The following is a 57,671-nucleotide window of genomic DNA, read 5'->3' on the forward strand; positions in this document are numbered from 1 at the left end:
CCTAAAGGCATGGTTTTCAGCAGGAAAGATTTGGTACGCATCGTATATTGTTCGTGTATGGTTCGTATTTCGCTCGTAGTTGCCATATGGTTGCGATATGGTTGGTATATGGTTGATATATCCATTTGATATACCAACTATACAACAATGATAAGCAGAGGATACAGCAACACATACCAATACACGAACAAAACACGAACAATACACGAACAATACACGAATATTATTACTTCTTTTCTTCCATCGCTTCGCGGTTGATTAAAATCACCGCATCATCAAGCTCCTTTGAAGAAACTGCCAGCAAGCCGATGAGCTCTGCAAGTTCAGAATCCTCAACCGCAGCAGCCCTGATCAGTTCGATTAGTCCCAGGATATTACTGAGCGGACGCCTTACCTGATGCGAATGTATCCAGGCAATCTCTTTCAACCGCTCATTCTGACTGAGCAGCTGTTGCTCAAATCTCTTTTGTTTATCAATATCCTGCAGCGCCCCGATCATCCTGACAGGTTCAGCTTGCTGATCGAAGATCATATATCCCCTGTCTCTTACAAATTTCACAGCGCCATCCGCGCAGATATACCTGTACTCCGATAACCAGTCCTTTCCCCGGCTTTCCAGTACCTGCTTAAATTCTTCCTGCACCCGGTCGCGGTCATCCTCATGGATCTTCTGCATCGCCCAAAAAGAATTGGGGCTCGACTCCTTGGTATATCCAAAGGTTTCAAAATACCCCTGCATCCAGGTCAGCTTATCGGTTGTAATCTGATAATCCCAGATCACATCATTTGTAGTTTTGTTTACAGTTTCATATAAATGCAGCAAGTCATTGATTCTCTTTTCATCATTAAGGGACTTATCAATATCGGTGATCATCACCAGATACGCCCCTTTTTTGATAGAAGGCACATAATGAAAAGTAATCTGTACAAAAAATTTATCACCATTCTTCTTCTGATGCAGCCATCTGCCCGATTCGTTGGTGTGCTCTCCGAATTCGTCCAGAAATTCCTTCACTCTTTCCCTCTCCTCTTCAGGTCTGATGTCAAAAGCGGTCATCGTTAAAAACTCTGCTTCGGTATAACCATATAGTTTCACCATAGCATCATTGACAGCAAGAAACCGGAGCGTATCCTTGGTCATCACATACATCGGCAGCGGACTGCCAATGAACAACTGCTGGTAGTTAAACCCATTCCCAAAACGGATTCTTTTAAATAAACCAAAGATTTTAGATAAGGGGTTGAAAGCTGACATGCGGGATGGTTAAACTCAAGATTAATATTACCCAACTCTTAAGAACAAACATACTTAAAAGATCCCGTTTTATGATTAACTTTTGGAGATATCAAGGAAAGCAGCAAAAAAAATAGGGCTAATGAGATTAGCCCTATTGTAAAAGATTAGTATTGATCTGTAGCCAGCAGAACCAGGGTACAGGCATTCATCGTCTCGATGCCATTGGCCCTGAGAATGTCTTTGAGTTCATCATTCTCCGTTCCGGGGTTAAAAATCACCCGCTTGGGATGTGTTTCCAAAATGTAGTTAAAGTAGCCTGACTGCAGTGGCGGGCCGATATATAAGGTAACAGTATCTACGTCTTCGTAAATTTCAGCTGGTTTCTCTATGGCAACACCAGCAACTTCGCCGCTTTTAATTCCGATATTAACGATCGAATGACCTTTGGATTTCAGCATATGTGCTGCACGATAAGCATATCTTGCAGGGTTAGGAGTTGCACCTATAATTAAGGTATTTTTCATCTGCGTAAGTTTATGTACGTATTTACAACAGCGGCGGTGTACAAATGTTTAATTAAAGTTCAGTATGGCATTGGCACAGTTCACACCATCAATGGCAGCAGAGACAATTCCACCCGCATATCCTGCTCCTTCAGCACAGGGATAAAGTCCGGCAACCTGCGGATGCTGGAAGGTTTCCCTGTCTCTCGGAATACGCACCGGCGATGAACTTCTGCTCTCCACGCCTACCAGTATAGCTTCATTGGTATAGTAACCTTTCATCTTCTTTCCAAAAACAGGCAGCGCATTCTTCAGACTGGAGGCAATAAAATCCGGCAGAGTTTCTTTGAGCATCACGCTTCTCGTTCCCGGCAGGTAAGAGTTCCTCGGCAGGTCTGCAGACACCCGGCCTTCCACAAAATCCACCATACGCTGTCCCGGAGCAACCAGGTTACCACCACCCAACGCGAACGCCTTCTGCTCTATCTGCTGCTGAAAGTCCATCATCCTAAGCGGATCATCTCCCGGAACATCTTCAAGAGTAACCTGAACCACTGTTCCTGAATTTGCAAAAGGGTTATTCCTCTTGGAGGGCGACCAGCCGTTCACGACAATTTCATTTTCATGGGTTGCGCAGGGCGCGATAATACCACCAGGACACATACAAAATGAAAATACCCCTCTGCTGCCTACCTGCTCTACAAGACTGTAATAAGCAGGTGGCAGGAATTCACTTCTCACTGCGCAATGGTACTGTGCAGCATCAATGATTTCCTGCGGATGTTCTATCCGGACGCCCAATGCAAAGGGTTTGGCCTCTACCAGTATGCCTTTTTTATTTAACAATGTATAAATATCACGTGCCGAGTGACCCGTAGCCAGGATGACAGCTTCGGCAGTTAGCCGCTCTTCATTATTCACCACAACGCCTTTGATCCTGCCGAAATCTACAAGCAGATCAGTTACTTTCTGATCAAAGAGCACTTCTCCACCAGCCTCCAGAATCGTTTCCCTGATCGCAGTGATGATATGCGGCAGTTTATTGGTGCCGATATGCGGGCGGGCATCAACGAGGATGTCGTCTGTTGCCCCATGCTGGACAAAAATCTGCAGTACTTTATTGATGTCGCCTCTTTTATTGGAGCGCGTATATAATTTACCGTCGGAGTAGGTGCCGGCACCGCCCTCACCATAACAATAATTGGATTCTGTATTGACAATACCTTCCTTATTGATCAGGGCGAGGTCCCTTCTTCTTTGTTTGACATCTTTACCGCGCTCAAGCACGATAGGTTTCATGCCATTTTCAATACACTGAAGCGCCGCAAATAAGCCTGCCGGACCAGCACCAACGATGATCACACGCTTTTTATCGCTGACGTTCTGATACTTCAGATTGAAAACTTCTGCCGTTTTTGGCTCATCTATGAACACTTTTACCTGCATTCTATAGATCACTCTGCGGGAGCGTGCGTCAATTGATCTTTTGAGAACTTTATAGCCTTTAATGCGCGACTGATCTGTTTTCAGGGCAAGGGAAAGCTGTTTGAGGATCTGCTCTTCCTGGCCGGCATCTTCCGGGGCAATGGTAATTTCGATATCTTTCTGCATAAATTCCTGTCAGGTTTTTATCCCGAACAGCAGCAAAGATAGGCAAATCAGTACATCTTGTCATGTTTTTGCCCCTTATTGTAACATAGGTATGGAAATTGTATCTTAATGTGTAAATTAACCTTGTTAAACTAAAATAGAACAAAAAATGAAAAAAGCAATATTAGGAGTTATCGGAGCCTTGTTTTTCACTACAATGCTGAGCAGCTGTGGTTATAACACAATGGTGAAGCTGGATGAAGATGTAAAAACAAAATGGAACCAGGTAGAAACGCAATACCAGCGCCGCTCTGATTTGATACCTAATTTAGTGAGTACTGTTAAGGGCGCAGCTAAATTTGAAGAAAGTACACTTACCGCTGTTGTTGAGGCACGCTCAAAAGCAAGCCAGATCAAAGTCAATGCTGATGACCTGTCGCCAGAAAAAATTGCGCAGTTCCAGGCTGCACAGGGTCAGGTAGGTCAGGCATTGAGCCGCCTGATGGTACTGACAGAAAACTATCCTGAACTGAAAGCTACACAACAATTCAGCGACCTGTCGGTACAACTGGAAGGTACTGAAAACAGGATTGCTGTAGCTCGTAAAGACTTCAACGATTCTGTGCAGGAATACAATACGAAGGTGAGATCATTCCCTAACAACCTTACTGCAGGCATGTTTGGATTTAAACAAAGAGTCGGATTTAAAGCAGATGAAGGCGCTCAGAACGCTCCTAAAGTACAATTTTAATCTACAGTACAACAAATAAGGGTATGACGTGTTTAATAACATGTACTACCCTTATCTGTTTAATTCAAATTACATATGTCATTTTTGACTGAACAAGAACAAGACCTGGTCACCAGCGCTATCAGCAATGCCGAAAAATTAACTTCGGGCGAAATCAGGATTGCCGTAGAAAAACATTGCCCTGGCGAAGCATTTGACCGTGCAACAGCCTATTTCAGTAAATTGGGAATGGATAAGACATCATTGCACAATGGTGTACTGATCTATATCGCGTATGACGACCACAAATTCGCTATTATTGGCGACAGAGGTATTAACCGTGTGGTGCCGGCGGATTTCTGGGAAACTACACAGATTGCCATGAAGGCACATTTCGCCGGTGGCAACCTCCTGAATGGTATTGTTGCCGGGATACAGCTGGCAGGAGAAAAATTAGCTACACACTTCCCTCCTCAAAATGGAGATATCAATGAATTGCCTAATGACATTATCTTTATGGACAACAGGAATTCTAACTAAGCACAGATGAAAAAAATAATCTTAGCACTCTTCCTGACATTCATATATGCCGGTGGCTTTGCACAGGATTTTCCTGCCAAACCCAATACACTGGTAAACGACTATACAGGAACACTCACGGAAGTACAAAAACAGCAGCTTGAAAATAAACTGGTGGCATTTGACGATAGCAGTTCAACGCAAATCGCAATTGCCATCATTAAGAGCGCCGGACAGTACGACATCAACGATTACGCCTTAGGTCTGGGTAGAAAATGGGGCGTCGGTGGCGCCAAGAAAAATAACGGGGTGATGATTGTGGTAGCACTGGGCGACCGCAAGATTGCGATGCAAACAGGCTACGGATTGGAAGGGGCACTCCCTGATATCATCACCAAAAGGATCATTGATAATGAAATTAAGCCTTATTTTAAAGAGGGCGACTATTACAGCGGACTTGATGCAGGTACTACTGCAATTATCAAATATACCAAAGGAGAGTACAAAAATGATAATCCAAAGGCCAGACGGGGAAAAAACAGTCCTGCAGGCGGAGTATTTATTCTCATTATCATCATCGTAATTATCATCATTATCATCAGAAAAGGTGGCGGCGGTGGCGGCAGCGAAGTTTACGGCGGTCGCGGCTCCGGCTCAGGTTTCTTAACAGGTATGCTTCTGGGCAGCCTGATGAATAGCGGCAGAGGTTCCGGCAGCAGCTGGGGTGGTGGCAGCAGTGGCGGAGGCGGTGGCTTTGGAGGTTTCGGGGGCGGAAGTTTTGGTGGCGGAGGCAGTAGCGGCAGCTGGTAGTTTATGTACAGACGTGACCTATTAACAGCCGAAATACAAAAGCTTGCGCAGGCCCTGGCAAAGCTGATGGGACTGAAACATGAAGGCAAGCTGGAAGAAGCCGACCGCGGAATTGATGAGCTGCTGGAAAATGATTTTGGCATCTTCTACACCGATCTGCTGCAATGCAGTATGGAGGATTTTGAACTTTTCCTGCAGCAGAAGGACTTCCCGGCAGAAAAACTGGACTTCTTCTCACAGCTCCTTTACCTGAAATTTAATACCGGGGATGTATCCACAGCGAATATTTTATTAGCAAAGAAACTGAAGCTGATCTACCAGATGCTCGAAATCAAACATCATGTCATCAATATGATCAATATCGGGCGGCAGAAAAGCATAGAACAATACTTAAACCTTAATTCCTGATGGAAATTTTAAAATGGCAGAAGCTTTCTTCCAGATACCTGGTGAAAGAGAAATGGGCTACTTTACGTGTGGATACCTGTAAGTTACAAAATGGCGAGATTAAAGATGACTATTTTGTGCTGGAGTATCCCGACTGGGCAAATGCAATCGCAGTTTCTGCCGATAATAAGTTAATCCTCGTCAGACAATACCGCCATGCCGCCGATATCATTTCGCTGGAAGTTCCTGGAGGTGTAATAGAAGCTGGCGAAGATCCTGAGATCGGAGTGCGACGTGAACTACTGGAAGAAACAGGTTATTCCTTTGAGCACTGTGAGCTGATTGCTACGCTATATCCGAATCCTGCTACCTCTACCAACAGAACCTTCACTTATCTGCTTACCGGCGGTATAAAAACACAGGAACAACAGCTGGATGACCATGAGATACTCAATGTAGAAGAATATACGATTCAGGAAGTGAAGCAACTATTGCTGGAAAATAAAATTGATCAGTCGCTGCACGCAGCGGCACTGTTTTACGGGCTGTTAAAGCTGGAAGCGATCAGGTAAAAAAGCTGTTTAGCTCATTTTGAGCTTTTTCTGTATATCATGCACATAACCTTTGAATTTCTTATCGGTATCGATAAGATCTTCTACGGTTTGGCAGGCATAGATGACAGTAGAGTGGTCGCGGCCACCAAAGAAAGCCCCGATTGTTTTCAATGACGATTTGGTATGGCTTTTTGAAAGGTACATCGAGATCTGACGGGCCTGTACAATCTCCCGTTTCCGCGTAGGAGACTTCACCATATCTACAGGCACCTCAAAGTACTCACATACCAGCTTCTGTATATACTCCATGGAAATTTCTTTCGTGGTGTTCTTGATAAAGTTCTTCAGCATCTGCGTAGCAAGTCCGAGATCAATATCTTTTTTGTTGAGGGTAGATTGTGCAAGCAACGAAACCATGGCACCTTCCAGCTCCCTTACATTATTATCGATGTTGTTCGCTACATATTCCACCACTTCCTCCGGAAGTTCAATACCGTCGGCATACATTTTCTTTCTCAGGATTGCTATGCGGGTTTCCAGATCCGGAATCTGCAGATCTGCAGAAAGGCCCCATTTAAAGCGGCTGAGCAAGCGTTCCTCGAGTCCTGCCAGGTCTTTCGGTGCTTTATCGGAGGTTAAAATCACCTGTTTGCCCGACTGGTGCAGGTGGTTGAAAATATGGAAGAATATATCCTGTGTTTTTTCTTTGCCGGCAAAATTATGTACATCATCCATGATGATTACATCCATTGCCTGATAGAAGTTTACAAAATCATTGATCGTGTTGTTCTTGAGGGAGTCTACAAACTGCTGGCAGAACTTTTCGCAGGAGACATAAATTACCAGCTTATCCGGCATTGTTCTTTTGATCTCATTACCGATTGCCTGTGCCAGGTGAGTCTTGCCCAGACCAACACCTCCATAGATCATGAGCGGATTAAAGGAGGTACCTCCCGGTTTAGCCGCTACAGCATAACCCGCTGATCGTGCCAGCCTGTTGCAGTCGCCCTCGATATAATTCTCGAAAGAGTAATTGGAGTTCAGCTGAGGGTCTACATTCAGTTTTTTTAATCCCGGGATAATGAACGGGTTTTTGATATCCTTATTGATAGAAACAGGAATAGGCATAGACTGCATTTTAGCTTCAGCGCCATTTCCATTGGAAGGCATATTTGTGGTATACGGTGAACCACTGTTTGACGACTTATCCACAACGATATTGTATTCCAGCCGGCCCTCTTCTCCCAATTGTTTTTTTACGGTTTTCCTGAGCAGGCCTACATAGTGTTCTTCCAACCATTCATAGAAGAATAAACTGGGCACCTGTATGGTTAGGACTTTGCCATCCAGTTTAAGGGCAGAGATCGGTTCGAACCAAGTTTTGAAACTTTGGGTCGGGATATTGTCCTTAATAATCTGTAGACAGTTCTTCCATACTTCTGCACAAGTTTTTTCCATATATATTCTATAATTCTTGGTTTTAGGTAGTAGAAACGGCTTCTTGAAATTGCTGCTCCGGGAGATCGAAGATTCAAAAAATTATCAACAAAAAAAACTAAAATTTCATTTATTTAGTAAGTACTTAAACAGCAGAGCCATACCCCACTTAACCTCAATTTTTTGTGTGGATAACTATTTCTTAACCTATTTTTAGTACTCGCCAAAAACACTTCGCAGCACATCTGCGATTTCGCCAAGAGTAGCGTAAACTTCTACGGCATTCAGGATAAAAGGCATCAGATTTTCCGAAGATTGAGCGGCATTTTTTAAATTAAGCAGCGCAGAAGCCACTTCAGCGGCATTTCTCTCTTGCTTTAAACGTTTTAACTTCTCAATTTGAATACTGCGGATAGACTCATCAATTTGCAGCGTATCGGTAATTACTTCCTCTGATTGTGTAAATCTGTTCACGCCAACAATAACCCGGCCACCATCTTCAATTTCCAGTTGATATTGATAGGCGGCGGCAGCAATCTCATTTTGAATATAACCATTTTCTATGGCTGCCACAGCTCCGCCGATAGTATCAATTTTATCAATGTATAACTGTGCTGCAAGCTCAATTTGATCGGTCAGTGTTTCTACAAAAAACGATCCTGCAAGGGGGTCTGCAGTATCCGTCACCCCACTCTCAAATGCGATCACCTGCTGTGTCCGGAGGGCGACTTTTGCGGCTGCTTCTGTCGGCAGGGAAAGCGCCTCGTCGAAACCATTTGTATGCAGCGACTGAGTGCCTCCGAGTACTGCAGCCATCGCCTGGTTGGTTACCCTCACAATATTATTCATTGGCTGTTGCGCCGTAAGTGTTGAACCCCCGGTCTGGGTATGAAAACGCAGCATCTGCGCCTTCTCATCAGTAGCCCCAAGGCTTTTGGTTATCTTTGCCCACATCCTTCTGGCAGCCCGGAACTTGGCAATTTCTTCAAAAAAATTGTTATGGCAGTTGAAAAAGAAGGATAACCTCCTGGCGAAAACATTGATATCAAGTCCTTTTTCAAGGGCCGCATTCAGGTAAGCTTTTCCGTTAGATAACGTAAAGGCCAGTTCCTGTACTGCTGTAGAACCCGCCTCGCGGATATGATAACCGGAAATTGAGATGGTATTCCATTTGGGAATTTCCCTGCTGCAATATTCAAAAATATCGGTAATGATACGCATGGAAGGTTTGGGAGGATAAATATATGTACCCCTGGCTGCATATTCTTTCAGGATATCGTTCTGGATAGTACCCGAGATCTGACGCAGATCTGCCCCTTGTTTTTTGGCCAGTGCAATATACATCGCCAGCAGAATGGAAGCCGTTGCATTGATGGTCATGGAAGTCGTGATCTGCTCAAGTGTGATGCCCTGGAAAAGAAGCTCCATATCTTTCAGGGAATCAATCGCCACTCCCACCTTACCAACCTCTCCTTCAGCTAATTCATGATCGGAGTCGTAGCCAATTTGCGTCGGGAGATCAAATGCGACGGAAAGCCCCATGGTACCCTGCTGAAGCAGATAATGATAGCGCTTATTGGATTCTTCAGCAGTGCTGAAACCGGCATACTGCCTCATCGTCCATAAACGCCCCCTGTACATGTCTTTCTGAATCCCCCTGGTGAAGGGAAATTCGCCGGGTTTTTCGCTGACCGCAGGGGCAGCTGTATACAAAGGCTTAATCTCTATCGCAGAGCTGGTAAAACATTTTTTTTCTTCCATACTTAAAACATCTGATGAATATCCTGCTTGATCAGCTGAATGGTCAGGTCATAGGGGTTCTCGGCAATTCCTGCCACATGTTCCAGCACCGTCCTGCTCAGGTCCCTGCCGCTGGCATCCGCGGGAAGGGTACCAGCGGCATTGTTGATCATGGCAATGGTATCATCTTTCAATTTACGCAATACATTCCAGCTTGCTGCATTGATGTACAATTGCTGACTCACATTATGCTGGTATTCCGTTCTCACCTCATTCAGGATCCGTGCCTGTAACTGCACTGCCGGTACTCCCTGCTCATATAGCCTGATGAAAAGATTTGAGGGGTTCAGGCGGTCTACAAAGACAATCATGCGCTCATGCGCCTGTAAGCGAAGCTGCAGCAATGCTACTTTATCCTCCTCTTTGCTGGCTGCAGGCTCCTTTCGGAAATACCTGATGATGTCGTTTTTCAGCAAATACCAGGAACCGGTAATCATAATCAGCCCGCCCGCAGCATGCACCGCTACCTGTGTTAAAAAATATTGTAAATTCATTTGTCGATAGTTGATTGGTCACAAAAATGTGTTTTTATTACGAATAAAGTTAATTAAACCATTTGTTATTATCTTTGTAACTAGTCATACTGCTACAGTACTTAAACAGATATATCATGAGCACAGTTGATACAGCATTTGCGCCGGTTTCCTTTACAGGAACGGCTGTTAAAGAACTCTTAAAATTAAAAGACCAGCAGGAAATATCAGATGATTTTGGATTGCGTGTTGGAGTTGAAGGTGGAGGATGTTCAGGAATGAGCTACCTGCTGGGCTTTGACCAGAAGAAAGACGGCGATCAGGAGTTTATCATTGACGGGATTAAGATTTTCATGAATAAAGCACACCAGATGTATTTACTTGGCATGCAGGTAGACTGGCAGGATGGCCTGAACTCAAGAGGCTTTACTTTCAGCAATCCTAATGCAGACAGTACCTGTGGTTGCGGGACAAGTTTCTCTGTGTAAGTTTTTTATTCTTTCGCGTGTAACATTTTACAGGTCCTGTTGTCATAACAACGGGACTTTTTTATTTTGTCCCATCTAAATCGATTTGAGGAAATGACTTATACCGAAAATGTCAGACTTGCACTGCAGGCGATACAAAGCAACAGGCTCCGTACCATGCTCACCGCATTGATTATCGCCATTGGCTTGTCGGCACTGGTAGGTATCCTGACGACGCTCGACGCCGTGAAGAAGAGCATGACAGAAGCCTTTTCCAATATGGGAGCAAATTCCTTTACGATCAGGAACCGCGGTACGGGTATCCGCATTGGGGGGCCCGGTGAAGGACCCAAACCTTTTAAATCTATCCGCTATGAAGATGCGCTGGCTTTTAAAAACCGCCTTGATGCACCTGCATCCGTAACTATTAGCGTCATCGCCACCAGGGGCGCTACCGCCAAATTCAGTAAAGAAAAAACTAACCCGAACATATCTATCCAGGGAATTGACGAAAACGGCCTTAAGGCCCAGGGGCTGGATCTGGCACAGGGCAGAAATTTCAGCAGTGCTGAGGCGGAACTGGGCAACAATCTGTGTATTATCGGAAGTGAGATCGCTACCGCCCTCTTTAAACACGAATCTCCGATCGACAAGGTCCTTACCGCAGGAAACAGCCGCCTGAAGGTAATCGGCGTGCTGGCAAGTAAGGGCTCCAGCATGGGCTCCAATACAGACAGGGCAGTATTCATTCCACTGTATAAGGCAAAAGTAATCAACTCCAGCACAAATCCTTCCTATACCCTCACAGTCACTGTAAACAGCAATGAGCAAATGGAAACCGTGATCGGAGAAGCTACTGCCGAGTTCAGAAAGGTGCGCAAAGTAAAAATCACCGAACCAAACAATTTTGAAATTACCAAGAGTGATGCTGTAGCACAAACTTTATTTGAGAACCTCGCTATGATTGCTATCGGTGGAATTACCATAGGCGTGATTACACTCATCGGCGCCTCTATCGGACTCATGAATATCATGCTGGTATCCGTGACAGAAAGAACGCGCGAAATTGGTATCAGAAAAGCTATTGGAGCTAATCCTTCAGTAATCAGGAAACAGTTTCTCATTGAGGCTGTCATGATCTGCCTGATGGGTGGAACCATGGGGATTATCTTCGGAATTTTGCTGGGCAACGCAATATCCCTGGCAATGGGAGGATCTTTCATTATACCATGGATGTTTATCTTTGGTGGCTTTGCCCTTTGCGTCCTCGTTGGCGTAATGTCGGGTTACTATCCGGCAAGAAAGGCCTCCCGTCTGGATCCTGTAGAAGCTTTGCGTTACGAGTAAAAAAAAAGGAGCCTATCTCAGATAAGCTCCCTGTATTAAAGGATTGATTACGATCCGGTACTATCTTGCGCTGTACTGGGTTTCGTAGTATTTCTGATAATTACCCGAAGTAACATTTGTTAACCATTCTTCATTTTCCAGATACCAGGCAACAGTTTTTTCCAGTCCTTCTTCAAACTGAAGACTAGGTACCCAGTCCAGTTTCTCCTGTAGTTTGGTAGAATCAATGGCATAACGCAGGTCGTGTCCTGCACGGTCGGTCACAAACGTGATCAGCTTTGCAGATTCTCCTTCAGCACGTCCCAGTTTTTTATCCATGATTTTGCACAGCAAATGTATGAGATCGATGTTCTTCCATTCATTATGACCACCGATATTGTAGGTCTCCCCCGTTTTAGCTTCATGGAAAATCACATCTATCGCACGTGCATGATCCTCAACCCATAACCAGTCGCGGATATTCTCACCTTTGCCATAAACAGGCACTGGAAGACTATTCTTGATATTGTTGATCGCCAGAGGAATCAGCTTTTCAGGAAAGTGATGTGAACCATAGTTATTAGAGCAGTTAGAGATCACGACATCAATTCCGTAGGTATCATGGTACGCTCTTACAAAATGATCTGAAGAAGCTTTAGATGCAGAGTAAGGGCTGTGCGGATCATATGCTGTAGTTTCTGTAAACATACCTGAATCTCCGAGGGCACCATACACTTCGTCTGTAGATACATGGTAGAATCTCTTTTTATCATAGTCGCCTTTCCAGAACTCACGCGCCGAGTTCAGGAGGTTGACAGTTCCGATAACGTTGGTCATTACAAATGCCGTTGGGTCCGTGATGGAACGGTCTACATGTGATTCAGCTGCGAGATGGATCACCGCATCAAAGTTCTCCTGTTGAAACAGGGTATTGATTTCTTCAGCATCAGTAATATCTGCCTTCACAAATCTGTAATTAGGACTAGCCTCAATATCTGTCAGATTTGCAAGATTACCCGCATAGGTCAGTTTATCCAGGTTGACAATTTCGTAATCGGGGTATTTGTTCACAAATCTCCGCACTACGTGAGAGCCGATAAACCCTGCCCCGCCGGTAATTAGAATCTTCTTCATGAGATGTATTTTTAAATGTTTTTGGCTTATTGGTATTTTTTATATTTCTTCCGGCAGACCAATTTCACGTGCTGCCCTGGAGAGTTGCTGTTCTTCCATTTTTGAAAGCACGGCGTTAAAATCATCCTTAAGGTCATACTGTAAATCCTCATGCAGTTTTATATACTTCTTATACAGTGCAAGGGTAGTCCTTAAAAAATATGTTTTCAGACGTTCGTTAAACTTTGCCAATGGAGAGAAAACGCTCTCTTTGTAGTCCAAAGGTACAATTTTTAATAAATGTAAGCGAAGTTCAACTTCAGTATTCGGATCTTTGGTTACCTTATAATGGTGATTTACCCTGCCGTTGAGTTTTCTAAAGGCTGCAAGTGCATCTTTGGACGTAGATTTCTTTATTTTCAGCAAGGCTGAAATGGAGTCATCAATCTCTTCAGTGAGCAAAGACTGCCTTTCCTCCAGGTCTGTTTCATTTTCAAGCAATTTAAAATGAAGGTGCTCAGTGAGCACCTTATCTTTTGCGATCAGACGAAGCAACAACTTGTCCTTTTCTTTGGGAGGAATGGCTGTTATTGCAGCCTTCAGATCTTTATGATCCTTTAATAACATTTAGAAGGGATTATCTTTCAGGTATTTTTCCCAGTTCCAGGCAGAAAGCATCATTTCGTTGACATCAAGCTCCGCTTTCCAGCCAAGACCTTCAGCCGATTTAGTGACATCTCCCCATACCTGTTCTACATCACCTTCCCTTCTCGGGCCGATCTTGTAATCCAGCTTTTCACCTGTAGAGCTTTCAAAGGCCTGGATAATCTCCAATACTGATGAACCCTTTCCGGTACCAAGGTTAAATACTTCGTAGTTGCCTTCAGCTTTAGCACTCTCCAGTCGCTGTATTGCAGCCACATGTGCTTTGCCCAGATCCACAACGTGAATGTAATCTCTTACTGCACTGCCGTCAGGGGTATTGTAGTCGTTTCCAAATACAGTGATCGGACCACGTTTACCTATTGCAGACTGCGTGATAAAAGGCACCAGGTTCTGAGGAACACCTATCGGCAGTTCACCGATGAGAGCAGAATTATGGGCACCAACCGGGTTAAAATAACGCAGTGAGATCACTTTTAAATCAGGGGATACCGCACAGGTATCCCTCAAAATTTCTTCAGCAATCTGTTTAGTGTTCCCATATGGAGACTCTGCAACTTTCACCGCTGCATCTTCTGTCACAGGCAGCTGGTCTGGCTGACCATATACCGTACATGACGATGAAAATACCAGGTTGACATTACTGTTAAATGCAGTAATCACATTGATCAGCGAGTAAAAATTATTCCTGTAATATTTTAACGGGAAGTTTACTGATTCGCCTACAGCCTTAAAAGCTGCGAAATGAATTACTCCGGTAATATCAGGGTGAGCTGCTACAAAGTCGGTCACCTTCTGTTCATCACAGAGATCAAGTTCAGTGAAATCCGGATTCTGGCCGGTGATCGTTTCCAGCTGCGTAAGGATCTTTGGATTGGAATTTGAAAAATCATCCACCAGGAGTACTTCATAACCTGCATTGATCAACTCAACAGCAGTATGAGAACCAATAAATCCGGTGCCTCCGGTAACTAAAATTTTGCCCATTGCTGATTAGCGGTTATAAGTTGTAAAATCCTTATGTTCTTTATTTACCAGAGCTTCAGCAGGCAGGCTTTTGAAGTACTCATAGGTAATTTTCAGGCCTTCGGCACGGCCTACCTTAGGCTCCCAGCCCAACAGAGCTTTGGCTTTGGTAATGTCCGGCTGGCGCTGTTTTGGGTCATCTACAGGAAGTTCCTTATAGATTACTTTCTGTGTTGTACCTGTCAGTTTAATAATCTCTTCGGCAAACTGTCCGATCGTGATTTCATCAGGGTTTCCGATATTTACAGGCTGTGCATAATCACTCAGCAGCAATCTGTAAATTCCTTCCACGAGGTCATCCACATAACAGAATGAGCGCGTTTGTGAACCATCACCAAAAACAGTAAGGTCTTCACCCCTCAGTGCCTGGCCAATGAAGGCAGGTAAAACACGTCCGTCATTCAGGCGCATCCTTGGTCCGTAAGTATTGAAAATACGTACAATACGGGTTTCAAGACCGTGGAAAGTATGGTAAGCCATTGTTATCGCTTCCTGGAAACGTTTAGCTTCATCATAAACACCCCTTGGTCCTACCGGGTTTACGTTACCCCAGTATTCTTCCGGCTGAGGATTTACATTAGGATCGCCATACACTTCAGAAGTAGAAGCGATGATCATCCTGGCATTTTTATTCTTGGCAAGTCCCAGCAGGTTATGTGTTCCCAGTGAACCAACTTTTAGGGTTTGGATTGGGATTTTCAGATAATCAATAGGGCTGGCCGGAGAAGCAAAGTGCAGGATATAATCCAGCTTTCCGGGAACATATACATACTTGGACACGTCATGGTTGGCAAACTCGAAGTTTTCCAGCGCAAAAAGGTGTTCAATATTTTGCAGGTCCCCCGTAATCAGGTTATCCATTGCAATGACATGGTAATCTTCTTTGATAAACCTGTCACACAAATGCGATCCCAGGAAACCGGCTGCGCCGGTTATTAATACTCTTTTACGCTCCATTCTCAACTAATTTACGGCCGATACTGTTATAATAATAACCCAATTCAACCATTTTATTCAGGTCATATAAGTTACGACCGTCAAATACCACTTTGTTTGCTAATTTTTCTTCCATTTTCTCAAAGTCAGGATTACGGAATACTGACCATTCTGTAGCAATCAGGAGTGCATCAGCGCCTGTTAAAGCGTCATATTGGTTTTCAGCATATACAACCTTATCACCAATTACGTTTTTAACATTTTCCATTCCTTCAGGATCGAAAACAGTAACAGTAGCACCAGCTTTAACGAGATCATCAATGATGTACAATGCCGGAGCTTCGCGGATATCATCAGTTTCAGGTTTAAAAGCAAGTCCCCATAATGCGAAATGTTTACCGCTAAGGTTGCCCTTATAATATTTGCTTACTTTTTCTACGAGTACAGTTTTTTGTTTTTCATTGATTTCCATTACTGCCTTCAGGATCGCGAAATCATATTTGTTTTCTTCAGCTGATTTGGCCAGGGCCTGTACATCTTTAGGGAAGCATGAACCACCATATCCGATACCAGGGAAAAGGAAACGTTTTCCGATACGCTCATCAGAACCGATACCTTTACGTACTGAATCCACGTCAGCACCTACCAGCTCACAAAGGTTAGCCACTTCATTCATAAAAGTGATTTTTGTAGCCAGGAATGAATTTGCAGCATATTTTGTTAACTCAGAAGATTTCTCATCCATAAAAAGGATAGGATTTCCCTGGCGTACATAAGGGCCGTACAATTCACCCATTAATTTTTTAGCACGTTCGCTGCGTGTACCGATAACCACGCGGTCAGGCTTCATAAAGTCTTCTACTGCGACACCCTCACGAAGAAACTCAGGATTTGAAACCACGTCAATTTCAACAGATGTGTTTTCAGCGAAAACTGCCTGTACTTTATCAGCAGTTCCTACCGGTACTGTTGATTTGTTAACAATCACTTTGTATTCTGTAACCAGTTTAGAAATGTCTTTGGCAGCGCCAAGGATATACGACAAATCTGCGGCACCATCACCACCTGGAGGCGTTGGAAGCGCCATAAAAATAATTTGAGCATCTTTCACTGCTAAAGCAAGATCAGTAGTGAATGTCAATCGTTTCTGCTCGATGTTACGCAAAAACAACACATCCAGTCCTGGTTCGTAGATGGGTATTTCACCATTCTGCATTTTCAAAACTTTAGCTTCATTGATGTCTACACATATTACAGTGTTACCTGTTTCTGCAAGACAAGTTCCAGTTACGAGTCCAACATACCCTGTTCCGATTACGGCAATTTTCATATGAATATATTTTAAATAATTAAGTAGCTTACATAAACTTGTATGAATTCATAACGCAATAAGTGTATCGTGCTGCAGATAATGGTTAAATTTTCCAATTTAATCGAGTATCTTCGGCTAAGATAATAAATAAACGTACAAAATGCTCTGGCTTTATAATTTTGCAATTTTTTTATACAAAATAGTTCTCCACATAGCTGCAATAATTAATACAAAGGCTAAATTATTTTTAAACGGAAGAAGAAATATTTTTAATGTCATTAGGAATAAGATTGACGTTACAAAAAAACACATTTGGTTTCATTTTGCTTCTCTTGGAGAGTTTGAGCAGGGAAGACCAGTTTTAGAAGAACTGCGAAACAAATACCCGGCCAAACCGATTGTAATTACGTTCTTTTCTCCGTCGGGATATGAAATCAGAAAGAACACTCCTCTAGCGGAAGGCGTATTCTATCTGCCTCTGGATACGAAGGAAAATGCAGCTGAATTTATCCATCTGGTTAATCCTGAGATTGCCATATTTACCAAGTATGAATTTTGGTACCATTATTTTCAGGAGCTCCATCAGCAGCAGGTACCACTATTTATCATTTCAGGAATTTTCAGACCGGAGCAGGTATTCTTTAAATGGTATGGTAATTTATACCGGGAAATGCTGAATTGTGTACACTACTTCTTTGTACAGAATGAGCAAAGTGTACAGTTGCTGAAGGGGCTGAATCTAAACAACGTTGCCCTCAGCGGAGACACGCGGTTTGACAGGGTGTTTGAAAATGCAAAGACACCAAAGGAGCTGCCTCTCATCAGGCAGTTTTGCGGAGAGGCACCTGTATTTATCGCAGGAAGCACCTGGTTGCCGGATGAGCAGCTGCTTAAAGAGCTGATCCTTCAGTTTCCGGGTTGGAAATTCATTATTGCGCCACACGAAATCCATGACTCACACCTGCAGGAGATCCTGAAACTGGTACCTGATACAAAACGATATACACAGTTAATTGAGGGGGCTTCACCTGCGGATCAGCAGGTATTACTGATCGATAACATAGGGATTCTATCTTCAGTATACCAGTATGGGAAAATCGCGTATATCGGCGGTGGTTTTGGTACGGGGATTCATAATACTCTGGAGGCTGCAGCTTTCGAATTGCCGGTGATCTTTGGTCCTAAATATGATAAGTTTCAGGAAGCAAAGGATTTGCTTGCCCTGCAGGCAGCAATCAGTATTGGTTCTGCAGAGGAGCTTTCTGCAGCTTTTATCAAACTGCAGAAAGATGAGCAGGCAGGGCCTGCTGCAAAAAAATATGTTGAAGACAAGACTGGCTCAACGGCACAGATCGTTAAACATCTAGAGCCGTATATTTAGGCATATGCTGGTCTCTGACCATCTTTACCAGACCCTCTATCCATTTTGGAGAATCGTTAAGGCTAGGTACGAGTTGCACCTCTTCCCCTCCCAGGGCTCTGAATTCTTCACCATATTCTACAGTTACTTCATATAAGGTCTCAAGGCAGTCGGCCACAAAAGCCGGACAAAATACCAGCAGTTTCTTTTTGCCTTTGGCTGCAAGGTCTTTCAACGTATCAGTAGTATATGGTTGTACCCATGGTTCTTTTCCTAACCTGGATTGAAAACATACAGAATATTTCTCTGCGGGGATATCCAGACTTTTGGCAATCAGACGGGCAGTATCATGACATTGCGCGGAGTAACAGAATTTATTGACATCAGTTAAAGTGGCACAGCAGTTTTCTGATTTAAGACAGTGGCTCCCTGAGTGGTCGCATTTCTTCAGCTGCCTTTCGGGCAATCCATGGAAACTGAATAATATCTGGTCATAAGTTTCAGGCTGGAATTTTCGGGCGTTATCAGCGAAGGTCTCGATCATCACTTCGTTGTCATGGAAAGAGGTCACAAATGATACCGGAGGAATTGTTGGCCATGTGCCAACGATCTCCATCACCTTCTGGATCACTGATCCGGTACTGGCTGATGCATATTGAGGAAACAGAGGAATCACCTGGATACTTTCTACCAATCCTGCTTTCATGTTGGCCAGGGCACTGTCGATGGATGGGTTTTGATAACGCATTGCCAGCTCCACATGGTATTCGGGCCCCAGTTGTTCCTGCACCATGGCAGCCTGTATTTTACTGTAGTACAATAATGGGGATCCATTTTCATCCCATATCTCCTTATACAGCTTTGCTGTTTTAGGACTACGGAAAGGGACGATAATACCTTTTACAAGTAAGGTCCGGTTGAAGGCGGGAATATCAATCACCCTTTCATCCATTAAAAACTGATCCAGATACCTTTTTACATCACTTACTTCAGGACTGTCGGGAGTCCCCAGATTCACTAATAAAACACCTTTTTTTCCCATAAAAATACTAGAAATCAAGCCGGACTTAAAAACCAGACTGACTACTGAAACAAATATACACTTAGCTGAATTGCCTACGAAAAGGCTGTTTAATAATTACTTTTTAATGATGAACAATCCGGTCAGAAAGATTCAAGCCTGGCCTTAACCTGTTCCATCAACCACATCGGTGTCGAGGTAGCACCGGCGATACCAACTTTATCATTCGGATTAAACCAGTTCAGATCCAGTTCATCAATGGCGGAAATAAAATACGACTGGTCATTAAACTTTTTGCATACATCATACAACACCTTCCCGTTGGAAGACTTCTTGCCTGACACAAAGATGATCTTGTCGTAATTCACTACAAAGTTCTCCAGGTCTTCATACCTGTTGGAAACCTGTCTGCAGATGGTGTCATTAGCTTTCACTTCATAGCCCCTGCTGAGCAGCTGGTCTTTGATATGGTAGAACTTCTCTGTACTTTTTGTAGTCTGGCTGTAGAGTGTAAACTTAGCCGGCAGATCAACATCGTCCAGTTCGGCAAGGTCCTGGAATACGATGGCATTGCCGTCTGTTTGTCCCTGCAAGCCAATCACTTCTGCATGTCCGTGTTTACCAAAGATGAGGATTTGTTCCTTGTCGTCGTAAGAATTTTTGATCCTGTTCTGCAATTTGAGCACTACAGGACAGGATGCATCAATTAAAATCAGGTTATTTTCCAATGCCAGCTGATAGGTGGATGGAGCCTCACCATGCGCTCTGATCAGTACCTTTTCATTCTGAAGATGCTGGAGCTGCTCATGATCAATGATTCTTAAGCCTTTGTCTGTTAAACGACGTACTTCTTCATCATTGTGCACAATGTCACCAAGACAATACAGATAATCTTCATCGGCCAGAATATCTTCGGCCATTTCTATTGCGTATACCACTCCAAAACAAAAACCTGAAGCTTTATCAATAGTAACAGACAAATCGTATTTCATATCATTCATTTTATCAATGGCCATTGTGCCTATGCATTTACACTACAAAATTACGCAAAAAGAGTTTGTTATCGGACAAACATATCATTTAACTCTTATTTTGATTTAAACAAACCTTGTTTTGATCAGGCGTCTGCTGCGCAGATAGGTCTCACGGATCACCGCGGCCAGCAGGAAAACCATCTGCACCGGGTGAAGGAGTACATTCCAGAAGGGGTTTTGTCCCGATAGGAACGAAATCATCAGTCTGCTGAGAAAAATAAGTCCCACAGGAAGAATAAGGAGACTGTATTCATAATTGAGGAACATCACCAGTGGTCCCGTGACTACCAGTAAAACATAGAGCAAGGCACCAAATACATTATCGCCAAAAGCTTTTAGCAGTTGTGCAGCCGTTTTGCTGAATAAACGATTAGTTTGTGCGGGTGCAGGCAATGAAATCAACTTATGACCTATCAGGGTTTCAGCTTTAAGCCCCTCCTCTTTAACTGCCCTCACTACATCCACGGCTTCAGGGATTCTTTTATTGACTTTCTCCTGCCAGTTGTATTCTTTATAGGTTGCTGCCTCAAAGAACATGCACTCACTGCTCCCGGCAGCGAATACGGGACTCGAAAAAAGACGTACCAGACGCAATGGGATTAAGTTAAAGAGAACAAAGCTGTTAAGAGGAAGCAGGATATGATTCATTAGTCCGGAAGGCGAGGCCATGGGAATGATATTGAGCAGCGTGAGATTAAAGACCTTAACCCTGTAGATCAGACTGTTGATCAACCCATCATGGATAATTACCTGTGGTTCCAGAAAAAGAAGATAATCACCTGTGGCATCTTCAATTGTAAAGGAGTTTCTCTTACGTAGCTGAAAACGCGGATCGCTGTCGCAAATTGCCCGGAGTTCAGCACTGCTTTTTAATTTTACAGGCTGTGTAACAATCACTTCTATATTTTGGTAATCATGCCCTTTCAAAGCTGTCAGCAGTTTGATCAGACTGTAAGAATCCGTTGTTACCTGGATAATGACAGAAACCTTGCTGGAGAAATGCTTTTTGTACTTACCCAGTTTCGGATTAGACAGAAAGTTGAACAGGGTAACAGAAAAACGCAGCACAAGGAAAATCAGGATGATATAGATGAATGCCAGATTCAGCATAGTTAGCTCAGGTAAACACCATCTTCCTGTCCTTCTACATTCAGCACCACATCAACATGTTCCTTTAATACCGTAGCCATCTGCAGGCCTACGAAATCTGTTGCTACAGGAAAAATCTTATGACTCCTGTCTACCAGTACCACGGTACGTATTTTTTTATGAGGAGTATTGAGAAATACACCGAAGCCGTAGGCGAGGGTTTTGCCGCTATTCAGCACGTCATCCACCAGGATGATTGCTTTATTTTTTACTTTTGCCGGTTCCGGGTCTGTCACTGCAGAGAGGCTGCTTTCATCCTTCTCCAGTTCGATTTTAAACATCGTTACTTTAAGATCTGATATTTCGAGCAAAACGTCCTTCAGTCGCAGTGCAAGCTGATATCCCCTGTCCCAAATACCTGCCAGCACAATTTCTTTTTCATTTAAGTTGTCTTCCAGGATCTGGTAAGCCATACGGTTGATTTTTTGCTGGATTTGTTTTTTATCTAGTATCAGTAATCGTGAATCGGCCATTTGTAAATGTTTGTTAGCGTACAAAAAGAAGGATTTTATGCTTCTGAATCAAATATCTGAAAAATAATTACAAAACGTTGCAACGTTTGGAGCTCTGTGGCGTCTAATTTATGTAAACCCAAACAAAATAAGAGATATGAACACTTTAAACATAATTAAACCTGCATTTACTTGCCTGGTCGCACTGATGACCATGACGCTGAACCTCAAAGCGCAGGAAACAAAAAACGTAGCGATAAACAATTTTACAGAAGTGTCAGTAGGGTCCGGCATTGCACTACATATTACACAGGGAAGTAGTGAATCTGCCAGGATTGTTGCCGATAATGAAGTTATTAACGATGTTGTGCTGGAGAAAAGTGGCAGCCGGATCAAAGTTGGCTGGAAGGATAACTGGGGTCTGAAAAAGATGTGGAAAAACAGAAATGCCAAAGTTTACATTACCTACAAAAAGCTGAACAGCATCTCTGCCAGCAGCGGAAGTTCACTGACCACCGATAACGTATTAAAAACTGACCATCTGGATGCCTCTGTATCTTCAGGAGCCAGTTTAAATGCCAGAATCGCATGTAATGAACTGGAGCTGGAAACCAATAGCGGAGCTTCGGCATCACTGACTGGAACAGCGACCAATATGACCGTTAAATCCAGCTCCGGCAGCTCTGTAAACGCCCTAAACCTGGCCACTCAATATGCCAGGGCAAATACCAACTCTGGCGCCGATATTAAAATCAACGTGGCCAAAGGACTGGAGACAAATACCAATAGCGGCAGTAATATCCGCTATAAAGGTAATGCCGACTTAAAAAATCTGAGTAATTCCAGAAGTTCAAGCGTATCCAGAATAGATTAATGAATATATTTGGGTATTAGACTATACTCATTGATATGAAATCTTTTCAATTACTTAAGCCGGTACTGTTTTTACTACTGATCACTGCATCTGATGCCAGCGCACAGATGCAGCAATCCAGAGAGGTAGCTTTAAAACACTTTTCAGAAATACATGTCAACACAGGTATTGAGCTGGTCATCACACAGGGCACAACAGAATCTGCCAAAATTGTTGCTGATGAAACGCTCATAGACGCTATCGTAGTAGAGCAGTCGGGAAACAGTGTCACTGTGAACTGGAAACTGATTAAAAGCACAAAGAAAAGATGGCTCAACAGAACTGCACAAGTTTTCATTACTTATAAAAATCTCAACATCCTTGAAGCAAGTGATGGTAGCTCGGTTAAGACGGAGAATGCTGTTAAAACGGGGATACTTAATATTTCAGTTTCTTCAGGTGCCAATGTCTCTGCGACCGTAGAATGCCCTCAGCTGCAATTGAAAACCAATAGTGGTGCTTCGGCCTCACTGAAGGGCACTGCTGCCAGAATGAACGTCGAAGCGGGTTCGGGCAGCCGTATTAATAGCCTGGAGCTCATCGCAGAGTATGCAAATGTGACTGCAAGCTCAGGTGCTGATGTAAAGGTAAATGTGACAAAGGAACTGGCTGCAACAGCGAGCAGCGGCGGAAATATCCGTTACAAAGGCAGCGCAGTTGTGGAGAATTCTGCGGGCTCCAAAAGCGGAAATGTAAAACCCATCCTATAACTTACAGGATGGGTTTTGATATTATCTTTTAGTGCTTTTGTAGGGGTAGTAAATGAAGTTAGCCCCTTCAGGTACGATCACAAAGACACACATATAATCTTCCGGCTTTTTATAAGCTTTTAAAAAAAGCTCTTTGTATGCCGGCTGAATGATGCCTTTTTCTACAAACTCCTCAAACATCGAAGCCTGAATTGTCCAGTTGGTATTGAGTTCTTCCCTGTTCAGGATCATCTCTCCTATAGAAACAGTATGCTGGTGGGCAACAAATATTGGATTTTTTGATATGCCTTCTGCGATGATCTCGATGGCAATTTCATGAATAGATTCCTTATACAATTCAAGGTCCTTTTCGAGGCTTACCAGCGGACTCACTTTTTTCTCTTTTCCTGCTCCCTCCGGCTGCTGTGGCATTAACTCTTCTATATCCATCTGAATTATTTAATCAGGTTCAACAAAACTACATTTTCAACATGTTGTGTATGCGGGAACATATCTACTGGTCTGATTCTGCTCACTTCATATTTTTCTTTTAACAAAGCAAGATCTCTGGCCTGTGTGGCTGCGTTACAGCTTACATACACAATTTTCTCTGCTTCCATTTCAAGTAAACGCTCAACCACATCAGTATGCATACCTGCTCGCGGAGGATCTGTAATCACCACATCCGGCTTACCATGCTCCTCAATAAAGGAAGTGGTCAGGATATCCTTCATATCGCCCGCGTAGAAGATGGTATTATCAATACCGTTCAGTTCAGAGTTAAATTTTGCATCCTCTATAGCAGTTGGTACATATTCAACGCCGACTACCTGTTTAACGCTGCCTGCAATAAAGTTGGCAATGGTACCTGCACCGGTGTACAAGTCATAGACCAGTTCATCGCCCTTGAATCCGGCAAACTCTTTGGTAATCTTGTATAATTCATGTGCCTGCAATGAGTTGGTCTGATAAAAGGATTTGGCTCCTATTTTAAATTTAAGACCATTCATCTCCTCAAAAATATACTCCCTGCCTGCATAGCAAATTACATCCTGATCAAAAATAGTATCATTTTTCTTTTGGTTAATGATGTACATCAGCGAGGTAACTTCCGGAAAATTAAGCTTCAGGTATGCCATGAGTCCGTCCACCTGCCCCTGCTCTACAAAAGCAAATACCACAACTACCATCACCTCACCTGTAGAAGAAGTTCTGATAATCAGGTTACGCAGATTCCCTTCATGATTGCGCAGGTCATAAAAACTCAAACCTGTCCTGAGTGCATATCCTCTTACCTGGTTTCTCAGCGTATTGGAAGGTTCTGCCTGCAGGTAACAATGCTCAATGTCCAGAATTTTATCAAAACGCAGCGGCACGTGGAATCCCAGCGCATTCATTTCCAGATCATCCCGGTCGGCCATATCCTGGGCATTCAGCCAGCGTTTATTGGAAAATGTATATTCAAGTTTATTACGGTAATATTTATTTTCTGCGGAGCCCAGTATAGGTTCCATAGATGAGGTATCTACTTTTGCAAGTCGCTGTAGGGCTGCTTCGACATTTTTCTGTTTGAAATGCAGTTGCGCGTCATATTGCATGTGCTGCCATTTACAGCCACCACAGGTTCCAAAATGCTGGCAAAAAGGATCAGTTCTTAAATCTGATGCAGTGTGCAGCGTTTCGATAACGGCTTCAGCAAAATTCTTTTTCTTTTTTACAACTTTTACATCAACGATATCGCCTGGTACGGCTTTATCAACAAACACGACTAATTCGTCTGCTTTGGCTACTCCTTTGCCCTCTTCAGCAATATCAATGATACTTAAAGTGGGAAGGATGGTAACTGTTCCAGCTTTTCTATTTCTACTCATTCTGCTGCAAAGCTAAAGCTTGTATTTAACAGTTCCTATTTTTTGGGCACAGGGATTTCAGGAGGATGAGAATTATCCCCTTTAAAGGATGATTTGTAATCAGCTTTTATTTTCCAAAAACCTTCAGGATTAATCCGAAAATGCCTTGTACAAGATTAAAGCTCACATCAAATTTTTCATCAACCAAAATAGAAATTTCTAAGATCTCTTTGCTCATTTCAAACGACGTTACACGTAAATATAACCGTTTTCATACCGAAAACCAAAACGGTATGCAAAGAAATGACATTAAGTTATTACTTTGGTAATACTGACCCTGCCCTTACAATGCAGCTTTCACCAGGAAAGGCAGTATTTCTTTTTGGAAACTTACAAAGTTTTTGCGGACGTCAGCATCACTAACAGAGGTAAAAGCAAAAGAGAATACTATACTTTTACTTGCTTTAAGCAGAAATGCAAGTCCTTCTCTACGGGAAGGGTTGTTTTTAAAATGATCGAGGCCAAGATAGGCAGAGAGTAACAGCGATTCCAGCTGGTCTGACAGGTGTTTAAGGAATTCCTGTGAGTTGGCATTTTCACGGACAAAATCCCAGCCAATAAACTCGTTGCAAACTGTATAAGTGAGCCTGCAGGTTTTCATCACCAGCGCTTTCAGGTGCTCTTCCTCATCGCTGAACTGCGCTTTATTTTTTAAAATCTCGGTAAGGTTAAGGTCGAGGTAATCCATCAGGATAGCGTCAAGAACCTGTTCCTTACTTTCAAAGTATTTGTATATTGTAGCTTTCGCGATCTTTGCCTTTTTTGCGATCTCGTTTACACTGGTCTTGTGATAACCGTATTTCCTGAATAACTCTTTAGCAGCTCTAATGATGCTCTCTTTAATCTTTTCTGGTTCCATCAATTAGTTACTTGTAATGTATTACCTGATACTCTTACACTATACTGCTTTAAAGACAGTGTAGCCGGGGCTTTTGCCGGGCTGCCATCTTCCAAAAGGAACTTTGCTCCTGAACAGGGATCTGTTACGGTAAAAGCTCCTTCATCTAACACGACAGCACATCTTTCTCCCGGATTTACTGTACTGCAACGGTCATAGGCTACATAGCCATTTAGTATCGTCCTGTAGAGTACCAAACCTGATACGCCATAACCATCAATCAGCACGGCGCGGCCTGAGTTGGTTAAATTTATCAAGCTGGGGTCTGTTAGCGGCCGGTTGAAATTTACCGCTACGTTAGGTACCATATTGGAAGCCTTACCACAGCCACTGAGAACTAATACCGTCAAAATAATCCAGGCAGCTCTGATCATTCTTAGATCAATGACGTTTTAAATTGTTTAAGGAACCTTGCATCATTTTCTGAGAACAACCTTAGATCCTTTATTTCAAATTTCAGATTTGCAATTCTTTCTATTCCCATACCAAAAGCAAATCCGCTGTATTTCTTGCTGTCTATACCACAATTTTCCAACACATTGGGATCAACCATTCCACAACCCAGTATCTCTACCCAGCCACTATATTTACATAACTGGCAACCATCACCTTTACAGATCGTACAAGAGATATCCATTTCTGCTGAAGGCTCTGTGAAGGGGAAATAAGAAGGACGGAAACGCACTTTGGTACCTTCACCATACAGTTCCTGCACAAAGTAAAAAAGTGTCTGCTTCAGATCTGCGAAGGACACCTTCTCATCTACGTACAATCCTTCTACCTGGTGGAAGAAGCAGTGTGCCCTTGCAGAGATGGCCTCATTCCGGTATACACGTCCTGGCATTAAAGCCCTGAATGGCGGTTTTCCAGCCTCCATCATTCTCACCTGAACCGAGGAAGTATGAGTCCTCAAGGCGATATCACCATGTTCACCACCTTTTTTTATAAAGAAGGTATCCTGCATATCTCTTGCCGGGTGTTCTTCAGGGAAGTTCAATGCGGAGAAATTATGCCAATCGTCTTCAATTTCCGGTCCTTCGGCTACTACAAAGCCTAGTTTACTAAAAATGTCGACGATCTCTCTTCTTACCAGCGCCAGCGGATGTCTTGTGCCCACTTCAAATCCCGCGCCCGGAAGTGTAAGGTCAAGGTTAGCATCTTTCCCTGCTGCTGCCGTAGTATCCTGCTCCTTCAAAGTCTGATACTTTGCTTCGGCAAGTTGTTTGAACTCATTTAAAACCTTTCCCAGGGTTCTTTTTTCCTCTGGTGATACAGCCTTAAATTCATCAAAAATATCTTTTATAATTCCTTTTGTACCCAGGAACTTTATTCTGAATTGCTCTAGTTCATCTGCATTTTCAGTAGAAAAAGCATTTATTTCAATCGTATACTGTGTGATCTTATCTTGCAACATAATGCCAAATATACAGCTAATCCTTAATATATTTATAACACACCCGCCATTACATCAGGAAGCCGTCTTTTGAATAAATCAAAAGACGGCCCCGCGGAAGTAAAAAAGAATGCGCTCTAAATTACTTTTAGCTCTTTACCGATTTTCACAAAAGCAGCTATTGCTTTATCCAGGTGATGTTGCTCATGAGCTGCTGAAAGCTGCACCCTGATCCTTGCTTTTCCCTGCGGAACAACAGGATAGTAAAATCCTATTACATAAATTCCTTCATCCAGCATTTTTGCAGCAAATTCCTGGGCGAGTTTGGCATCATACAGCATCACAGGTACAATCGGGTGTACACCTTCTTTGATATCAAAGCCTGCCGCTGTCATTTGCTGACGGAAATACATCGTATTTTTTTCAAGTTCATCTCTCAGTTCCGTTGTTTCACGCAAAAGGTCCAGTACCGCTACTGAAGCACCAGCAATAGCCGGGGCGAGCGTATTCGAAAAAAGATAAGGTCTGGAACGCTGGCGCAGCATGTCAATAATTTCTTTTTTGCCGGCAGTAAATCCTCCTGAAGCACCACCTAAAGCTTTTCCTAAAGTTCCTGTGATGATATCGATCCTGTCAATTACACCGCAGTGCTCATGAGTACCCCTGCCGGTTTTACCCATAAAACCAGAACAGTGTGATTCATCAATCATGACTAAAGCTTCATACTGGTCTGCAAGATCACAGATTTTATCCAGCTGCGCAATTGTACCGTCCATAGAGAATGCACCGTCGGTAACGATGATCCGGTGTCTGTTTCCCGAAGCGGCTTTAAGCTGCTCTTCAAGGTCGGCCATATCATTATGTTTATAACGGAACCTCTTCGCTTTACATAAACGCACGCCATCTATAATTGAAGCATGGTTCAACTCATCAGAGATAATAGCATCCTGATCATTGAAGAGAGGTTCAAATACTCCGCCATTGGCATCAAAAGCAGCGGCATATAATATGGTATCTTCTGTACCGAGAAATTGAGACAGTTTTTCCTCCAGTTCCTTATGTACGTCCTGTGTGCCACAGATAAAACGTACAGAAGACATCCCGTAGCCATATTTGTCAATAGCGCTTTTGGCTGCTGCAGTCACCCGGGGGTCTGAAGAGAGACCCAGATAATTGTTGGCACAAAAGTTTACAACTTCCTGGCCGGTGCTTACTTTAATATCTGCTCCCTGGGGAGTTACAATAACGCGTTCACGTTTATATAATCCGTCTTTCTCTATTTGCTCAAGTTCCTGTTTGAGAACAGGTTGTAATGTTTTGTACATAGCGATATTTATAATTGATCGGCTAAAGTTATAAAATTATCACCTAAGCGGGCATAAGTAGCACGATCTTTCTGTGAACAGGCTGCAGACTGAGACTGCGCCAAAATTAGCTTCATGTCCTCATGATCCGTTTTTGGAGCAAAAAGTAGTCTCAAACAATAATACAGCGTAAATTAACGTCTGTGAATAAAAAAATAATTCAAACAATATAAATATTCAAATATTTATTTCTTACATTGCAATAGATTGTAGTTAAAGATAACTTTATCTTTCTATAACAAAATTATATTTTAACAATTAATTTTCGAACTTAAATAAATGACTAACAATCAAAGAGAAAATTTCGGACCTCGCTTAAAAGAGATACGTTTAGCGAAGAAAATGACCTTACAGGAGTTCTATGGGGTAGTAGCCAAACATGTAAACAACTTCTCGCCTATAGAAAATGGCGCAAGAAGGATCGGAAGACGGCTATCAGAAGAGGTGATAAGATATTATCATATCAATGAAAAATGGCTGGCCACGGGCAATGGCAATATGTTTACTGATGATGAACTCCACGCGGCGGAAATTCCCGGAAGGGAAGACTCAAATCAAGGTGTGCCATTCATCAATATTAATCCATCTGAAATCTCATCAGGAGAATTTAATCTGCTCAGAGAACGGCCGGAGTATTATGTGAATTTCAGACCTTTCAATGATTGTGATGCCTATCTGCCCATCTACGGCGACAGCATGTACCCTAAGTATGCAAGTGGTGAAATTATTGCAGTGAGAGAAGTGATCAACAAAGACATCATTCAGTGGGGCGAAGCTTACCTGATCATTACTGATGAATACGCCAATAATATTACCACTGTAAAACTGCTTTTTGAGCATAACAGCACCAGCAAGATTGTACTTCGCGCCTCAAATCCAAATTATAAAGGTGATACTATTCTTGACCGTAATGTTATTAAAAGACTGTTTATTGTGAAAGGTAAAATTACCAGGAATCAACTCTGAAGATGCGTTATGGAAATTGGTTAAAAAAGAAAGGGATGATCCATCCAGAGTCATCCCTTTTCTAACCAAATATAAACCTGTATGAACGGGTTTTTCTTTTATGATAGTATCAACAGAAATGCAGTTCTCAGAACATAAATACATTAATTCAATACCTATCGTCTTAATCTTTCTAATTGTTGAAGATTCAACACCCAAAGATGGCAATTCCAATCATTTGTCAGACAATATTAACACTTTTTAACAACTCTACACAAATCAGAATAAGTTTTTGAAACGAAATGTCAAAAAGTTAACGCGAAATACCATAATTTATTATAGTTCATCTGCCAAACATCAGCCACCGCATCTAAAATCACACAAATGAGCGTAATTGATAATGAGAATGATATAAATTATCGTTTCAACCAGAGTTTTACTTCATCAGCATAACTTCCACTAACCGGAAGCTCAACAGATGTAAGCTTAATCTTTCTGTTCTGAAGAGACCTGACTTTTTTTACAGGGACGATGAAACTGCGATGGATTCTCTTAAAGTCTTCTGCAGGAAGTTTTTCCAGTATACGCTTGAGTGGCATCAGGGTAAGTACCGGGACGGCCCCCTCAAGATGTATCTTGACGTAATCTTCCATACTCTCCAGATATTCGATATGCTTTAATACGACTTTCATCATCCGGTATTCGGAATTGACGTATATGCAGGCATCATCCGGGGATGAAGGAGAATTATTTTTGTACTTATAATAATCAACAGCTTTGTTTACAGCTTTTGTGAACCGCGTTGCATCGATAGGCTTGAGCAGATAATCTATAGCCTCCAGTTCAAAACCTTCAAAAGCAAATTCTGTAAACGCTGTAGTAAAAATGATCAAGGGCTTTTTAACCAATGCTTTTGCCAGATCGATACCGGAAATGTCAGGCATACTCACGTCCAGGAAAAGGAGGTCTACTTCATTTCTTTTGATATATTCCGCTCCGGAAACAGCATCTCCAAATGTCTGTAAGAGTTCCAGATCAGGGAAACGCGAGATGAAAGTATTGATCAGGTGAATAGCAAGAGGTTCATCATCTATTGCAACACATTTTAAAGGCATATAACAAGTTCTATCGCCCTAAATATACAACATTTGATGAAGAACAAAGCAGCAGCCAAGCAGTAATTGCCTAATCAGCCTTTGTAAACAGAACCCTACTTGTTAGTATCTGCAGTGACGTGATGCGCGGCTTGTACGCGGTTTTTCTTTTTAGACATTTTATAGGTTCCAATAATAACCATAGAGGCCGCTACAAGCGAAAAAAGTAAGTTAAATGATCTTTTGTCCATAATAGTAAGATGATTGTAACAAAATACAAAATCCGTGCCTATAATAGAGGTCGACCAGGAAAATTGGTTTTTTATCAGAAAAATTATTTTGATATCAGAGAGGTTTCCTCAGCATTGATGGCTTTCCAGATCATATCCTTTAATTCCGTGATCCCCTTCTGGGCGACTGAAGAAATAAAGATTGATGGAATGTTTGCTGGAAGGTCCTGTTTCATCTCAGCAGTAAGTTCTTCGTCCAGCATATCTGATTTTGTGATCGCCAGCAAATGAGGTTTCTGCATCAGTTCGGGATTATATTCGAGCAGTTCAGATTTCAGGATGTCATATTCAGCCTTTATGGAACGGCCGGTATCTGCAGGAACCATAAATAAAAGGACAGAATTTCGTTCTATGTGACGCAGGAAGCGGTACCCTAAACCTTTGCCTTTAGATGCACCTTCAATGATTCCGGGAATGTCTGCCATTACAAAAGATTGGCTTCCGCGATAAGAAACAATACCCAGATTTGGCACCAGAGTGGTAAAAGGATAATCAGCAATTTCAGGCTTCGCTGCTGAGACTACGGAAAGCAAGGTTGATTTCCCTGCGTTTGGAAAACCAACGAGGCCTACGTCTGCCAGCACTTTCAGCTCAAGGACAACCCACTGCTCTTTACCGGATTCACCTGGCTGTGCAAAACGTGGGGTCTGAAGCGTAGAAGTTTTAAAGTGCCAGTTACCCAGACCACCTCTCCCACCCGGAGTCAGAATTTCTGTCTGGCCGTCTTCAGTGATTTCGAAAAGCACTTCGCCGGTTTCAGCATCTTTGGCAATGGTACCCAATGGCACTTCTAAAAGCTCGTCCTTACCAAACTTACCTGAACTGGTAGAGCTTGATCCGGGTCCGCCGTCAGAAGCAATAATATGTTTGCGGTATTTCAGGTGCAGGAGCGTCCAGAATTGCGCGTTACCCTTAAGGATCACATGCCCTCCTCTTCCACCATCGCCACCATCCGGACCACCGGTAGAAGTCATTTTATCACGGTGCAAATGTGCAGATCCTGCCCCTCCTTTACCAGAACGGCAGCATATTTTAACGTAATCTACAAAATTTGAACCCTGTGACATAACTCTCTATGATTGATATTGATCGACCACACTGCATAGTTCAGCAAAGATATCATCGATCTTGCCGATGCCATTTACTTTACTCAATTTCTGCTGTGCTTCGTAATAAGGCAAAACATGAATTGTTTTGCTGAAATACTCTTCTATGCGTTTTTGCAATTTATCTGCCTGGTCATCAACCCTGCCGGTTAACTTCTGACGTTCGGCAATTCTTTTGGTAAGTTCTTCCTGATCCACATCCAGTGCAATTACTGCTGTGATTGAACTTCCTTTACTTTCCAGGAATTCATCCAGCGCCGCAGCCTGCGCTACTGTTCTGGGGAAACCATCAAAAATAAACCCTTTAGCACCCGGATTCTTATCCACTTCATCTTCCAGCATGGCTATTGTAATTGCATCAGGCACCAACTGTCCATCAGCGATCAGTGCACTCACCTGTTTTCCAAGTGGGGTCTGATTGCTAATATGTGCTCTGAAAATATCACCTGTTGAGATGTGGTTCAATTGATAGCGTTCGATCAATTTTTCTGATTGGGTGCCTTTACCTGCACCCGGTGGGCCAAAGAGAACAAAATTAAGCATTTGGATTATCTTTAAAATTTTAAAAGCCTTCCCGCCATAGGCAGCAAGGCTTTTCTCAGTTGTTTGTGCACTTGTAGGGATTCGAACCCCAAACCTTCTCATCCGTAGTGAGATGCTCTATCCAATTGAGCTACAAATGCATTCCGTTCGTTACGGGATTGCAAAAGTAGTATTTGTAACCGGATTTCAAAACTTTTTTTGAAAATAAATTGAAATCTGTTGCATACTATTTTATAGATCTCTTGCTTTCAGCTGATTATCCAGCATAGCAAGTCCCTCATTAAAATGATGTGGAACGTAACCCAGTTGATGTATTGCCTTATCCAGGATGAATCCAGTCTTGACAGGACGTTTTGCTGCCTGATTAAGGGATGCGGAACTAATTTCCCTGATCAGACTCCGGTCCAGCTTCCAGAAATCCGCCACTTTACCAACCAGCTCCGAAATACTCATCATCTCAGCCCCTGAAATATTAAATATACCTTCAGCATTCTTTTCGGCGATGAGGAGACAGCCTTCGGCCAAATCTTCTGCCAGTGTAGGCATACGCCACTGGTCGTTCACCACATTGATGGGCTCTCCCTTCTCCAGGGCTTCTTTAGCCCAGAGTACAATATTACTTCTGCTCTTTTCTCTGACAATACCATATACGATAATCGTGCGCACAATTGCCCATTTGCATTTTGCGCGCTGCAGCACCTGTTCTGCCCTGAGTTTAGTTTCTCCATAATAACTCAGGGGATTGGGTGTCCCCTCTTCATCATAAGGACCCGCTGCACCGTCAAACACGAAATCTGTAGACAAATGAATCAGGTGGATATCAAACTCAGCGCAGATATCTGCCAGGGTCTGTACTGCTGCAACATTGAGCTGGTCAGCCAGCTCCCTCTGCTCATGACACTTATCCACATTGGTGAGTGCTGCTGTATGAATGATCGTATCTGGCCGGTGTTTTTCAACAACAGTTCTCACATTTGAGGGATCGAGGATATCCATCGTTTCGTAGATATATCCGTTTTCCGGCATAAAACGGTTCAGTCCCTTTGATGTAGCGATCAGATTAAACTCCCTGCCAGCCAGAACAGCAGCAGTGATTTTCTGCCCCAGAAGGCCATTGCTGCCGGTAACTAATATGGTTTTCATAGCTGCTAAACTATCGATAAAAAAACTGTGGAAAAACTTTTTATTTATATATAAGAAATATATCGGAAAATCTTAGCTTTGCAAACCGAATTGAAGGCTTTAAACATGCCTTTAACAATTTGATATTTATAATTTTACCAAAAACAATATATGCCTAACATTGGAAAAATAGCGCAGATTATAGGACCCGTAGTAGACGTGAGTTTTGCTGACGATGCTCATTTACCTCAAATCTTCTCTGCATTAGAGATTGAAAAAGAAAACGGACAGAAGATCGTTTTAGAAGTTCAACAACATCTTGGTGAAGACCGTGTACGTACCATTGCAATGGACTCGACTGACGGTTTGGTTCGCGGGATGTCTGTATTAAGCACAGGTTCTCCTATCAAAATGCCGGTTGGAGATCAAATCAAAGGTCGTTTATTCAATGTTATTGGTGAAGCAATTGATGGTATCAATACAGTTGATAAAACTGTTGGTAAATCTATCCACAATGCACCTCCGCGTTTCGACGAACTTTCAACTGAATCAGAAGTACTTTACACTGGTATCAAAGTAATCGATTTATTAGAGCCTTATGTAAAAGGTGGTAAAATCGGATTATTTGGTGGTGCAGGTGTAGGTAAAACTGTATTGATTATGGAATTGGTAAACAACATCGCGAAAGCATATGATGGTTTATCAGTATTCGCAGGTGTTGGAGAACGTACACGTGAAGGAAATGACCTTTTACGTGAGTTTATCGAATCTGGTGTAATCAACTATGGTGAAGAGTTTCTTCACTCAATGGAAAAAGGCGGATGGGACCTGAGCAAGGTTGACACTGAAAAATTAAAAGAATCTAAAGCAACATTGGTATTCGGACAAATGAACGAGCCTCCTGGGGCACGTGCACGTGTAGCTTTATCAGGATTAACTGTTGCTGAATACTTCCGTGATGGTGATGGTGAAGGCGCAGGAAAAGACATCCTTTTCTTCGTTGATAACATCTTCCGTTTTACACAGGCAGGTTCAGAGGTATCGGCACTATTAGGCCGTATGCCATCTGCAGTAGGTTACCAGCCAACGCTTGCTACAGAAATGGGATTAATGCAGGAGCGTATTACCTCAACTAAACGTGGTTCAATTACATCTGTACAGGCTGTATATGTTCCTGCGGATGATGAGACTGACCCGGCTCCGGCAACAACATTTGCCCACCTTGATGCAACTACATTATTATCACGTAAAATTGCTGAGCTTGGTATTTACCCGGCGGTAGATCCGTTGAACTCAACTTCACGTATCCTTTCTCCGGCTGTTTTAGGTGATGAGCACTACAATACTGCTCAACGTGTTAAAGAATTGCTGCAACGTTACAAAGAATTACAGGATATCATCGCTATCTTGGGTATGGATGAGTTATCTGAAGAAGATAAACTGGTTGTTCACCGCGCACGTCGTGTTCAGCGTTTCTTATCTCAGCCTTTCCACGTAGCTGAGCAGTTCACAGGATTAAAAGGTGTACTAGTTGATATCAAAGAAACCATCAAAGCATTCAATATGATCATGGATGGTGAAGTTGATGAATACCCTGAAGCTGCATTCAACCTTGTAGGTAGCATTGAAGATGCAGTTGAAAAAGGTAAAAAACTATTAGCTGAAGCAAACGCGTAATTAAGCGTATACATTTAATATATGACATTAGAAATATTAACACCCGATAAAAAAATCTTTGAAGGCGAAGTAACAGCGGTTACTGTACCAGGTACAATGGGTTCTTTCCAGATATTGAGAGACCATGCACCAATTATTTCAACTTTGGAAGATGGTCCGGTAATTATTAAAACTAAAGGCAACGAAGAGATTATTGAAATCAAAGGCGGAGTTGTCGAAGTCTTGAAAAACAAGGTCATAGTTTTAGCGGAAGGTGTTGCCTAATCTCTTGGTATAAATCTTTTTATAAAGAGGGCATTCAAAAGATGCCCTCTTTTTTTATACAAAACTTTCAACTTCATCCGCCACTTCAGGCATTTTAAGCAGAAATCAGCCCGATTGCAATGCAAGCATAATATTCATACCGAATACCGAAACCATATTCGGTATAGATGTGTCAATTTAAATGATTGTATCATACAATAAATTCGGAATATTATTTGTTATTATGAAATATACTCAAACTAATATTTTTTTTCAATTATTTTCAATCTGCTATTGACAGTTTGTGATGCATGAAGTAAATTGGTTTTATATAAAAACAACGAAATGAACACTTCAATTACAACCAACCTTAATGTCATTGTCAACCTGACAACTCTCCTGATTCTTCAGGACAATAAGGCGCTGTAAGTGAATTTTTAATAAAAATATCTGAAAGCGCCCCCCAAAAGAGGCGCTTTTTTAATAAACATCTGACAACCTGGAACCACAATGCAATACTACGATTCAAATACAGTCCTTTACCTGAACGGGCAGTTTATCAAGTCTGCTGAGACGACCACAGACTTATATGGTCAGTCACTGCATTATGGTTACGCCGTATTCGAAGGAATCAGGGCTTACAACACGCATAACGGCACCAGGATCTTTAAAGCAAAAGAACATTTTGACCGTCTGCAACGCTCGGCAGAGCTGATGCATATCCCCTTCCCTTTCGATAAAGACGAGCTCATCAGGCAGACTTATAAATTATTAAAAAAGAATAACCTTAAAGATGCCTACATCCGTCCTTTGGTTTACAGCGGACAAAACATGACCCTCGAAGCAGCTACGGAATCATCTATCATGATCTGCGCCTGGGAATGGGGAGCATACCTTGGCAATAAACTGGTGAAAGTTGGGATTTCAAGTTACCAGCGGCCAAACCCTAAGTCAACCCATATTGAAGCCAAAGCAAGCGGCCATTATGTAAATTCAATCCTGGCTACAACAGAAGCTAAAAAGAATGGCTATGATGAAGCACTGCTGCTGGACATGGACAACTTTATTGCTGAAGGATCGGGAGCAAATATTTTCATCGAGAAAAACGGAAAAGTATATACGCCTGCTTTAGGCAGCATTCTGGCAGGAATTACCAGGGCAACAGTGATTAAGTTATGCAGAACGCTTGATATTGAATGCATTGAAAAGCAACTGACTGTAGAAGAACTGAAAAATGCAGACAGCGCTTTCTTCTGCGGAACTGCTGCTGAAATCATAGGTATTGCCTCCGTAGATGATACTACTTTCCCCTCAGTATGGACAGAAACACTGGGCGCTACCCTGCAAAGAACCTATAAAGCACTAGTATTAGAAAAACAAAATTACGAAGTAATCATATAACAAGTAAAACAAGAAATGTCACAACAAAAACCAGAACTAAACCGCTACAGTAAAGTTTTCACACAAGATCCCACCCAGCCGGGAGCCCAGGCCATGTTATATGGTATCGGATTAACAACTGAGGATATGTCTAAAGCACAGGTCGGGATTGCCAGCATGGGTTATGATGGTAACACCTGTAATATGCACCTGAACGATCTTGCAAAGATCGTCAAAGATGGCGTGTGGAAAAATGACATGGTCGGTTTAACATTTGGTACAATTGGGGTGAGTGATGGTATGTCTAATGGCACAGACGGCATGCGTTATTCATTGGTTTCAAGAGATGTAATTGCGGATTCGATTGAAACAATCTGTGGCGGTCAGTATTACGACGGACTGATCACCATCCCGGGATGCGACAAAAATATGCCTGGGTCTATCATGGCAATGGGACGCCTGAATAGACCAGCAATTATGGTTTATGGCGGCAGTATCCATTCCGGAAAATATAAAGGCAAATCTTTGAACATTGTCTCTGCCTTTGAAGCACTTGGAGAAAAATTAGCAGGAAATTTATCTGAAGAAGATTATCAGGGTATCATCCGCCACACCTGCCCGGGAGCCGGTGCATGTGGAGGTATGTATACAGCGAATACTATGGCTTCGGCTATTGAAGCAATGGGAATGAGCTTGCCATACAGCTCTTCTCATCCGGCAACAAGTGAGGAGAAAAAACAGGAATGCCTCGAAGCAGGGAAAGCGATCAGGGTATTGCTGGAGAAAAATATCCTTCCTTCAGATATCATGACAGAAAAAGCATTTCACAATGCCATAGTAACGGTGATGGTTCTTGGAGGTTCAACAAATGCAGTCTTGCACTTAATCGCCATGGCGAAATCGGTAGGTTTGAACCTCACGCTTGCAGACTTTCAGCGCATCAGTGATAACACCCCGGTTTTGGGCGACCTTAAACCAAGCGGACAATACCTGATGGAAGATGTGCACGACATTGGCGGTGTTCCCGCAGTATTGAAATACCTGTTGAAAGTAGGTCTTGTTCATGGCGACTGCATGACGGTGACTGGTAAAACGCTGGCAGAAAATGTAGCTGATGCTGCAGACCTGGACTTTGAAAAACAGAAAGTAATTTTCCCTGTTGAGCAGGCTTTAAAACCTACAGGTCACCTTCAGATGTTGTATGGTAACCTTGCCGAAAAAGGTGCTGTCGCAAAGATCAGCGGTAAAGAAGGTGAAAGATTTGAAGGCCCTGCACGTGTATTTGAAGGTGAACAAAAACTGATCGCAGGTATCCAGAGCGGAAAAGTACAGCGCGGTGATGTGGTTGTGATCATCCAGGTTGGTCCTAAGGGAGCACCGGGAATGCCTGAGATGCTTAAGCCTACCTCTGCCATCATTGGTGCCGGATTAGGTAAGTCAGTAGCCCTGATTACAGATGGTCGTTTTTCTGGTGGTACCCACGGCTTTGTGGTAGGACATATCACTCCTGAAGCATGGGACGGCGGAAATATCGGTTTGGTAAAAGACAACGATATCATTACCATTGATGCAGTAAATAATACTATCCAGCTGAATATCTCCGATGAAGAACTTGCAGCACGCAGGGCAGCATGGGTACAATTGCCACCACCGGTAAAAAGTGGTGTACTCTATAAATATATCAAACAAGTAAGCAATGCCAGTGAAGGGTGTGTAACTGACGCCTACACAGAAAATTAACCAGAGCCCTAAATTAAACCCAATTAAAATGGAAACAGTACAACAGGAAGCAGCAACACTGGCCCAACCAAAGAAAACCACAACGGTTACGGGATCAGTTGCCTTGATGGAAGGACTTATTGCCGAAGGAACAGAAACAATTTTCGGTTATCCCGGAGGTGCCATCATGCCAATCTATGATGCGATCTACGATTACAAGGATAAACTCAACCATATATTAGTCAGGCATGAACAATGTGCTGCTCATGCAGCTCAGGGTTTTGCACGTACCTCCGGCAAAGTTGGTGTAGTTTTCGCCACCAGCGGTCCGGGTGCTACCAACCTGATCACAGGATTGGCTGATGCACAAATTGACAGTACTCCTCTCGTATGTATCACCGGACAAGTATTTGCTACCTTGCTGGGTACTGACGCTTTTCAGGAAACTGATGTGATTAATATCAGTGCACCTGTAACCAAATGGAACTACCAGGTGACTGAAGCAAGTGAGATTCCTGCAGCACTGGCAAAGGCCTTCTATATTGCCCGCAGCGGCAGACCCGGACCTGTATTGATCGACATTACCAAAAATGCACAAATGCAGCTTTTTGAATATGAAGGTTATACACCCTGCAGCCATATCCGCAGCTACCGCCCCAAACCTATCGTTAGAAACGAGTATATTGAACAGGCAGCAGCATTGATCAACAGCGCTAAGAAACCGTTTATCCTTTTCGGACAAGGTGTTTTACTGGGAAGTGCTGAACAGGAGTTCAAAGCATTTGTAGAGAAAAGTGGTATTCCTGCCGCATGGACGATCCTGGGTGCGGGTGCTATACCTACAGATCATCCTTTAAATGTAGGTATGTTGGGTATGCACGGAAACTATGGCCCGAATGTACAAACCAATTCCTGTGATGTAATGATCGCCATCGGAATGCGTTTTGACGACAGGGTAACAGGCCGTCTGGATAAATATGCCAAGCAGGCAAAAGTGGTACACCTGGATATTGACCCTGCAGAAATCGATAAAAATGTGAAAGCTGATGTTCCTGTATGGGGCGACTGTAAAGAGACTTTACCGTTGTTGACTGAGCTGATTACGGAAAGAACTCATGATGAATGGCTGGCTGAGTTTAAAGCCTATGACAAAATAGAGCAGGAACAACTGATTCAGAAAGAGCTTAACCCGCAGACAGGAGAACTGACGATGGGCGAAGTGATCAACCAACTGAATGTCCTTACCAAAGGGGAAGCGGTTATCGTAAGTGATGTTGGTCAGCACCAGATGGTGGCCTGCAGATACGGTAAGCTTAACACTACACGTCTGAGTGTAACCAGCGGTGGTTTAGGTACAATGGGATTTGGCTTGCCGGCAGCGATCGGAGCTAAGTTTGGTGCACCTGAACGTACAGTTATCGCGGTTATCGGTGATGGTGGTTTCCAGATGACTTTACAGGAGCTGGGTACTATCATGCAGTTTGGCGTAGACGTGAAGATTCTGATTCTGAATAATCAGTTCCTCGGTATGGTGCGTCAATGGCAACAGCTGTTCAACGAAAAACGTTATTCCTTTGTTGATATTACCAGCCCTGATTTTGTTAAACTTGGTGATTCATACTCAATTGCAGGCAAAAGAGTTACTGAACGCGAAAACCTGATTCCTGGTCTGGAAGAAATGCTCAACACACCGGGCTCCTTCCTGCTGGAAGTAATGGTAGCTAAAGAACACAATGTTTTCCCAATGGTTCCACAAGGTAGCAGTGTAAGCGAAATCAGACTTAAATAATAAAAAGACCATGAGCGATTCAAAAGATATAGAATTAGGAAATTCAAAGCAGGAGTTTACCATTACGGTATATACTGAGAACCAGATCGGCATACTGAACCGTATTGCGATCATATTTTCGAGAAGAAAGATTAATATTGAAAGCCTGAATGTCTCACCCTCAGAAATTGAGCACATTCACCGTTTCAATATCCTGATCACGGAAACTGAAGAGGTGGTAAAAAAACTGGCCAGACAGATTGAAAAGCAGGTAGAAGTGCTTAAGGTATATGCCAATACGAATGATGACATCATCTGGCAGGAACTTGCACTCTATAAGGTGCCAACAGAGATTGTCGCAGAAAAAGTATTTGTAGAACGCCTGCTGCGTGAGAATGGTGCCAGGGTTGTGGTAATTCGTAAGAATTACACCATATTTGAAACTACAGGACACCGTTCTGAAACTGATAAGCTAATTGAAGTACTGCAGCCCTACGGACTGATTGAGTTTGTTCGCAGTGCAAGGGTGGCAATCATCAAGGACAGTGAAGGTTTCAACAGCAAACTGAGAGAGTTTGAAAGACTTGAACCAGGACAGGAAGTGATTGAAAACGAATTTCTGGATAAAGAGAAAAACGTATTTACGATGTAATCCCACATTTCAGCTGACTGAGGTGTTTTAATCGAAAGCTCAGCTGATCAAAATAATAATTTAAAAAGAACCTTAAAATCAAAAAACAACAAAAACGATGTCAAATTATTTTAACACATTGCCTCTCAGAGAGAAACTAAACCAATTGGGTGTTTGTGACTTCATGGACAGTTCTGAATTTCTGGATGGTGTAGATGCATTAAAAGGAAAAAAATTGGTAATTGTAGGCTGCGGTGCACAAGGCCTTAACCAGGGTTTAAACCTGAGAGACAGTGGTTTGAATATTGCCTATGCTTTGCGTAAAGAGGCTATCGAAGGCAAAAGAGATTCATGGAAAAATGCTACGGAGAACAACTTCCCTGTAGGTACTTATGAGGAACTGATCCCTGAAGCTGATTTGGTGATTAACCTTACTCCGGACAAGCAACATACTGCTGTTGTAAATGCTGTTATGCCTTTCATGAAACAAGGTTCTACCCTATTGTATTCACACGGTTTCAATATCGTGGAAGAAGGATTACAGGTACGTAAAGATATCACAGTAATCATGGTTGCTCCAAAAAGCCCTGGATCTGAGGTAAGAGCGGAATATGTAAGAGGCTTTGGTGTTCCTACATTAATCGCGGTTCACCCTGAGAACGATCCTGAAGGTAAAGGTCTCGCACAGGCAAAAGCATACTGCGTTGGAACAGGTGGTCACAGAGCCGGCGTGTTGAAATCATCTTTTGTTGCTGAAGTAAAATCAGATTTGATGGGTGAGCAAACGATCCTTTGTGGTTTACTGCAAACAGGTTCTATCCTGTCGTTTGACAAAATGGTTGAAAAAGGAATTGATGCGGGTTATGCTTCCAAACTGGTTCAATATGGTGTTGAGGTGATCACTGAAGCATTGAAACATGGTGGTATCACTGCGATGATGGACAGATTGAGCAATGTGGCTAAGATCAAAGCTTTTGAAGTTTCTGAAGAACTGAAAACGATCATGCGTCCATTGTTCCAGAAACACCAGGATGATATCATGAGTGGCGAATTCAGCCGTATCATGATGGAAGATTGGGCAGCTGGTGATAAAAACCTGCTGGCATGGCGTGCAGCTACAGGCGAGACCGCTTTTGAAAAAACTCCTGCTGGTGATGTTAAAATCGGCGAACAGGAATACTTTGATAATGCATTATTAATGGTTGCTTTCATCAGGGCTGGTGTTGAGCTGGCTTTCGAAACTATGGTAGAAGCAGGAATTAAACCTGAGTCTGCTTACTATGAGTCGCTGCACGAAACTCCACTGATTGCAAACACTATTGCACGTAAAAAATTATTTGAAATGAACAGGGTGATCTCTGATACTGCTGAGTATGGCTGTTATTTATTTGATCACGCTTGTAAGCCATTACTGGCAGATTTCATGACTAAAGTAGAGACTGATCTGATCGGTAAAAACTTCAATGAGGGAAAAGATGGCTCTGTAGATAACAGTGCATTAATTTCAGTAAATGAAGTGATCCGTTCGCATGAGGTTGAAACTATTGGAGCTGAGCTGAGAAAAGCTATGACTGCAATGAAATCGATTAAAACGGTATAAGTAACAAAAAGAAACTTCTCCGGTGAAAATACCGGGGAGGTTTAAAAAACAATAAAGAAAATGTCAAAAACATTAGTAGAAAAAATATGGGATGCACACGTGGTAAAAAGCGAAGCAGGATTTCCTGATATTCTATATATTGATACACACTTAATCCACGAAGTAACCTCTCCGCAGGCTTTTGATGGTTTGCGCAAAAGAGGATTGCCTGTTTTACGCCCGAAACAAACGGTGGCGACGGCCGATCATAACGTGCCTACAATTAACCAGCTGCAGCCAATCAAGGAAGAACTATCCCGTTATCAGGTGGATATGCTCACAAAAAACTGCGCGGAATTTGGAATTGAACTGTATGGACTTGGACATCCTTTCCAGGGGATTGTACACGTTATTGGCCCCGAACTGGGAATTACCCTGCCGGGAAAAACAATGGTTTGCGGCGACAGTCATACCTCTACTCATGGTGCCTTTGGTGCGATTGCCTTTGGTATCGGTACTTCACAGGTAGAGCAAGTTTTCGCTACACAATGCTTGCTGCAGCAGAAACCTAAAACCATGAAAATTGAGGTTAACGGTACGTTGGGAAAAGGTGTAACTGCTAAAGACATTATCTTATATATCCTCTCTAAAATATCTGCTGCCGGTGGTACAGGTTATTTTATTGAATATGCAGGTTCGGCAATCGAAGCTTTAAGTATGGAAGCCCGTATGACGATCTGTAACATGAGCATCGAAATGGGTGCCAGAGGCGGACTGATTGCTCCTGACCAGACTACTTTTGATTACATCAAAGGCAGGGAATTTGCGCCTGCAGGTGCAGAATGGGACAAAGCACTGGCCTACTGGAAAACATTGTACAGTGATGCTGATGCCACATTTGACAGTGTGTTGAGTTTCGACGCCGAAGATATTGGCCCTATGATTACCTATGGAACAAATCCGGGTATGGGTATGGGTATACAAGAACATATTCCGTCTACAAGCTCCCAGCCTGATAAAGAACAATTATCTTATCAGAAAGCGCTGGACTACATGGGTTTTGAGGATGACGCATCCCTGATTGGCAAACCTGTGGATTATGTGTTCATCGGCAGCTGCACCAACTCGCGTATCGAAGATCTGCGTGAGGTGGCTGAATTTGTGAAACACAAGCAAAAAGCAGAGAGTGTAACGGTTTGGATTGTTCCTGGCTCTAAGCAGGTGGAACAACAGGCTATTAATGAGGGGCTGGACAAGATATTTGAAGAGGCAGGATTTCAGCTCCGCGAACCCGGATGCAGTGCATGCCTTGGAATGAACGAGGACAAGATCCCGGCAGGAAAATATTGTGTTTCTACCTCTAACAGAAACTTTGAAGGCCGCCAGGGTCCCGACGCAAGAACCTTGCTGGTAAGTCCGCTTACCGCAGCAGCTGCTGCTATCACCGGAAAAATAACTGATGTAAGGGAAATGCTTGCCGAGGCATAAAGATTATTGACATGAAGAAATTCGAAAGATTATTATCGGCCATCGTGCCTTTAAATATAGAAAATATTGATACCGACCAGATTATTCCGGCCAGGTTCCTGAAAGCTACTACCCGTGAAGGCTTTGGGGAAAACTTGTTCCGCGACTGGAGGTATAACGGCGACAATACGCCTAAACCTGATTTTGTACTCAACGACCCAACTTACAAAGGCCGGGTACTGGTAGCAGGCAAAAACTTTGGTTGTGGTAGTAGTCGCGAGCACGCTGCATGGGCTATACAGGACGCAGGATTTGATGTAGTCATCAGCAGCTTCTTTGCTGACATCTTTAAGGGAAATGCACTGAACAATGGTCTGTTACCCATTCAGGTAAGTGATGAATTTCTTGCGGCAGTGTTTACTGCAGTAAGCAAAGATCACAACGCACAGCTGGATGTTGATCTTGATAAACAAACTGTCACCATAGTATCTACAGGTGAAGAGGCAGAATTTGAAATCAATGCCTATAAAAAATCATGCCTGATCAATGGTTATGATGATATCGATTTCATCCTTGCACAAAAAGATTTAATAGAAGAATTCGAACAGAAAAAATAATGTCAGAACCCGTCGTAAATATCACCAACCTTCATCTCAGGTATCACCATAAACCGGTGTTACAGGATTTGAACTGGACCATCAAACGCGGGGAAAACTGGCTCCTGCGTGGTGCCAGCGGAACTGGAAAGACCTCATTGGCAAAAGCCATAGCAGGCCTGATAAAGTTTGATGGGAAAATTGATATCAATTTTGATCAGCAGAACAGCTTGCCTGCTGTTGCTCATTATGTAGCCAACTGGTATCAGTTCAAAGATCTGGAAGGACAGTCGAACTTTTACTACCAGCAACGCTACAATAAACAGGCAGAAGAAACGACAGCTACGGTTCGTGCCGAGCTGGAAAACTATGGCAAAAATCACCAGCTGGACTTCGCAGATGCTGAAAAGCTGGTAGCGGCACTGGGATTCTCTGAGCTGCTTAACTCCACACTCATCCAGTTGTCAAGCGGAGAACATAAAAAGCTCCAGTTGGTAGAAGCGTTATGGTTCCGCCCACAGTTGCTGATCATGGACCAACCCTATAACGGACTGGATAAACTTTCGCGCAAGCACCTAAACAGCCTTCTCGAAGAAATTTCTGAAGGCGGTACGCAACTGATCCTCATCAGTAATGACAGAGAGTTGCCCGCTGTCATCAACTGCTTCGCAGAAATCAGGGATGGCCAGGTACATGTAACTGATGCCGCACATATCCCGGATTTCAAGCTGGAGACAGACAGGCCTGTACCTGAGTTTTTGCGTGAAGGCCCTGTTTCAAAGACTGAAAGTATCGTGCATATGAATGATGTCAACATCAGCTATGGCGATAAACAGGTATTGAAAAACATCAACTGGGAAGTGAAAGCCGGAGAAAAATGGTTGCTGCAGGGGCATAATGGTTCCGGAAAATCTACACTGCTCAGCTTAATCACTGGAGATCATCCTCAGGCTTATGCCAATGATTTCTCCCTGTTTGGTCATAGAAGGGGAAGTGGTGAGAGTATATGGGATATCAAAAAGAGAATGGGATTGATCTCTCCGGAACTGCAGTGGTACTTTGATGCCTCAGCAACGGTTCGGGATAGTATCATCTCCGGTTTTTTTGATAGTTCAGGTTTATTCCGCACACCTACTTACACCCAAAGTACACAGGCCGATGAGCTGATCCATTATTTCGGGTTAACGGAATACAAAAACACGCTGATCAACCAGCTTCCGCTGGGTAAACAGCGCCTTGCCTTTCTGGCCCGCACCATTATCAAAAACCCTGAACTGCTGATCCTTGATGAACCTTGTCAGGGGCTAGACCAGCATCAGGCGCAGCATTTTAACAAGCTGGTAGATGAACTGTGTAGCAATGGTACCACACTGATTTATGTGGGGCATTTTGAATCACAGTTGCCGGCTTGTATTGAGAAAAGAATTTTATTAGAAAACGGAGAAGTAAAATCCGTGGAACCTATATTAGAAAGTATATAATAGCATGAAGAAACACATATTAGTAATTCCCGGAGACGGAATAGGACCAGAAGTTACCACCTGGGGTAAAGCAGTACTGCACCAGATCGCATCCAGCTTCAACCACGAATTTACATTCGATGAAGCACTGATGGGCCACGCTGCCATTGAAGCTACAGGGAATCCCCTGCCGGATGAAACCCTTGAGAAAGCTAAGAAAAGTGATGCTATCCTTTTCGGTGCTGTAGGTCATGCTTTGTATGATAATGATCCTTCACTGAAAGTACGCCCGGAGCAGGGATTGCTGAAAATCCGTAAGGAGCTTGGCTTGTACGCGAACCTGCGCCCTATCCTGTTGTTCGACGAATTACTGAATGCTTCAAGTATTAAAGCACATATCCTCAAAGGAACAGACATCCTGTTTTTCAGGGAACTGACCGGAGATGTGTATTTCGGTGAGAAAAAACGTTCTGAAGACAGGCATACTGCTTCTGATCTGATGGTTTATAATAAATATGAGGTTGAAAGAATCGCACATAAGGCCTACGAAGCAGCTATGCAGCGTGGCAGAAAATTATGTTCTGTAGATAAGGCAAACGTTCTGGAGAGTTCACGCCTCTGGAGAGAAACGGTACAGGAGATCTCTAAGTCATATCCTGAGGTAGAAACTACACACATGTTTGTAGACAATGCGGCAATGCAGCTGATTAAAGATCCCAAACAATTTGATGTGGTATTAACTGCAAATCTGTTTGGTGATATTTTAACTGATGAGGCCTCACAAATTGCAGGCTCTATGGGTATGCTGGCTTCAGCCTCTGTGGGTGACGGAACTGGCTTCTTTGAGCCCATCCACGGATCGGCACATGATATAACCGGCAAAAACCTGGCGAATCCACTGGCCTCTATCCTATCGGTAGCATTGATGCTGGAAATTAGCTTTGGACTTAAAGAAGAAGCTGAACTGATTATCTCTGCAATAGATCAGGTACTGAAAGAAGGTTTCAGGACGAACGACATTGCCGACCAGACAATCAGTCCGTATAAGGTGTTGGGTACCGAAGAAATGGGTAAACTCGTCTTGAAATTTATTACACAAAAAACTTACACTAACTAGAACTTAAACTATAACATACTATGTTACACGATCCGAATAGAGTTTATGTATTTGACACCACTCTCCGTGACGGAGAGCAGGTACCAGGCTGCCAGTTGTCGACACCAGAGAAGATTGAAATTGCCAAAGCACTGGAGGCCCTGGGCGTAGATGTTATTGAGGCAGGATTCCCTATTTCCAGTCCAGGTGATTTTCAAAGTGTAGTAGAACTCTCAAAAGCAGTGAGCGAACCCGTGATCTGTGCTTTAACAAGGGCTAATAAAGGTGATATCGATGCTGCAGTTGCGGCATTGAAATATGCCAAACGCCCGAGGATACATACCGGCATCGGATCATCCGACATGCATATCAAATATAAATTCAACAGTACCCGTGAAGATATCCTGGGAAGAGCTGTAGAAGCAGTGAAATATGCAAAACAGTTTGTTGAAGACATTGAGTTTTACGCCGAAGATGCTGGTCGCGCAGATGATGTGTTCCTGGCGCAGATGATCGAAGCTGTGATCGCCGCAGGTGCTACAGTAGTAAATATTCCTGATACCAATGGCTACTGCCTTCCGGATCAATATGGTTCCAAAATCCTTTACCTGAAAGAAAATGTAAAAAACATAGATCAGGCCATCATTTCTGTACACTGTCACAATGATCTGGGACTGGCCACAGCCAATACCTTGGCTGGGGTGATCAATGGTGCAAGACAAGTAGAATGTACTATTAACGGTATTGGTGAGCGTGCAGGCAACACCGCACTTGAAGAGGTAGTCATGGTTCTGAAAACACACCATGCCCTTAACCTGCATACCAATATTAATTCTAAACACTTTACCAGAATCAGTTCACAGGTGAGCCGTATGATGCGTATGCCTGTACAGCCTAATAAGGCGATTGTAGGTCAGAATGCATTTGCACATAGCTCTGGTATCCACCAGGATGGTTTCCTTAAACACAGGGAAAATTATGAGATCATCAATCCTGAAGATGTAGGTCTCGATCAGGCTGATATTATCCTGACCGCCCGTAGTGGTCGTCATGCGCTGAAACATCACCTGGAAAGATTAGGTTATGTAATTGATAAGATCAACCTGGATCAGGTATATGAGAAGTTCCTTTTGATCGCTGATCAGAAAAAAGAGATATCAGATAATGATTTACTAGCCCTGATGAGCGAAGGTGAAGAGGATACTTATAAAAACGGGTATAAATTAAATTCCCTGCAGGTAGTATGCGGCGATAATGCAAACCCTACGGCTACGATCAAACTTGAATATGAAGGCGTAGAACATGAGGCAAAAGCTGAAGGTAACGGTCCTGTAAATGCAACGATCAAGGCGATCGGCAGTGTCATTGGAAAAGATATTCAGTTGAAAGAATTGACGATACAGGCGATCCATGGTGGCAGTGATGATGTTAGCAAAGTGAACATGAGAGTCGCCTACGAGGATAAATCGTATCTGGGTTACGGATTCAGTACTGATATTGTTAAAGCTTCAGCAGATGCTTACCTGGATGCACTGAACAAATTCCTATAACATGGCAAACCTGGAAAAAGAAGTGGAATTGGATTTTAACGCTGCTGCAAACCGTATAGCTGATACCGTAAAACGTACTCAGCTGGAGTACAACGAAGGGCTTTCCTTAAAATATAATGCAAAGATCTACCTCAAGCGTGAAGACCTGCAGGTAGTACGCTCGTATAAACTGCGTGGCGCCTACAACATGATCAGTACTCTTACTCCCGAGCAATTAAACCAGGGTGTGGTGTGCGCTAGTGCGGGAAACCATGCACAGGGTGTAGCCTACTCCTGCAAAAAGCTGAATATCCAGGGCGTAATTTTTATGCCTGAAATTACGCCAAGACAAAAAATCAAACAAACAGAAATGTTTGGCGGGGATAACATCAAAATTGTACTGGTAGGTGATACTTTTGACGACTGCATGAAGGAAGCGCTGATTTATACTACCACACATCAGATGGTATTTATTCCACCGTTTGATAATGCAAAGATCATTGAAGGACAAGGCACGGTAGGTGTAGAGATTTTCGAAGATCTGCCTTCTACCGATGTGGTAATTATGCCTATTGGTGGTGGTGGACTCGCATCTGGTGTTGGGAGTTACTTCAAACACGTTAAACCTGAAATCTCCCTGATTGGGGTAGAGCCGGAGGGTGCCCCTTCAATGAACCAGGCGCTGAAAAATGGCAGTCCGGTAACGCTGGAGTACATCGACCGCTTTGTAGATGGTGCAGCCGTTAAACGCGTGGGAAACCTCACATTTGAGTATTGCAGTGAGCTCCTGGATCAGATGTTACTGATTCCTGAAGGAAAGATCTGTACTACGATCTTAAAACTCTACAATGAAGATGCGATCGTGGTTGAACCTGCCGGAGCATTGGCGGTTGCGGCGCTGGATCAGCTTAGGGATACAATTGCCGGTAAAACAGTGGTGTGTATCGTGAGTGGCGGTAATAATGACATTGAAAGAATGCAGGAGATCAAAGAAAAGTCGTTGCTTTTTGAAGGTCTGAAACATTATTTCATCGTTCGCTTTCCGCAGCGTCCCGGAGCACTAAAAGCATTTGTCAATAATGTGTTAGGGCCAAATGATGATATCACCAGATTTGAGTTTATCAAAAAAACCAACCGTGAAAACGGGCCAGCCTTAGTAGGTATTGAATTGCAGGAAGCTTCAGATTATGCTTCTTTGAAACAAAGAATGAGTGATTTCAAATTCGAAATGATCGAACTGAATAATGACCAGACCTTGTTTGAATATTTAGTCTGATCAGAAACTGATTATAAAGAAATGGCCGCAGCAGCAATGATGCGGCCATTTTTATTGTCAGGTATCTTTACTTAGCAGCACTGAGGCGGTCTTTAATCTTACATATGGTACCTGAGGCCAGCGCATAAGCATACGCAGCCATAGCTTTTGGTCTGCTGCTCTCCTGATTTTTAAAGAACCATACATCTTCCATAAATCCGGGGAAGTTTTTAGCGTTGAGCTGATCAAAAGCTACGGAAATTGTTGGGGTTAGTGAGTATGCTGAATGCCAGACTCCAAAAGGAATATATAGAGTTTCCCCAGGGCCAACGGTGAAGCTGATTGGAGTTGCATGTTTAAATTTCGGATGTTTAACATAATCAGGCTCAAAGATGTTAACCTCTGATCTCCATTGATTTTTCTCCGTAGCGTATAAAAATTCCTCCTGTCCTCTCGGGAATACAGTAAATTGTTTTTCACCATATAACTGGTTAATCCAGGCACTGAGATGATAATAGTCCTTATGGACATAGGGGAACTTACCCCCCGGGCCACCTATGAAGAGCTCCAGAATGCCACCCCAGTGTCCGCGCTTAAACAGCTTGTTCTCAAGCCAATTGGGCTTTGCATAGTTGAGACCTACAGGCAGCATAAGATCCATCATCTCAGGAATTTCATGAGTGATGTTAAAGGTTAACGGATAAGGTGCGGGATTTTCGACGCTACTGTTTTCCACCAGATCCATCACCTGAGCCATTGTATAAGGCTTGCCGGTGACTTTGTCGCTGACGTCACTTAGTTTGTCCGGATAATTTTCACGAAACCAGTCGGGGGTTAATAAACCATTAGCTTTCCAGACTTTAGATGCATCTGTGAATATCACAGGTATTCCAGGATTATGGTGTTCTTCCATAAATTCCTGGTAGCTTATATTTGATTTTCTTTGAACTTCCATGATGAGCGTATATGGATGTGAGATATTAATTTTATTAAATATAATGTTTAAACTTAATTTATGCGAAAAATGGCAGTATAATTGTTTGATGTAAAATAAAACACAAATGAAAAAATACCTACTCTTACTATTTATTGCATCAATCGGTCTTTCGTCCTGTACCAAGGAGGTATTTGTGCCGGATGATACGTTGCCAAATCAGACAATTATCGCATATATCAATCCTAATCAATGGATACCCAGCAGTGATGGCTATACACTTTCAGCTGAAATACCAGTATCACAATTAGATGAGGATACGTTTTTCAACGATGATATCTCCTTGATGATATCACGAAATGATAATAATATTTATGAGAAGATACCATTCGTTTATGATGGTCAGGCTTACAGTTATGACGTAGCTCCGGGATCTGTGAAGTTATATATTCAGACATCTGGGGATAATATTCTAACACCTGTAAGACCTACTTCAAGAGTGAGGGTAAAGATTGTATTGATTACATCTTCAATCTAAACAACTAAAATTCAATAAAACGACCAATGTTCGCCTGAACGTGGTCGTTTTTTTTATGCTCACCCCTATTCAGCTGTATCGCCCTGATGACCACGCCATTTCTTTCCAGCAACAGCTCTTCGTAAAAACCCTTATAATAAACGTCTTTCACTTCGTAACGCTTGCTGTTCCAGCCGCTCTTCAGCTCCACCCATTCAGGATAAAAAACAACAGATTTTTTTGTGGCTGCAAGCCCCAATTTGATGGCATTCTCCGCAGGGAGTACGACAGCATTTCCTAATAATTGAGCAGTATAGATATGCGCGGGATGATTATAAACATGTGCAGGTTCTCCTTCCTGTATCAGTTGGCCATCTTTAATCAGCAGCAACTGGTTGCCAAGAAAAAGTCCGTCTGCGGGATCATGTGAAACGATAATTACAGTCACCCCTGTTTCGGCAGCTATGCGTTTAATATCAGCACGAAGCTGATTTTTCAGCAGAGCATCTACCTGGCTGAAAGGTTCATCCAGTAATAATAAACTGGTATCTGTAACGAGAGCTCTTGCTATGGCAACGCGCTGCTGCTCTCCCCCGCTAAGTTCTGTGATCTTCTTATTCCTGAGGTGTTCGATATGCAGATGCTGCATCATCTTCTCCGTCTTTTCCTGCTTGGATTTCACATCTGTATTGGAAAGCACGGAAGCAATATTATCATAAACCTTCGCATAAATATTGAGAGAAAAATCCTGGGTAACAATCTTCATCTCTTTATGACCAGGTATCAGCTGTTCATTAGGTCCCAGGACTCTTTTACCGTTAAATAATACTTCACCCTCATCAACCTGCAACAAACCGAATATGGATTTCAGCAGTGTAGACTTGCCGCTGCCACTTTCTCCGATTACGGCTACGATATGTCCTCGTTTGATCGTGAAACTGATGTTTCTGATCCCTGATAGTTGTTCAGTTTTATACTGTTTGCTTAAGTTATTTACGCTGATAATATTTTCGTCCACAGCGTAAAGATACGTTTTTGTGTGTATTAGTTCAGTCCGAACGTAAGACCGAAGGCCATGTTTTTCAGGCCAGCCTGCGGAGCACTGTCGAACATATCATTGAAGTAATATTTAGTGAATAGACCTATTCCTCCATATCCGAGACGTACTGTACCACCCAATCTTACCGGCTGAAAATTGTAATCATCCCTGAACTTCTGTTTTCCACGCTCATCGCTGATCTGTTTTACCTTGCCATTCAGTAAGAAACTTACCTCCGGACCAAACACAAAATAGAATCTTTTGCCCTTGTGATTTTCTTTCGAGCGCAGCTCAAAGTTCAAAGGAATATGCACATAGCTGCTGGAGAACCTGTTTTTACTAAAATCAATAGGCTCATCGATATAGGTTAAGTCCGGTGTATTCTGCTGAATAGTGACATTGTTCTTCAATCTGATCAGCGTCCAGTCGAACCCACCGGCAATATACATTTTGAAGATGGGATTAAAGCGGTAGCCAAAATACACTACATCAAATGAGAATGTAGTTGTTTTTGCACCTTTATAATCCAGGAATTTATTTTCCGGCGACAGGGAGAAACTTCCATTATCAATTAGCCTTGAAAATCCCAGATCAACCCTGGTAAAAGTGAGTCCCCCCAGAAAGCGCCCTTTAGATGCTTGTTTTGTTTTCACCGTGTCCTCACGATCTCCAAAAGATATATCCAGTTTATAGTTTCTGTTTTTTACCGGCGTTGTAGTAACCGTAGCGGTAGTTGTAGTCATGGTGGTATCCTGTGCAGCTGCTTGCTGGAAGATCAGTCCGCTGATCAGTAGAAGTGATGATAAGAGCTTCTTCATTGTGATGTATATTATTTATGCTTCTTTGTGTTAAATCTGATAATTCCTATGTTAAGTGCAACCAAAGATGAATTGTCATCCTCAGTTTTGAACTGGATAATCTTTTCATCGCTTTTGTCAACTTTGTCTACAACATAGTTGATGAGGTCGCCCATATTTCTGATACCTTTATTTTCAGTCCGCGTTTCATTTTCCCCAATAACCTGATCTACGGGCTGCTTACTATCATTGATACTTGCCAGGACGAGCGTATCTGCAGCTGAGGAGACCGACATAGGCAGCCCTAATCTCTCCTGCTTAACTGTGATATCATTGCCATAAGGTTGAGGGTTGAGGGCTAAAGGTTGCAAGCTTACCAAATCTTTTTTTAAAGTTTTGGGTTTGGAAACGATCTGAAGGGGAATCTCTTTCTGTTTTGCAGCCTCTGAAGCAGCTACCTCAGGCAGCGCATTTATGACAGGCGCGGTTGCTGTCGTCGCAGCTAAGCTTACCTTATGATCCTGCTCCTGTATAGGAAACAGCAAAGCCAGCGAGACAGCAGCTATAGCAAGAGCTGCTGCCATCCAGTAAACAGGAAAAGCACGCTTCGGTTTTACGGAGAGCTGTGTATCAATTTTATCCCATAAATTTAAGGGCGGCGTGATTTCTGCCTCTGCGAATTTGTCCTTAAACAAACGGTCAAATTCATTATCCTGTATATTTTGCATAATTACTGCCCTCCATTTTACTAATCTCTTCTTTTAAAATTGCCCTCGCCCGTGATAACTGAGATTTGCTTGCACTCTCAGAAATCCCCAATGAAGCGGAAATTTCTTTGTGTGAATAACCCTCGATGATATACATATTAAAAACTATACGGTATCCGTCAGCAAGTTTTTGAATCAGCGACAGCAGATCCTGCATCCCTAACCTGCTAAAATCAAATCCTGTAGAAGGCTGTTCATAACCTTCTTCAATAGGCACAATATTTAAAGTTCTCAAATTTTTACGATAACTTTCTATGGCACAATTTACCATCACTTTTCTCATCCATCCTTCAAAAGACCCATCGCCACGATATTCATTGATTTTTTGAAAGATTTTAACATAGCCCAGCTGCAAAACATCTTCTGCTTCCATCCTGTCGCGGGCATATCGCATACAAACCAGCAGCAGCTTAGAGGAAGTTTGCCTGTAAAGCAGTTCCTGCATTTTTCTGTTGCCGGCTTTGCAGCCTTCCATTAAATCATTTATCGTGTAAGGTGGCGTCAACTTCATGATTCGTTAGTTATATATCAGATGACTGAACTATACTAAAGGTTGCACGCGGATGAAAATATTTATTGTTTGATCTTGAACAATCTGAAGTCCTGCTTGTAAGTTAAGAAAAACGACCCCTGAAACTGGAGCTGTTCTGTTCTTGAAGTTCCAAGGTCTACATGAGGTTCTACCCGCACATCCAAATAAAGATGCGGCAATAGTTCATGCTGGTATGCATATCTGAGCAATAGGATACTGCGGCTTTTTTCTTTGTAACCGGCATCGTATAAAGTACTGGAAACGGATTCATACAAAGGCATCCCTTTGATGGTCTGGAAGTTATTTCCTTTCCAGTAAGAAGCGACGATACTTCCCCATTTGGTGTTTGCACCGGCATTAAACCATAATCCGTAACCACCCTGGAAAGCCTGAATTTTGGTAGGAGAAAAATCTTTGTAGCCTACCAGATAATTATCGGTAAAGATTTCCTGAACATTGCCCCCAATTTCTTTATGTAGTTTCAGGCCGGTAGCGCCGTTACCCATCGTGAGCAGCGGCACAGATTTTAACGTATCCGTCTGTCCGCCTTTATGGTAGACAAGGAACTGCAGCGGAAGACTCAATTTCCATCCGTTATTTTGCCATAATAAACGTTCAGCTGTTAATCCGCCGATGATTTCTTCTTTTACAGGAGAGGGGGTATAAATCTGTTTTTGCCAGGCGATCCAGGCATCCAGCTTCCACTTTTCCTTCTCTATGATCAGTTGGGTACCATATTGGATCGGATCCGTAATCTGACGTTCAAAGTCCCATAGCTGTTCAATATACCCATGATGGATACCTCCTTCGAGGCTACCAAAGATTAAGGAAAGGTCTTTCTTATGATATTTTAACGCGAACAGAGGTTTTGAATCATGCACTCCGTTATCCCCAAAGTCTTTGCGTATATAAGCTCCTGCCACGATGGCCAGATTAGGATGTGCATAGTACACCAGCTCTGGTTGAAGTTGCGTTCCGTATAAAGTATACCCGTCATGAAACTGGTTTGAATATTCATAATCACGCACATAATTGAAATTATAGAAATTCAAATGCACTTCACCCACAGCATTGCTGTCGGGACGAATCCTGTTTTCTATGGCGATAGGATTGAACTGTGCGTGGCCGAATTGGTATCCTGCAAGGATGAATACTAAAATTAGTAAAGCTCTTTTCATCTAGTTATTTTCTTTTTTCTTCCTATAGTTCTTGTAAAGCTTCACTGCGATCATCAGTACCAGCGCGAATATCACCAGCCCTGCCAAACCATACATCCAGTCGATCGCGTTCTTGAGTACCACAGTAAAGACTATGGCGAACAATAATATCGTAGCCAACTCATTCCACAGACGCAGTTGCATTGAACTAAGTTTAAAGATCCCCTGCTCCATACGTTTCATGATACGCTGACATCTGAAGTGATAAAATAACAGGAAAACAACGAAAGTAAGTTTAACGTGCAGCCAGGGCGCATGAAGCAAACCTGGACGTGTAGCTATCATACCCAAACCAGCGAGTACAGTAAGTACCATCGCCGGAACGGTAATGATGTACCAGAGCTTACGCTCCATGATGACAAATTGTTTTTGCAGGATCTCCCGTTCCAGATCTGGACGGCTGTTTGCTTCGGTATGGTAAATAAACAAACGGACAATGTAAAACAAACCTGCCATCCAGCATACCACAAAGATGATATGTAAGGCAAGAATGTAGAGATAGTATTGTTCCATAAGGTTACAAAGAGAAGCCTGACAAAATTAGTTAAACATTGTCTTTAATAGCGAAACTCTTTTATCACTTCAATGGCATATTTTACATTGTCAAATGGAATGTCAGGCATGATGCCATGTCCAAGATTAAAGATAAAGCCATTTTCACCACGCATTCTTTCAAATAACTGCAGTATGTTCTTTTTAATTACCGCTTTGTCAGCATACAGGATGAACGGATCAAGGTTACCCTGCACAGCAATACCAGAAGGTAAAATCTTTTTGATATTCAGCAGGTCGGCATTCCAATCTACCGAGATCACATCCGGCTGCGCCGTAGCCATCATTGGAGCAAATACAGAGCTGCCTTTACAGAATGAAATTACAGGAATATCTTTTCTGTTCAGGTTCGCGATAATTTCTTTGATATACTGGTGCGAGAATTCTGCATAATCGTTCCATGAAAGCGCCATTGCCCAGCTGTCAAAGATCTGAATTGCATTCACACCAGCAGCAATCTGAAGATTCAGATATGCAGCAGTTACTTTTGCAATTTTCGCCAGCAAAGCATGCGCAATCTCAGGGTGATTGTGCATCAGTAACTTTGTCTTTTTAAAATCTTTTGAAGATTCACCTTCTACAAGGTAGCTCATTACAGTAAACGGAGCACCTGCAAAACCGATCAGTGGAATACTTCCGTTTAAGCGCTGTTGAATCACTTTGATTGCATCAGCTACATATTCCAGTTTGTCCAGGCAGTCTACGTCCAGGTTTTCCACATCCTGCATATTGCGTATAGGATTTGCGAAA

The 57,671-nt window shown here is 42.8% G+C and carries 58 protein-coding genes and 1 tRNA gene (1 of these 59 running past the window's edge); 25 read left to right on the plus strand and 34 right to left on the minus strand.

Annotation, left to right across the window (positions count from 1 at the left end):
- Positions 1 to 226 precede the first annotated feature (226 nt).
- The 3 genes from OQY15_RS17220 to OQY15_RS17230 all read right to left on the minus strand — a co-directional run bounded on the left by OQY15_RS17220 (position 227) and on the right by OQY15_RS17230 (position 3,351).
- A complete protein-coding gene (locus OQY15_RS17220) occupies positions 227 to 1,255 on the minus strand; it encodes a PAS domain-containing protein (RefSeq protein ID WP_265793133.1) in 1,029 nt (342 codons plus the stop codon).
- Between the two features lie 146 nt (positions 1,256 to 1,401).
- Positions 1,402 to 1,761 carry a CoA-binding protein gene (locus tag OQY15_RS17225; protein ID WP_265793134.1) on the minus strand — a complete coding sequence of 120 codons (360 nt, stop codon included), beginning with the start codon at positions 1,759 to 1,761 and terminating at the stop codon, positions 1,402 to 1,404.
- Positions 1,762 to 1,809: 48 nt separating this feature from the next.
- Positions 1,810 to 3,351: an FAD-dependent protein gene (locus tag OQY15_RS17230; protein WP_265793135.1), complete on the minus strand. Its 1,542-nt coding sequence runs from the start codon at positions 3,349 to 3,351 to the stop codon at positions 1,810 to 1,812.
- A 148-nt stretch (positions 3,352 to 3,499) separates the two neighbouring features.
- Here OQY15_RS17230 and OQY15_RS17235 point away from each other — a divergent pair, with 148 nt between their 5' ends.
- The 5 genes from OQY15_RS17235 (at position 3,500) to OQY15_RS17255 (ending at position 6,348) form a co-directional block, all read left to right on the plus strand.
- Positions 3,500 to 4,081: a LemA family protein gene (locus OQY15_RS17235; protein WP_265793136.1), complete on the plus strand. Its 582-nt coding sequence runs from the start codon at positions 3,500 to 3,502 to the stop codon at positions 4,079 to 4,081.
- Positions 4,082 to 4,156: 75 nt separating this feature from the next.
- A complete protein-coding gene (locus OQY15_RS17240; RefSeq protein ID WP_265793137.1) occupies positions 4,157 to 4,600 on the plus strand; it encodes a TPM domain-containing protein in 444 nt (147 codons plus the stop codon).
- A 6-nt stretch (positions 4,601 to 4,606) separates the two neighbouring features.
- Complete coding sequence (locus OQY15_RS17245) at positions 4,607 to 5,389, plus strand: TPM domain-containing protein (protein ID WP_265793138.1); 783 nt, start codon at positions 4,607 to 4,609, stop codon at positions 5,387 to 5,389.
- A gap of 3 nt (positions 5,390 to 5,392) precedes the next feature.
- On the plus strand, positions 5,393 to 5,797 hold the full coding sequence (locus OQY15_RS17250; protein WP_265793139.1) for a hypothetical protein: 405 nt from the start codon (positions 5,393 to 5,395) through the stop codon (positions 5,795 to 5,797).
- Complete coding sequence (locus tag OQY15_RS17255; RefSeq protein WP_265793140.1) at positions 5,797 to 6,348, plus strand: NUDIX hydrolase; 552 nt, start codon at positions 5,797 to 5,799, stop codon at positions 6,346 to 6,348. Before OQY15_RS17250 ends, OQY15_RS17255 begins: the two co-directional genes overlap by 1 nt.
- 9 nt (positions 6,349 to 6,357) lie before the next feature.
- Here OQY15_RS17255 and dnaA read toward each other — a convergent pair whose 3' ends face one another.
- From dnaA to OQY15_RS17270, 3 genes are all read right to left on the minus strand, one after another.
- Positions 6,358 to 7,788, minus strand: coding sequence for a chromosomal replication initiator protein DnaA (gene dnaA, locus OQY15_RS17260; RefSeq protein ID WP_265793141.1), 1,431 nt, complete (start codon positions 7,786 to 7,788; stop codon positions 6,358 to 6,360).
- Between the two features lie 192 nt (positions 7,789 to 7,980).
- The gene (locus OQY15_RS17265; protein ID WP_265793142.1) at positions 7,981 to 9,528 is read right to left on the minus strand and encodes a methylmalonyl-CoA mutase family protein; all 1,548 of its coding nucleotides are present in this window, start codon (positions 9,526 to 9,528) and stop codon (positions 7,981 to 7,983) included.
- A 2-nt stretch (positions 9,529 to 9,530) separates the two neighbouring features.
- Positions 9,531 to 10,061, minus strand: a complete 531-nt coding sequence (locus OQY15_RS17270; RefSeq protein WP_265793143.1) for a hypothetical protein — start codon at positions 10,059 to 10,061, stop codon at positions 9,531 to 9,533.
- 116 nt (positions 10,062 to 10,177) lie between these two features.
- On the opposite strand from OQY15_RS17270, the gene OQY15_RS17275 reads away from it, so the two are divergent.
- Positions 10,178 to 10,528, plus strand: a complete 351-nt coding sequence (locus tag OQY15_RS17275) for an iron-sulfur cluster assembly accessory protein (RefSeq protein WP_265793144.1) — start codon at positions 10,178 to 10,180, stop codon at positions 10,526 to 10,528.
- 93 nt (positions 10,529 to 10,621) lie between these two features.
- The gene (locus tag OQY15_RS17280; RefSeq protein ID WP_265793145.1) at positions 10,622 to 11,854 is read left to right on the plus strand and encodes an ABC transporter permease; all 1,233 of its coding nucleotides are present in this window, start codon (positions 10,622 to 10,624) and stop codon (positions 11,852 to 11,854) included.
- Positions 11,855 to 11,914: 60 nt separating this feature from the next.
- On the opposite strand, the gene rfbB is transcribed toward OQY15_RS17280, so the two are convergent.
- Genes rfbB through OQY15_RS17305 form a run of 5 tightly spaced genes read right to left on the minus strand, consistent with a single transcriptional unit; the run spans position 11,915 to position 16,901 of the window.
- Positions 11,915 to 12,967: a dTDP-glucose 4,6-dehydratase gene (gene rfbB, locus OQY15_RS17285; RefSeq protein WP_265793147.1), complete on the minus strand. Its 1,053-nt coding sequence runs from the start codon at positions 12,965 to 12,967 to the stop codon at positions 11,915 to 11,917.
- A gap of 39 nt (positions 12,968 to 13,006) precedes the next feature.
- Positions 13,007 to 13,573 (minus strand): hypothetical protein, encoded by a 567-nt coding sequence (locus OQY15_RS17290; protein ID WP_265793148.1) that lies wholly within the window; start codon positions 13,571 to 13,573, stop codon positions 13,007 to 13,009.
- Positions 13,574 to 14,596, minus strand: a complete 1,023-nt coding sequence (gene galE, locus OQY15_RS17295) for a UDP-glucose 4-epimerase GalE (protein ID WP_265793149.1) — start codon at positions 14,594 to 14,596, stop codon at positions 13,574 to 13,576. It abuts the gene before it with no gap.
- Positions 14,597 to 14,602: 6 nt separating this feature from the next.
- Positions 14,603 to 15,592 carry a UDP-glucuronic acid decarboxylase family protein gene (locus OQY15_RS17300; RefSeq protein ID WP_265793151.1) on the minus strand — a complete coding sequence of 330 codons (990 nt, stop codon included), beginning with the start codon at positions 15,590 to 15,592 and terminating at the stop codon, positions 14,603 to 14,605.
- Positions 15,582 to 16,901, minus strand: coding sequence for a UDP-glucose/GDP-mannose dehydrogenase family protein (locus OQY15_RS17305; RefSeq protein WP_265793152.1), 1,320 nt, complete (start codon positions 16,899 to 16,901; stop codon positions 15,582 to 15,584). The genes OQY15_RS17300 and OQY15_RS17305 overlap by 11 nt, the downstream gene beginning before the upstream one ends.
- A gap of 142 nt (positions 16,902 to 17,043) precedes the next feature.
- On the opposite strand from OQY15_RS17305, the gene OQY15_RS17310 reads away from it, so the two are divergent.
- Positions 17,044 to 18,264 carry a glycosyltransferase N-terminal domain-containing protein gene (locus tag OQY15_RS17310; protein ID WP_265793153.1) on the plus strand — a complete coding sequence of 407 codons (1,221 nt, stop codon included), beginning with the start codon at positions 17,044 to 17,046 and terminating at the stop codon, positions 18,262 to 18,264.
- Here OQY15_RS17310 and hemH read toward each other — a convergent pair.
- From hemH to OQY15_RS17330, 4 genes are all read right to left on the minus strand, one after another.
- Complete coding sequence (gene hemH / locus OQY15_RS17315) at positions 18,239 to 19,285, minus strand: ferrochelatase (protein ID WP_265793154.1); 1,047 nt, start codon at positions 19,283 to 19,285, stop codon at positions 18,239 to 18,241. The two genes, OQY15_RS17310 and hemH, sit on opposite strands and share 26 nt — an antisense overlap.
- 122 nt (positions 19,286 to 19,407) lie before the next feature.
- Positions 19,408 to 20,256, minus strand: a complete 849-nt coding sequence (locus OQY15_RS17320) for a 4-hydroxy-3-methylbut-2-enyl diphosphate reductase (RefSeq protein ID WP_265793156.1) — start codon at positions 20,254 to 20,256, stop codon at positions 19,408 to 19,410.
- A gap of 105 nt (positions 20,257 to 20,361) precedes the next feature.
- Complete coding sequence (locus OQY15_RS17325) at positions 20,362 to 21,408, minus strand: glycosyltransferase family 2 protein (protein WP_265793157.1); 1,047 nt, start codon at positions 21,406 to 21,408, stop codon at positions 20,362 to 20,364.
- A gap of 2 nt (positions 21,409 to 21,410) precedes the next feature.
- Positions 21,411 to 21,920: a phosphoribosyltransferase family protein gene (locus OQY15_RS17330; RefSeq protein WP_265793158.1), complete on the minus strand. Its 510-nt coding sequence runs from the start codon at positions 21,918 to 21,920 to the stop codon at positions 21,411 to 21,413.
- A gap of 136 nt (positions 21,921 to 22,056) precedes the next feature.
- Between OQY15_RS17330 and OQY15_RS17335 the strand changes: the two genes are divergently transcribed.
- Together OQY15_RS17335 and OQY15_RS17340 are read left to right on the plus strand one after the other, a co-directional pair.
- Positions 22,057 to 22,773: a head GIN domain-containing protein gene (locus tag OQY15_RS17335; RefSeq protein ID WP_265793159.1), complete on the plus strand. Its 717-nt coding sequence runs from the start codon at positions 22,057 to 22,059 to the stop codon at positions 22,771 to 22,773.
- Positions 22,774 to 22,808: 35 nt separating this feature from the next.
- The gene (locus OQY15_RS17340; protein ID WP_265793160.1) at positions 22,809 to 23,522 is read left to right on the plus strand and encodes a head GIN domain-containing protein; all 714 of its coding nucleotides are present in this window, start codon (positions 22,809 to 22,811) and stop codon (positions 23,520 to 23,522) included.
- Between the two features lie 21 nt (positions 23,523 to 23,543).
- On the opposite strand, the gene OQY15_RS17345 is transcribed toward OQY15_RS17340, so the two are convergent.
- The 6 genes from OQY15_RS17345 to kbl all read right to left on the minus strand — a co-directional run bounded on the left by OQY15_RS17345 (position 23,544) and on the right by kbl (position 29,027).
- Entirely contained in the window at positions 23,544 to 23,951 is a 408-nt protein-coding gene (locus OQY15_RS17345; RefSeq protein ID WP_265793161.1) for a hypothetical protein, read from the minus strand.
- Between the two features lie 5 nt (positions 23,952 to 23,956).
- Positions 23,957 to 25,372 carry a 23S rRNA (uracil(1939)-C(5))-methyltransferase RlmD gene (gene rlmD, locus OQY15_RS17350; RefSeq protein ID WP_265793162.1) on the minus strand — a complete coding sequence of 472 codons (1,416 nt, stop codon included), beginning with the start codon at positions 25,370 to 25,372 and terminating at the stop codon, positions 23,957 to 23,959.
- 322 nt (positions 25,373 to 25,694) lie between these two features.
- Entirely contained in the window at positions 25,695 to 26,270 is a 576-nt protein-coding gene (locus OQY15_RS17355; RefSeq protein WP_265793163.1) for a TetR/AcrR family transcriptional regulator, read from the minus strand.
- Entirely contained in the window at positions 26,270 to 26,683 is a 414-nt protein-coding gene (locus tag OQY15_RS17360; RefSeq protein WP_265793164.1) for a hypothetical protein, read from the minus strand. The genes OQY15_RS17355 and OQY15_RS17360 overlap by 1 nt, the downstream gene beginning before the upstream one ends.
- Positions 26,684 to 26,685: 2 nt before the next feature.
- Entirely contained in the window at positions 26,686 to 27,723 is a 1,038-nt protein-coding gene (pheS, locus tag OQY15_RS17365; protein WP_265793165.1) for a phenylalanine--tRNA ligase subunit alpha, read from the minus strand.
- 116 nt (positions 27,724 to 27,839) lie between these two features.
- On the minus strand, positions 27,840 to 29,027 hold the full coding sequence (gene kbl / locus OQY15_RS17370) for a glycine C-acetyltransferase (protein WP_265793166.1): 1,188 nt from the start codon (positions 29,025 to 29,027) through the stop codon (positions 27,840 to 27,842).
- 318 nt (positions 29,028 to 29,345) lie between these two features.
- Between kbl and OQY15_RS17375 the strand changes: the two genes are divergently transcribed.
- A complete protein-coding gene (locus tag OQY15_RS17375; RefSeq protein WP_265793167.1) occupies positions 29,346 to 30,032 on the plus strand; it encodes a S24 family peptidase in 687 nt (228 codons plus the stop codon).
- Between the two features lie 395 nt (positions 30,033 to 30,427).
- Here OQY15_RS17375 and OQY15_RS17380 read toward each other — a convergent pair whose 3' ends face one another.
- The 5 genes from OQY15_RS17380 to OQY15_RS17400 all read right to left on the minus strand — a co-directional run bounded on the left by OQY15_RS17380 (position 30,428) and on the right by OQY15_RS17400 (position 34,187).
- Positions 30,428 to 31,126: a LytTR family DNA-binding domain-containing protein gene (locus tag OQY15_RS17380; protein ID WP_265793168.1), complete on the minus strand. Its 699-nt coding sequence runs from the start codon at positions 31,124 to 31,126 to the stop codon at positions 30,428 to 30,430.
- A gap of 313 nt (positions 31,127 to 31,439) precedes the next feature.
- A complete protein-coding gene (gene obgE / locus OQY15_RS17385) occupies positions 31,440 to 32,462 on the minus strand; it encodes a GTPase ObgE (protein ID WP_265793169.1) in 1,023 nt (340 codons plus the stop codon).
- Positions 32,463 to 32,468: 6 nt separating this feature from the next.
- Positions 32,469 to 33,044, minus strand: coding sequence for an adenylate kinase (locus OQY15_RS17390; protein WP_265793171.1), 576 nt, complete (start codon positions 33,042 to 33,044; stop codon positions 32,469 to 32,471).
- A 66-nt stretch (positions 33,045 to 33,110) separates the two neighbouring features.
- Positions 33,111 to 33,184: transfer RNA gene (locus OQY15_RS17395), tRNA-Arg, on the minus strand.
- Positions 33,185 to 33,275: 91 nt separating this feature from the next.
- Entirely contained in the window at positions 33,276 to 34,187 is a 912-nt protein-coding gene (locus OQY15_RS17400) for an SDR family oxidoreductase (protein ID WP_265793172.1), read from the minus strand.
- A gap of 150 nt (positions 34,188 to 34,337) precedes the next feature.
- On the opposite strand from OQY15_RS17400, the gene atpD reads away from it, so the two are divergent.
- From atpD to ilvA, 13 genes are all read left to right on the plus strand, one after another.
- A complete protein-coding gene (atpD, locus tag OQY15_RS17405; RefSeq protein WP_265793173.1) occupies positions 34,338 to 35,843 on the plus strand; it encodes a F0F1 ATP synthase subunit beta in 1,506 nt (501 codons plus the stop codon).
- A gap of 21 nt (positions 35,844 to 35,864) precedes the next feature.
- On the plus strand, positions 35,865 to 36,107 hold the full coding sequence (gene atpC / locus OQY15_RS17410; RefSeq protein WP_265793174.1) for an ATP synthase F1 subunit epsilon: 243 nt from the start codon (positions 35,865 to 35,867) through the stop codon (positions 36,105 to 36,107).
- Between the two features lie 489 nt (positions 36,108 to 36,596).
- On the plus strand, positions 36,597 to 37,487 hold the full coding sequence (locus OQY15_RS17415; protein WP_265793175.1) for a branched-chain amino acid transaminase: 891 nt from the start codon (positions 36,597 to 36,599) through the stop codon (positions 37,485 to 37,487).
- Positions 37,488 to 37,502: 15 nt separating this feature from the next.
- On the plus strand, positions 37,503 to 39,206 hold the full coding sequence (gene ilvD / locus OQY15_RS17420; RefSeq protein WP_265793176.1) for a dihydroxy-acid dehydratase: 1,704 nt from the start codon (positions 37,503 to 37,505) through the stop codon (positions 39,204 to 39,206).
- Positions 39,207 to 39,234: 28 nt separating this feature from the next.
- Entirely contained in the window at positions 39,235 to 40,974 is a 1,740-nt protein-coding gene (gene ilvB, locus OQY15_RS17425; protein WP_265793177.1) for a biosynthetic-type acetolactate synthase large subunit, read from the plus strand.
- Between the two features lie 10 nt (positions 40,975 to 40,984).
- Positions 40,985 to 41,605: an acetolactate synthase small subunit gene (gene ilvN / locus OQY15_RS17430; protein ID WP_265793178.1), complete on the plus strand. Its 621-nt coding sequence runs from the start codon at positions 40,985 to 40,987 to the stop codon at positions 41,603 to 41,605.
- A 97-nt stretch (positions 41,606 to 41,702) separates the two neighbouring features.
- Positions 41,703 to 43,184, plus strand: a complete 1,482-nt coding sequence (ilvC, locus tag OQY15_RS17435; RefSeq protein WP_265793180.1) for a ketol-acid reductoisomerase — start codon at positions 41,703 to 41,705, stop codon at positions 43,182 to 43,184.
- 60 nt (positions 43,185 to 43,244) lie between these two features.
- Positions 43,245 to 44,651, plus strand: coding sequence for a 3-isopropylmalate dehydratase large subunit (gene leuC, locus OQY15_RS17440; RefSeq protein ID WP_265793181.1), 1,407 nt, complete (start codon positions 43,245 to 43,247; stop codon positions 44,649 to 44,651).
- A gap of 11 nt (positions 44,652 to 44,662) precedes the next feature.
- Positions 44,663 to 45,247: a 3-isopropylmalate dehydratase small subunit gene (leuD, locus tag OQY15_RS17445; RefSeq protein ID WP_265793182.1), complete on the plus strand. Its 585-nt coding sequence runs from the start codon at positions 44,663 to 44,665 to the stop codon at positions 45,245 to 45,247.
- A complete protein-coding gene (locus tag OQY15_RS17450) occupies positions 45,247 to 46,707 on the plus strand; it encodes an ATP-binding cassette domain-containing protein (RefSeq protein WP_265793183.1) in 1,461 nt (486 codons plus the stop codon). The genes leuD and OQY15_RS17450 overlap by 1 nt, the downstream gene beginning before the upstream one ends.
- A 4-nt stretch (positions 46,708 to 46,711) precedes the next feature.
- Positions 46,712 to 47,803: a 3-isopropylmalate dehydrogenase gene (gene leuB / locus OQY15_RS17455; protein WP_265793184.1), complete on the plus strand. Its 1,092-nt coding sequence runs from the start codon at positions 46,712 to 46,714 to the stop codon at positions 47,801 to 47,803.
- Positions 47,804 to 47,823: 20 nt separating this feature from the next.
- A complete protein-coding gene (locus tag OQY15_RS17460; protein WP_265793185.1) occupies positions 47,824 to 49,332 on the plus strand; it encodes a 2-isopropylmalate synthase in 1,509 nt (502 codons plus the stop codon).
- A 1-nt stretch (position 49,333) separates the two neighbouring features.
- Entirely contained in the window at positions 49,334 to 50,587 is a 1,254-nt protein-coding gene (gene ilvA / locus OQY15_RS17465) for a threonine ammonia-lyase IlvA (RefSeq protein ID WP_265793186.1), read from the plus strand.
- A gap of 67 nt (positions 50,588 to 50,654) precedes the next feature.
- Here ilvA and OQY15_RS17470 read toward each other — a convergent pair whose 3' ends face one another.
- Entirely contained in the window at positions 50,655 to 51,521 is an 867-nt protein-coding gene (locus OQY15_RS17470) for a cupin-like domain-containing protein (protein ID WP_265793187.1), read from the minus strand.
- Positions 51,522 to 51,627: 106 nt separating this feature from the next.
- On the opposite strand from OQY15_RS17470, the gene OQY15_RS17475 reads away from it, so the two are divergent.
- Positions 51,628 to 52,038 carry a hypothetical protein gene (locus OQY15_RS17475; RefSeq protein WP_265793188.1) on the plus strand — a complete coding sequence of 137 codons (411 nt, stop codon included), beginning with the start codon at positions 51,628 to 51,630 and terminating at the stop codon, positions 52,036 to 52,038.
- A gap of 4 nt (positions 52,039 to 52,042) precedes the next feature.
- Here the strand turns inward: OQY15_RS17475 and OQY15_RS17480 are convergent, their stop codons facing one another.
- The 7 genes from OQY15_RS17480 to hemE form a co-directional block, all read right to left on the minus strand.
- A complete protein-coding gene (locus OQY15_RS17480) occupies positions 52,043 to 53,035 on the minus strand; it encodes an ABC transporter ATP-binding protein (RefSeq protein WP_265793189.1) in 993 nt (330 codons plus the stop codon).
- Positions 53,036 to 53,061: 26 nt separating this feature from the next.
- The gene (locus OQY15_RS17485; protein WP_265793190.1) at positions 53,062 to 53,874 is read right to left on the minus strand and encodes an outer membrane beta-barrel protein; all 813 of its coding nucleotides are present in this window, start codon (positions 53,872 to 53,874) and stop codon (positions 53,062 to 53,064) included.
- An 11-nt stretch (positions 53,875 to 53,885) separates the two neighbouring features.
- Complete coding sequence (locus OQY15_RS17490; protein WP_265793191.1) at positions 53,886 to 54,581, minus strand: hypothetical protein; 696 nt, start codon at positions 54,579 to 54,581, stop codon at positions 53,886 to 53,888.
- The gene (locus tag OQY15_RS17495; protein WP_265793192.1) at positions 54,562 to 55,131 is read right to left on the minus strand and encodes an RNA polymerase sigma factor; all 570 of its coding nucleotides are present in this window, start codon (positions 55,129 to 55,131) and stop codon (positions 54,562 to 54,564) included. The genes OQY15_RS17490 and OQY15_RS17495 overlap by 20 nt, the downstream gene beginning before the upstream one ends.
- Before the next feature lie 62 nt (positions 55,132 to 55,193).
- Complete coding sequence (locus OQY15_RS17500) at positions 55,194 to 56,330, minus strand: hypothetical protein (RefSeq protein WP_265793193.1); 1,137 nt, start codon at positions 56,328 to 56,330, stop codon at positions 55,194 to 55,196.
- Complete coding sequence (gene hemJ, locus OQY15_RS17505; RefSeq protein ID WP_265793194.1) at positions 56,331 to 56,882, minus strand: protoporphyrinogen oxidase HemJ; 552 nt, start codon at positions 56,880 to 56,882, stop codon at positions 56,331 to 56,333.
- Between the two features lie 44 nt (positions 56,883 to 56,926).
- On the minus strand, positions 56,927 to 57,671 hold the 3' portion of the coding sequence (hemE, locus tag OQY15_RS17510) for a uroporphyrinogen decarboxylase (protein WP_265793195.1). The gene runs 278 nt beyond the window's last position; 745 of the gene's 1,023 nt are visible here — the last part of the coding sequence; its start codon lies off the right edge, out of view; its stop codon occupies positions 56,927 to 56,929.

Origin of the sequence: Pedobacter sp. MC2016-15 (assembly GCF_026239695.1) — a bacterium.
Classification (GTDB): domain Bacteria; phylum Bacteroidota; class Bacteroidia; order Sphingobacteriales; family Sphingobacteriaceae; genus Pedobacter.

Bases quoted from the DNA above. Each gene is read 5' to 3' on its own strand.
- OQY15_RS17220 (WP_265793133.1), bottom strand. From the start codon at position 1,255: ATGTCAGCTTTCAACCCCTTATCTAAAATCTTTGGTTTATTTAAAAGA.
- OQY15_RS17225 (WP_265793134.1), bottom strand. From the start codon at position 1,761: ATGAAAAATACCTTAATTATAGGTGCAACTCCTAACCCTGCAAGATAT.
- OQY15_RS17230 (WP_265793135.1), bottom strand. From the start codon at position 3,351: ATGCAGAAAGATATCGAAATTACCATTGCCCCGGAAGATGCCGGCCAG.
- OQY15_RS17235 (WP_265793136.1), top strand. From the start codon at position 3,500: ATGAAAAAAGCAATATTAGGAGTTATCGGAGCCTTGTTTTTCACTACA.
- OQY15_RS17240 (WP_265793137.1), top strand. From the start codon at position 4,157: ATGTCATTTTTGACTGAACAAGAACAAGACCTGGTCACCAGCGCTATC.
- OQY15_RS17245 (WP_265793138.1), top strand. From the start codon at position 4,607: ATGAAAAAAATAATCTTAGCACTCTTCCTGACATTCATATATGCCGGT.
- OQY15_RS17250 (WP_265793139.1), top strand. From the start codon at position 5,393: ATGTACAGACGTGACCTATTAACAGCCGAAATACAAAAGCTTGCGCAG.
- OQY15_RS17255 (WP_265793140.1), top strand. From the start codon at position 5,797: ATGGAAATTTTAAAATGGCAGAAGCTTTCTTCCAGATACCTGGTGAAA.
- dnaA (WP_265793141.1), bottom strand. From the start codon at position 7,788: ATGGAAAAAACTTGTGCAGAAGTATGGAAGAACTGTCTACAGATTATT.
- OQY15_RS17265 (WP_265793142.1), bottom strand. From the start codon at position 9,528: ATGGAAGAAAAAAAATGTTTTACCAGCTCTGCGATAGAGATTAAGCCT.
- OQY15_RS17270 (WP_265793143.1), bottom strand. From the start codon at position 10,061: ATGAATTTACAATATTTTTTAACACAGGTAGCGGTGCATGCTGCGGGC.
- OQY15_RS17275 (WP_265793144.1), top strand. From the start codon at position 10,178: ATGAGCACAGTTGATACAGCATTTGCGCCGGTTTCCTTTACAGGAACG.
- OQY15_RS17280 (WP_265793145.1), top strand. From the start codon at position 10,622: ATGACTTATACCGAAAATGTCAGACTTGCACTGCAGGCGATACAAAGC.
- rfbB (WP_265793147.1), bottom strand. From the start codon at position 12,967: ATGAAGAAGATTCTAATTACCGGCGGGGCAGGGTTTATCGGCTCTCAC.
- OQY15_RS17290 (WP_265793148.1), bottom strand. From the start codon at position 13,573: ATGTTATTAAAGGATCATAAAGATCTGAAGGCTGCAATAACAGCCATT.
- galE (WP_265793149.1), bottom strand. From the start codon at position 14,596: ATGGGCAAAATTTTAGTTACCGGAGGCACCGGATTTATTGGTTCTCAT.
- OQY15_RS17300 (WP_265793151.1), bottom strand. From the start codon at position 15,592: ATGGAGCGTAAAAGAGTATTAATAACCGGCGCAGCCGGTTTCCTGGGA.
- OQY15_RS17305 (WP_265793152.1), bottom strand. From the start codon at position 16,901: ATGAAAATTGCCGTAATCGGAACAGGGTATGTTGGACTCGTAACTGGA.
- OQY15_RS17310 (WP_265793153.1), top strand. From the start codon at position 17,044: ATGCTCTGGCTTTATAATTTTGCAATTTTTTTATACAAAATAGTTCTC.
- hemH (WP_265793154.1), bottom strand. From the start codon at position 19,285: ATGGGAAAAAAAGGTGTTTTATTAGTGAATCTGGGGACTCCCGACAGT.
- OQY15_RS17320 (WP_265793156.1), bottom strand. From the start codon at position 20,256: ATGAAATACGATTTGTCTGTTACTATTGATAAAGCTTCAGGTTTTTGT.
- OQY15_RS17325 (WP_265793157.1), bottom strand. From the start codon at position 21,408: ATGCTGAATCTGGCATTCATCTATATCATCCTGATTTTCCTTGTGCTG.
- OQY15_RS17330 (WP_265793158.1), bottom strand. From the start codon at position 21,920: ATGGCCGATTCACGATTACTGATACTAGATAAAAAACAAATCCAGCAA.
- OQY15_RS17335 (WP_265793159.1), top strand. From the start codon at position 22,057: ATGAACACTTTAAACATAATTAAACCTGCATTTACTTGCCTGGTCGCA.
- OQY15_RS17340 (WP_265793160.1), top strand. From the start codon at position 22,809: ATGAAATCTTTTCAATTACTTAAGCCGGTACTGTTTTTACTACTGATC.
- OQY15_RS17345 (WP_265793161.1), bottom strand. From the start codon at position 23,951: ATGGATATAGAAGAGTTAATGCCACAGCAGCCGGAGGGAGCAGGAAAA.
- rlmD (WP_265793162.1), bottom strand. From the start codon at position 25,372: ATGAGTAGAAATAGAAAAGCTGGAACAGTTACCATCCTTCCCACTTTA.
- OQY15_RS17355 (WP_265793163.1), bottom strand. From the start codon at position 26,270: ATGGAACCAGAAAAGATTAAAGAGAGCATCATTAGAGCTGCTAAAGAG.
- OQY15_RS17360 (WP_265793164.1), bottom strand. From the start codon at position 26,683: ATGATCAGAGCTGCCTGGATTATTTTGACGGTATTAGTTCTCAGTGGC.
- pheS (WP_265793165.1), bottom strand. From the start codon at position 27,723: ATGTTGCAAGATAAGATCACACAGTATACGATTGAAATAAATGCTTTT.
- kbl (WP_265793166.1), bottom strand. From the start codon at position 29,027: ATGTACAAAACATTACAACCTGTTCTCAAACAGGAACTTGAGCAAATA.
- OQY15_RS17375 (WP_265793167.1), top strand. From the start codon at position 29,346: ATGACTAACAATCAAAGAGAAAATTTCGGACCTCGCTTAAAAGAGATA.
- OQY15_RS17380 (WP_265793168.1), bottom strand. From the start codon at position 31,126: ATGCCTTTAAAATGTGTTGCAATAGATGATGAACCTCTTGCTATTCAC.
- obgE (WP_265793169.1), bottom strand. From the start codon at position 32,462: ATGTCACAGGGTTCAAATTTTGTAGATTACGTTAAAATATGCTGCCGT.
- OQY15_RS17390 (WP_265793171.1), bottom strand. From the start codon at position 33,044: ATGCTTAATTTTGTTCTCTTTGGCCCACCGGGTGCAGGTAAAGGCACC.
- OQY15_RS17400 (WP_265793172.1), bottom strand. From the start codon at position 34,187: ATGAAAACCATATTAGTTACCGGCAGCAATGGCCTTCTGGGGCAGAAA.
- atpD (WP_265793173.1), top strand. From the start codon at position 34,338: ATGCCTAACATTGGAAAAATAGCGCAGATTATAGGACCCGTAGTAGAC.
- atpC (WP_265793174.1), top strand. From the start codon at position 35,865: ATGACATTAGAAATATTAACACCCGATAAAAAAATCTTTGAAGGCGAA.
- OQY15_RS17415 (WP_265793175.1), top strand. From the start codon at position 36,597: ATGCAATACTACGATTCAAATACAGTCCTTTACCTGAACGGGCAGTTT.
- ilvD (WP_265793176.1), top strand. From the start codon at position 37,503: ATGTCACAACAAAAACCAGAACTAAACCGCTACAGTAAAGTTTTCACA.
- ilvB (WP_265793177.1), top strand. From the start codon at position 39,235: ATGGAAACAGTACAACAGGAAGCAGCAACACTGGCCCAACCAAAGAAA.
- ilvN (WP_265793178.1), top strand. From the start codon at position 40,985: ATGAGCGATTCAAAAGATATAGAATTAGGAAATTCAAAGCAGGAGTTT.
- ilvC (WP_265793180.1), top strand. From the start codon at position 41,703: ATGTCAAATTATTTTAACACATTGCCTCTCAGAGAGAAACTAAACCAA.
- leuC (WP_265793181.1), top strand. From the start codon at position 43,245: ATGTCAAAAACATTAGTAGAAAAAATATGGGATGCACACGTGGTAAAA.
- leuD (WP_265793182.1), top strand. From the start codon at position 44,663: ATGAAGAAATTCGAAAGATTATTATCGGCCATCGTGCCTTTAAATATA.
- OQY15_RS17450 (WP_265793183.1), top strand. From the start codon at position 45,247: ATGTCAGAACCCGTCGTAAATATCACCAACCTTCATCTCAGGTATCAC.
- leuB (WP_265793184.1), top strand. From the start codon at position 46,712: ATGAAGAAACACATATTAGTAATTCCCGGAGACGGAATAGGACCAGAA.
- OQY15_RS17460 (WP_265793185.1), top strand. From the start codon at position 47,824: ATGTTACACGATCCGAATAGAGTTTATGTATTTGACACCACTCTCCGT.
- ilvA (WP_265793186.1), top strand. From the start codon at position 49,334: ATGGCAAACCTGGAAAAAGAAGTGGAATTGGATTTTAACGCTGCTGCA.
- OQY15_RS17470 (WP_265793187.1), bottom strand. From the start codon at position 51,521: ATGGAAGTTCAAAGAAAATCAAATATAAGCTACCAGGAATTTATGGAA.
- OQY15_RS17475 (WP_265793188.1), top strand. From the start codon at position 51,628: ATGAAAAAATACCTACTCTTACTATTTATTGCATCAATCGGTCTTTCG.
- OQY15_RS17485 (WP_265793190.1), bottom strand. From the start codon at position 53,874: ATGAAGAAGCTCTTATCATCACTTCTACTGATCAGCGGACTGATCTTC.
- OQY15_RS17490 (WP_265793191.1), bottom strand. From the start codon at position 54,581: ATGCAAAATATACAGGATAATGAATTTGACCGTTTGTTTAAGGACAAA.
- OQY15_RS17495 (WP_265793192.1), bottom strand. From the start codon at position 55,131: ATGAAGTTGACGCCACCTTACACGATAAATGATTTAATGGAAGGCTGC.
- OQY15_RS17500 (WP_265793193.1), bottom strand. From the start codon at position 56,330: ATGAAAAGAGCTTTACTAATTTTAGTATTCATCCTTGCAGGATACCAA.
- hemJ (WP_265793194.1), bottom strand. From the start codon at position 56,882: ATGGAACAATACTATCTCTACATTCTTGCCTTACATATCATCTTTGTG.